Annotated in this window: 47 protein-coding genes and 1 tRNA gene (1 of these 48 running past the window's edge); 17 read left to right on the forward strand and 31 right to left on the reverse strand. The window is 36.4% G+C overall.

Annotated elements, in window-relative coordinates; all coding sequences use genetic code 11:
* Positions 1–223: 223 nt before the first annotated feature.
* Positions 224–301 (reverse strand) — tRNA-Val (locus A3EE_RS0109080).
* A gap of 275 nt (positions 302–576) precedes the next feature.
* On the opposite strand from A3EE_RS0109080, the gene A3EE_RS0109085 reads away from it, so the two are divergent.
* Complete coding sequence (locus A3EE_RS0109085; RefSeq protein WP_245553824.1) at positions 577–2,958, forward strand: AsmA family protein; 2,382 nt, start codon at positions 577–579, stop codon at positions 2,956–2,958.
* A 45-nt stretch (positions 2,959–3,003) separates the two neighbouring features.
* On the opposite strand, the gene ilvA is transcribed toward A3EE_RS0109085, so the two are convergent.
* From ilvA to ribD, 4 genes are all read right to left on the reverse strand, one after another.
* Positions 3,004–4,257: a threonine ammonia-lyase IlvA gene (ilvA, locus tag A3EE_RS0109090; RefSeq protein WP_018343133.1), complete on the reverse strand. Its 1,254-nt coding sequence runs from the start codon at positions 4,255–4,257 to the stop codon at positions 3,004–3,006.
* Positions 4,258–4,566: 309 nt separating this feature from the next.
* Entirely contained in the window at positions 4,567–5,397 is an 831-nt protein-coding gene (locus tag A3EE_RS0109100; protein ID WP_018343135.1) for a Rossmann-fold NAD(P)-binding domain-containing protein, read from the reverse strand.
* A gap of 7 nt (positions 5,398–5,404) precedes the next feature.
* A complete protein-coding gene (locus tag A3EE_RS0109105) occupies positions 5,405–6,064 on the reverse strand; it encodes a DUF2461 domain-containing protein (RefSeq protein ID WP_026209696.1) in 660 nt (219 codons plus the stop codon).
* Positions 6,042–7,100, reverse strand: coding sequence for a bifunctional diaminohydroxyphosphoribosylaminopyrimidine deaminase/5-amino-6-(5-phosphoribosylamino)uracil reductase RibD (ribD, locus tag A3EE_RS0109110; RefSeq protein WP_018343137.1), 1,059 nt, complete (start codon positions 7,098–7,100; stop codon positions 6,042–6,044). The genes A3EE_RS0109105 and ribD overlap by 23 nt, the downstream gene beginning before the upstream one ends.
* Before the next feature lie 68 nt (positions 7,101–7,168).
* Between ribD and prmC the strand changes: the two genes are divergently transcribed.
* Positions 7,169–8,035, forward strand: a complete 867-nt coding sequence (prmC, locus tag A3EE_RS0109115; RefSeq protein ID WP_018343138.1) for a peptide chain release factor N(5)-glutamine methyltransferase — start codon at positions 7,169–7,171, stop codon at positions 8,033–8,035.
* 42 nt (positions 8,036–8,077) lie between these two features.
* Positions 8,078–9,172 (forward strand): glycosyltransferase family 4 protein, encoded by a 1,095-nt coding sequence (locus tag A3EE_RS0109120; protein WP_018343139.1) that lies wholly within the window; start codon positions 8,078–8,080, stop codon positions 9,170–9,172.
* A 25-nt stretch (positions 9,173–9,197) separates the two neighbouring features.
* Here A3EE_RS0109120 and A3EE_RS0109125 read toward each other — a convergent pair whose 3' ends face one another.
* From A3EE_RS0109125 to A3EE_RS0109140, 4 genes are all read right to left on the reverse strand, one after another.
* Positions 9,198–10,250, reverse strand: coding sequence for a sulfite exporter TauE/SafE family protein (locus tag A3EE_RS0109125; RefSeq protein ID WP_018343140.1), 1,053 nt, complete (start codon positions 10,248–10,250; stop codon positions 9,198–9,200).
* A 4-nt stretch (positions 10,251–10,254) separates the two neighbouring features.
* The gene (locus A3EE_RS0109130; protein ID WP_018343141.1) at positions 10,255–11,016 is read right to left on the reverse strand and encodes a DUF2490 domain-containing protein; all 762 of its coding nucleotides are present in this window, start codon (positions 11,014–11,016) and stop codon (positions 10,255–10,257) included.
* A 275-nt stretch (positions 11,017–11,291) separates the two neighbouring features.
* Positions 11,292–13,937 carry a TonB-dependent receptor gene (locus A3EE_RS0109135; RefSeq protein ID WP_018343142.1) on the reverse strand — a complete coding sequence of 882 codons (2,646 nt, stop codon included), beginning with the start codon at positions 13,935–13,937 and terminating at the stop codon, positions 11,292–11,294.
* Positions 13,938–14,092: 155 nt separating this feature from the next.
* Entirely contained in the window at positions 14,093–14,515 is a 423-nt protein-coding gene (locus A3EE_RS0109140) for an RrF2 family transcriptional regulator (RefSeq protein ID WP_018343143.1), read from the reverse strand.
* Positions 14,516–14,672: 157 nt separating this feature from the next.
* Between A3EE_RS0109140 and guaB the strand changes: the two genes are divergently transcribed.
* The 8 genes from guaB to A3EE_RS0109185 all read left to right on the forward strand — a co-directional run bounded on the left by guaB (position 14,673) and on the right by A3EE_RS0109185 (position 24,575).
* Positions 14,673–16,145: an IMP dehydrogenase gene (gene guaB, locus A3EE_RS0109145; protein WP_018343144.1), complete on the forward strand. Its 1,473-nt coding sequence runs from the start codon at positions 14,673–14,675 to the stop codon at positions 16,143–16,145.
* A 57-nt stretch (positions 16,146–16,202) separates the two neighbouring features.
* Entirely contained in the window at positions 16,203–18,221 is a 2,019-nt protein-coding gene (locus tag A3EE_RS0109150) for a GAF domain-containing SpoIIE family protein phosphatase (protein WP_018343145.1), read from the forward strand.
* A 43-nt stretch (positions 18,222–18,264) separates the two neighbouring features.
* Entirely contained in the window at positions 18,265–18,594 is a 330-nt protein-coding gene (locus A3EE_RS0109155; protein WP_018343146.1) for an STAS domain-containing protein, read from the forward strand.
* A complete protein-coding gene (locus A3EE_RS0109160; RefSeq protein ID WP_026209699.1) occupies positions 18,591–19,013 on the forward strand; it encodes an ATP-binding protein in 423 nt (140 codons plus the stop codon). Before A3EE_RS0109155 ends, A3EE_RS0109160 begins: the two co-directional genes overlap by 4 nt.
* Before the next feature lie 112 nt (positions 19,014–19,125).
* Positions 19,126–21,447 carry a peptidylprolyl isomerase gene (locus tag A3EE_RS0109165; protein WP_018343148.1) on the forward strand — a complete coding sequence of 774 codons (2,322 nt, stop codon included), beginning with the start codon at positions 19,126–19,128 and terminating at the stop codon, positions 21,445–21,447.
* A 133-nt stretch (positions 21,448–21,580) separates the two neighbouring features.
* A complete protein-coding gene (locus A3EE_RS0109175) occupies positions 21,581–22,930 on the forward strand; it encodes a peptidylprolyl isomerase (RefSeq protein ID WP_018343150.1) in 1,350 nt (449 codons plus the stop codon).
* Entirely contained in the window at positions 22,930–23,895 is a 966-nt protein-coding gene (locus A3EE_RS0109180; protein WP_018343151.1) for an AAA family ATPase, read from the forward strand. Before A3EE_RS0109175 ends, A3EE_RS0109180 begins: the two co-directional genes overlap by 1 nt.
* Positions 23,896–24,101: 206 nt before the next feature.
* Positions 24,102–24,575, forward strand: a complete 474-nt coding sequence (locus A3EE_RS0109185) for a CYTH domain-containing protein (protein WP_018343152.1) — start codon at positions 24,102–24,104, stop codon at positions 24,573–24,575.
* A 98-nt stretch (positions 24,576–24,673) separates the two neighbouring features.
* Here A3EE_RS0109185 and A3EE_RS0109190 read toward each other — a convergent pair whose 3' ends face one another.
* The 10 genes from A3EE_RS0109190 to A3EE_RS0109240 all read right to left on the reverse strand — a co-directional run bounded on the left by A3EE_RS0109190 (position 24,674) and on the right by A3EE_RS0109240 (position 33,216).
* Positions 24,674–25,390, reverse strand: coding sequence for an OmpA family protein (locus A3EE_RS0109190; protein WP_033417766.1), 717 nt, complete (start codon positions 25,388–25,390; stop codon positions 24,674–24,676).
* 114 nt (positions 25,391–25,504) lie between these two features.
* On the reverse strand, positions 25,505–26,704 hold the full coding sequence (locus A3EE_RS0109195) for an RsmB/NOP family class I SAM-dependent RNA methyltransferase (protein ID WP_018343154.1): 1,200 nt from the start codon (positions 26,702–26,704) through the stop codon (positions 25,505–25,507).
* Positions 26,701–27,543, reverse strand: a complete 843-nt coding sequence (locus tag A3EE_RS0109200; RefSeq protein ID WP_018343155.1) for a hypothetical protein — start codon at positions 27,541–27,543, stop codon at positions 26,701–26,703. The genes A3EE_RS0109195 and A3EE_RS0109200 overlap by 4 nt, the downstream gene beginning before the upstream one ends.
* An 80-nt stretch (positions 27,544–27,623) precedes the next feature.
* Positions 27,624–28,511, reverse strand: coding sequence for an ATP synthase F1 subunit gamma (gene atpG / locus A3EE_RS0109205; protein ID WP_018343156.1), 888 nt, complete (start codon positions 28,509–28,511; stop codon positions 27,624–27,626).
* Positions 28,512–28,514: 3 nt separating this feature from the next.
* On the reverse strand, positions 28,515–30,095 hold the full coding sequence (atpA, locus tag A3EE_RS0109210; protein ID WP_018343157.1) for a F0F1 ATP synthase subunit alpha: 1,581 nt from the start codon (positions 30,093–30,095) through the stop codon (positions 28,515–28,517).
* 12 nt (positions 30,096–30,107) lie between these two features.
* A complete protein-coding gene (atpH, locus tag A3EE_RS0109215; RefSeq protein ID WP_018343158.1) occupies positions 30,108–30,656 on the reverse strand; it encodes an ATP synthase F1 subunit delta in 549 nt (182 codons plus the stop codon).
* A gap of 8 nt (positions 30,657–30,664) precedes the next feature.
* On the reverse strand, positions 30,665–31,168 hold the full coding sequence (locus tag A3EE_RS0109220; RefSeq protein ID WP_018343159.1) for a F0F1 ATP synthase subunit B: 504 nt from the start codon (positions 31,166–31,168) through the stop codon (positions 30,665–30,667).
* A gap of 78 nt (positions 31,169–31,246) precedes the next feature.
* The gene (gene atpE / locus A3EE_RS0109225) at positions 31,247–31,486 is read right to left on the reverse strand and encodes an ATP synthase F0 subunit C (protein WP_011583588.1); all 240 of its coding nucleotides are present in this window, start codon (positions 31,484–31,486) and stop codon (positions 31,247–31,249) included.
* Positions 31,487–31,525: 39 nt separating this feature from the next.
* Positions 31,526–32,596 (reverse strand): F0F1 ATP synthase subunit A, encoded by a 1,071-nt coding sequence (gene atpB, locus A3EE_RS0109230; protein ID WP_018343160.1) that lies wholly within the window; start codon positions 32,594–32,596, stop codon positions 31,526–31,528.
* 380 nt (positions 32,597–32,976) lie between these two features.
* Positions 32,977–33,216, reverse strand: a complete 240-nt coding sequence (locus tag A3EE_RS0109240) for an AtpZ/AtpI family protein (RefSeq protein WP_018343162.1) — start codon at positions 33,214–33,216, stop codon at positions 32,977–32,979.
* Between the two features lie 117 nt (positions 33,217–33,333).
* On the opposite strand from A3EE_RS0109240, the gene porW reads away from it, so the two are divergent.
* Genes porW through uvrC form a run of 3 tightly spaced genes read left to right on the forward strand, consistent with a single transcriptional unit; the run spans position 33,334 to position 39,833 of the window.
* A complete protein-coding gene (porW, locus tag A3EE_RS0109245; RefSeq protein ID WP_018343163.1) occupies positions 33,334–35,700 on the forward strand; it encodes a type IX secretion system periplasmic lipoprotein PorW/SprE in 2,367 nt (788 codons plus the stop codon).
* A 30-nt stretch (positions 35,701–35,730) separates the two neighbouring features.
* Positions 35,731–38,022 (forward strand): penicillin-binding protein 1A, encoded by a 2,292-nt coding sequence (locus A3EE_RS20325; protein ID WP_018343164.1) that lies wholly within the window; start codon positions 35,731–35,733, stop codon positions 38,020–38,022.
* 11 nt (positions 38,023–38,033) lie between these two features.
* Positions 38,034–39,833, forward strand: coding sequence for an excinuclease ABC subunit UvrC (gene uvrC / locus A3EE_RS0109255; RefSeq protein ID WP_018343165.1), 1,800 nt, complete (start codon positions 38,034–38,036; stop codon positions 39,831–39,833).
* A 106-nt stretch (positions 39,834–39,939) separates the two neighbouring features.
* Here the strand turns inward: uvrC and porN are convergent, their stop codons facing one another.
* The 9 genes from porN to A3EE_RS0109300 all read right to left on the reverse strand — a co-directional run bounded on the left by porN (position 39,940) and on the right by A3EE_RS0109300 (position 50,511).
* A complete protein-coding gene (gene porN, locus A3EE_RS0109260) occupies positions 39,940–40,794 on the reverse strand; it encodes a type IX secretion system ring subunit PorN/GldN (RefSeq protein WP_018343166.1) in 855 nt (284 codons plus the stop codon).
* 19 nt (positions 40,795–40,813) lie between these two features.
* Positions 40,814–42,412 carry a type IX secretion system motor protein PorM/GldM gene (gene porM / locus A3EE_RS0109265; RefSeq protein ID WP_018343167.1) on the reverse strand — a complete coding sequence of 533 codons (1,599 nt, stop codon included), beginning with the start codon at positions 42,410–42,412 and terminating at the stop codon, positions 40,814–40,816.
* Positions 42,413–42,469: 57 nt separating this feature from the next.
* Positions 42,470–43,255, reverse strand: a complete 786-nt coding sequence (gene porL, locus A3EE_RS0109270; protein ID WP_018343168.1) for a type IX secretion system motor protein PorL/GldL — start codon at positions 43,253–43,255, stop codon at positions 42,470–42,472.
* A 69-nt stretch (positions 43,256–43,324) separates the two neighbouring features.
* A complete protein-coding gene (gene porK / locus A3EE_RS0109275) occupies positions 43,325–44,359 on the reverse strand; it encodes a T9SS ring complex lipoprotein PorK/GldK (RefSeq protein ID WP_018343169.1) in 1,035 nt (344 codons plus the stop codon).
* 201 nt (positions 44,360–44,560) lie between these two features.
* Entirely contained in the window at positions 44,561–45,613 is a 1,053-nt protein-coding gene (gene sprP / locus A3EE_RS0109280; RefSeq protein ID WP_018343170.1) for a type IX secretion system membrane protein SprP, read from the reverse strand.
* Positions 45,614–45,750: 137 nt separating this feature from the next.
* Entirely contained in the window at positions 45,751–46,548 is a 798-nt protein-coding gene (locus tag A3EE_RS0109285) for a uroporphyrinogen-III synthase (protein ID WP_018343171.1), read from the reverse strand.
* A 34-nt stretch (positions 46,549–46,582) separates the two neighbouring features.
* Positions 46,583–47,668 carry a DUF4271 domain-containing protein gene (locus tag A3EE_RS0109290; RefSeq protein ID WP_018343172.1) on the reverse strand — a complete coding sequence of 362 codons (1,086 nt, stop codon included), beginning with the start codon at positions 47,666–47,668 and terminating at the stop codon, positions 46,583–46,585.
* Between the two features lie 38 nt (positions 47,669–47,706).
* Entirely contained in the window at positions 47,707–48,762 is a 1,056-nt protein-coding gene (locus tag A3EE_RS0109295; protein ID WP_018343173.1) for a glycosyltransferase family 4 protein, read from the reverse strand.
* 30 nt (positions 48,763–48,792) lie between these two features.
* Entirely contained in the window at positions 48,793–50,511 is a 1,719-nt protein-coding gene (locus tag A3EE_RS0109300; protein WP_051081608.1) for a BamA/TamA family outer membrane protein, read from the reverse strand.
* Between the two features lie 50 nt (positions 50,512–50,561).
* On the opposite strand from A3EE_RS0109300, the gene hemW reads away from it, so the two are divergent.
* The 3 genes from hemW to A3EE_RS0109315 are packed head-to-tail and all read left to right on the forward strand — an operon-like array spanning position 50,562 to position 53,774.
* Positions 50,562–51,689 carry a radical SAM family heme chaperone HemW gene (hemW, locus tag A3EE_RS0109305; protein ID WP_026209702.1) on the forward strand — a complete coding sequence of 376 codons (1,128 nt, stop codon included), beginning with the start codon at positions 50,562–50,564 and terminating at the stop codon, positions 51,687–51,689.
* Positions 51,690–51,749: 60 nt separating this feature from the next.
* Positions 51,750–52,118 (forward strand): hypothetical protein, encoded by a 369-nt coding sequence (locus A3EE_RS0109310; protein ID WP_018343176.1) that lies wholly within the window; start codon positions 51,750–51,752, stop codon positions 52,116–52,118.
* Between the two features lie 3 nt (positions 52,119–52,121).
* The gene (locus A3EE_RS0109315) at positions 52,122–53,774 is read left to right on the forward strand and encodes a M1 family metallopeptidase (protein WP_018343177.1); all 1,653 of its coding nucleotides are present in this window, start codon (positions 52,122–52,124) and stop codon (positions 53,772–53,774) included.
* Positions 53,775–53,807: 33 nt separating this feature from the next.
* Here the strand turns inward: A3EE_RS0109315 and A3EE_RS0109320 are convergent, their stop codons facing one another.
* The 3 genes from A3EE_RS0109320 to A3EE_RS0109330 form a co-directional block, all read right to left on the reverse strand.
* Complete coding sequence (locus A3EE_RS0109320) at positions 53,808–54,005, reverse strand: hypothetical protein (RefSeq protein WP_018343178.1); 198 nt, start codon at positions 54,003–54,005, stop codon at positions 53,808–53,810.
* Positions 54,006–54,135: 130 nt separating this feature from the next.
* Positions 54,136–56,973 (reverse strand): excinuclease ABC subunit UvrA, encoded by a 2,838-nt coding sequence (gene uvrA / locus A3EE_RS0109325; RefSeq protein ID WP_018343179.1) that lies wholly within the window; start codon positions 56,971–56,973, stop codon positions 54,136–54,138.
* 82 nt (positions 56,974–57,055) lie between these two features.
* Positions 57,056–57,671, reverse strand: partial view of a lytic transglycosylase domain-containing protein gene (locus A3EE_RS0109330; protein ID WP_018343180.1) — the 3' portion only. The gene runs 323 nt beyond the window's last position; only the last 616 of its 939 coding nucleotides appear in the window; the start codon falls outside the window, past its right edge; the stop codon is at positions 57,056–57,058.

Genomic DNA, 57,671 nt, shown 5'->3' on the forward strand with positions numbered 1-57,671 from the left:
ACGGGATGCTCTGAACCAGTAAGCTACTCTCAATACAATGAAAAACCTTATAATAAAAAAGACCTCACATTTCTGTAAGGCCTTTCGTTGGTGGGAGATACTGGGTTCGAACTATGTGCCCCTCCCGTTTGAAATACGGGATGCTCTGAACCAGCTGAGCTATCTCAATACAATGAAAAACCTTATAATAAAAAAGACCTCACATTTCTGTAAGGCCTTTCGTTGGTGGGAGATACTGGGTTCGAACCAGTGACCCCCTGCTTGTAAGGCAGGTGCTCTGAACCAGCTGAGCTAATCTCCCTTTTTCCTTTCCGACAACTTCTTGCCGTTTGGGAGCACAAACATACGACGTTTTTATTTAATTGCAAAACATTTCCATAAAATATTCGTAGAAATTCTTCGTTGCATATATCAATAGAATTTACGTGCTTCACATACAAATAATTAACCGCAACTACGCTCCTGAAAATCTTCAAAAAAATACTGCTTTATAGTTTTATTACCCTTGCTTCTGTCATCGGACTCGCCTCTGCGTTGCTCTATTTTTACCGCGACGACATTATTTACATGGCTTCCATGCAGATTAATAAGCATTTGAACACCAAAGTAGATATTTCCAAGAAAATCGACATCAGTATCTTTGAAAAATTCCCGGAACTTTCCATCGGTTTTCACGACGTAAAATGTTATGAACCCAACACCGTAAAGCCTACCGTATTTGCCGCTCTTGATGATGTAATTATCACCTTTGATCTGCTTGATATCTGGAACGGAACATACAAAATCGACAAGCTGTTTCTCCAAAAAGGACATATCTATTTACGGACAGACTTCGATGGCAGTCACAACTATATGATCTTCAAAAAAGACACATCTGCCAAACAAAGCAATACAGACTTTTCGATCTCCTATATCCAATTAAAAGAGATCGAATTCATGTATACATACAGGCCAAGCAATCACCTCTATCAGGCCTTCATCAAACAAACGGATGCTTCTCTTGCTGTTGCAAACAATCTTATTTCGATTCGTTTAATGAGCGATTTTCAAACCGACGAAATTCTCATCAATGAAAACTCTTTCATGCAAAATAAAGATGTTAAGCTAACCTCTTCGATCACCTACCATACAGAATCTGAAATATTAACGATCAATCCATCGTCTATAAAAATCAATACGGCAGAGTATTCCATTAAAGGTTTATACAACATTAAAAAATCTTTTATAGACCTTTCATTTAATGCAGAAAAAAACAACATTAGCAGCTTTACATCCATTCTCCCCCGCTCTATGACGCAGAGCATTCAGGAATACCAAAGCATGGGTAATATTCATTTTAATGGCTCTGTGAAAGGCAATACGAATAACGATCAAAGTCCTGCGATACTCGTCAACTTTGGTTTTGACAACGCCTCTTTCTTCCACCCAACTTATAAGCAGCAAATTAAAAATGCATTCTTGAAAGGAACGTATAGCAATGGGGCCGATCACAATCTAGCTACTTCAAGCGTAAAACTTTCAGACGTTAAAATGGAAATTGATGGAAAAAATATTGAAGGGTATTTTCATCTAACCAATTTCGACGATCCGTTTATTGACACACATTTAAAAGGCAGTCTTGTATTGGACCACATTCTGAAAATTATTCCGAATCATATTTTCGAATCAGCATCAGGTGAAATTGATTTTGATGTAGAGTTCAAAGGGAAAACAAATGATCTGAAAAGCAAACAAGGCTACGAACATATTCAAACTGCCGGCGATTTAACATTCCACAGTGTTAAAACAAAGATCACGTCGTATCCGCATGCAATAGAAATCGATGAAGCCAATTGCATCTTCACTAAAAATGACATCTCCATCGACAACATGCATTTGCTTGTCGGGAAAAATCAGGTTGTACTAACAGGTATCTTCCGAAACCTTATCGGCAAACTGCTGTTGCCAAACCAATCTGTATACATTCAGGCTGATCTGGAAATGGGCCATATTTTCCTTGAAGACATTCTACTTTCTGACACACGATCCAACAAATCTTCCAATCAGGATTTTATCATGCCTGCTTTAAAAGATTATAAATTCGATTTGAATCTGAAAGCTGCTTCCATGAATTATCACAAACTACATGCAAACAATATTTCAAGCAAGATCGATTGGAGTTACCCCTATTTAAACTTCACCAATACCAGTCTTGCATTCTGCAACGGCACATGCACAGGTAAAACGTCTCTTAAAGTATTAAGTGAAAAAGCGATCGAGGTCAATACGGATTCCAAGATCAGTTCTATGGATATCGACAGCCTGTTTTATGTATTCGATAATTTCTCGCAGAATTTTATTACGTACAAAAATTTGAAAGGAAAAATTTCTACCGATATCAGTTTGATTTTACAACTGGATAATCACCTGGATATATTACCAAGTTCTGTTATTTGTGATGCAGATGTTTCTATACAGAATGGAGAGTTAAATAATTTTGAAACGATGAAACGCATTGCACGTTTCCTTGAAGCAAATGATTTAAATAACATTAAGTTCTCTGAGATCAAAAATCACTTCCAGATCTACAATCAAACAATCCAGATCCCGGACATGACAATCGCTTCAACGGCAGGTAAGATCAGCTTCTCCGGCACACACAGCTTCGATGGAAAGATCGAGTATCATGTTGCGTATCCAATTGCAAATTTAAAGAAAGATAAAATTGATTCTGATGCCGCATTTGGCGCCTTACGCCAGGACCCGAAAGGTGATATGAAAATCTTCCTGATCGTTCAAGGCACGACAAGTGATTTTAAAATCACATACGATAAAAAGAAAGTCGGAGAGAAAATTAAAGCCGATCTTCAAAAAGAAAAGGCTGAATTGAAAAATCTGTTTAAGAAAAAAGAATCCGATGAGGAACAGATACGAAAAACACAGCAAGCTCAGGAACAGGAATATTTCGATTTTGAATAAATCAGGCTTTGCAAAACATGCATATTACAAAGCCTGATTTATTTTTTACATAATCAAAAAGCTAAATAAATTCGAATCTGAATTCACCAATGTATAATCTACATTTTTAGCATTCATACGATCGATCAATAAATTAAAATCTTCTTTCGTTTTCACTTCAATGCCAACCATCGCCGGGCCATTTTCCCGATTTGTTTTTTTCGTATACTCGAAATAGGTGATATCATCGTTCGGTCCAAGCACTTCATCTAAAAATTCTCGCAATGCGCCGGTACGCTGCTTAAAGCGAATAATGAAATAATGTTTCAAGCCTTCATACAATAAAGAACGCTCCTTTATCTCCTGCATCCGATCAATATCGTTATTGCTACCGCTGACAATACACACAACATTTTTCCCTTTTATTTCATCTTTGAAATAATCCAGTACACTTATGCTCAATGCGCCCGCAGGTTCTGCAACAATCGCTTCTTCATTATATAATTTAATGATCGTGCTGCACGCCTTCCCTTCAGGCACCAGCTGCACATCATCCAGATATTCTGAACAGATATCAAAATTCAACTCTCCTACTTTTTTTACAGCAGCACCATCTACAAACTTATCAATCTCATCCAGCACCACTATTCTGCCTTCCTCTAACGAACGTTTCATCGCAGGTGCGCCCAGTGGCTCTACGCCAATAATCTTTGTATTTGGACTCTTAGCTTTAATATAGGTACACAAGCCTGCAGCCAAACCGCCGCCGCCAATCGGCACAAAGATATAATCGATCGGTACAGTAATATCTTCCAGAATCTCTACGCCAACTGTAGCTTGACCGGCAATTACTTTCGGGTCATCAAACGGGTGTACAAACAATAATTTATTTTCAGTACAATATTTTATTGCTTCGTTATACGAATCATCAAACGTATCACCGATAAGCACCACTTCTACAAACTCTTTACCGAAAAATTTAACCTGAGATACTTTCTGTTTGGGAGTAGTGGCAGGCATAAATATACGACCCTTGATCTTTAACGCTTGACACGAATAGGCCACTCCTTGCGCATGATTACCTGCACTCGCACACACAACACCCTTTTCAATATCTTCACGTTTCTGACTGCTCATGAAATTATAAGCTCCACGTAATTTGTATGAACGTACCAATTGCAAGTCTTCTCTCTTCAGCCATAAATTACAGCCGTATTCCTGAGAAAGATGTTCGTTCTTATTTAATGGAGTGTGCAAAACAATACCGTTTAAGCGTTTTGCTGCTTCATCAATATCGTTAACTTGTACTTTTGGATTCATAATAAATTCGCTCAAAATAGATTATTGTTGTCGTTTCCAATCAATAATCTCTGCAAAAATACATTCTACAGCTCCAACTAGCAAAAAAACCATTTATTATATCTAAATTGGTTTGATGAAAAACATAAACTCTTTTCAAGTAATTGCTATTGTAGGCATAATCCTAAGCCTTGTTGCACATGGGATCCTATGGCTTACAAATAAAAACGTAGAAAACTACATTTATGTCTATCCTACCTGGGTTGGCGTTTTTATATTGGGGATGCTGATAAATCCATATTTGTCAAAGCATGACGATCACCACCATCATCATTGATACGTGTAGGTGTAATCGTAGGGATCAGGAAAAATCCAGGAATAACCAAGCTCACTTAATTTATCCGTAGATATTTTTTTCCAATCTGTATGCTTTTCTTCTGAAAAGTCAGGCTTCTCTAAATTGAACTGTTTGCACAACTGTGTATACAACTCTTTGCGTGTCGGATGCAATGGTGAACATACATTCAACACAACATTTCCAATTTCCTTTTTCAATAAAAATAAGACCACTGAAATAACATCGTCCCGGTGTATTAAATTGACGGGCTCATTGCCTCCTGCAAGTTCAGCCTTGCCTGCAAAAAAACGAGCCAGCATACGCTCATACCCGGTTAGTCCACCCAATCGAAGTATAAGCTTCTCCTTTATTCCACAGGATTGAACATACTTCTCTGCTTTAAATAAAACCTTATTGCCCGCATCTGCCTCTTCTGAAATATCAGACTCCGAAACAATGTGATTAGAATTTTTATAGATAGAAGTTGAACTGATATAAATAATTTTACCGATGGAAATTTTCAGATCAGAAATAATCTGCAGCAATGCCTGTACATCCTCCGCATGTGTCCCATCTGGATTGCGTTTCGTACCAGGCGGAATTGCGATGATCAAAACATTGCATTGCAAAAAATCTGATAAACGATCTCCTTGCCACATGCCGTCCTTTGCTTTCAATTGAAATGCATCTACTCCTGCAGCTAGCAATTCTGCAATGCGCTCAGCACGGGTTGTAGAGCCTTTCACCTCATGCCCCTCTGATATTAATTTTTCTGCTAAGGGTAAACCCAACCATCCGCATCCAACAATTGAAATTCTGCTCATAGTATCCTTAATCTAACGCAGCATTCAGAAATTGATTAAGTGCATTCAACTCCTTGAAAGGAGCGCAGATCTTATCAACTACTTTTTTATCTGAAAGAATAGATTCGTCCAGAGGCATCGTAACTGTAAAACTCTTCAACTTCAACCACTCTGCATAGGGATGTGATTCGTCATAGTCTTTAGGCATGCGCACAAGTTTCAGTTCTTCATCAAATCCTGAAAAATATTTTTTGAAATTTTTACTCTGTAGTATTTTCTTTAATGAATCACCGCTATAATCTATCTCCTGACGGATGCGTTTCAAATTTTCAGGTTCAGGCATCCATATCCCGCCTGCAAGAAAACAATTGCCGGGTTCAATGTGTACATAGTAACACGACTTGATCGATTTTTTTCCTCCGGGCGCAATCATAAAACCCATGTTGGTTTTATAAGGCACTTTATCTTTCGAGAAACGCACATCGCGGTTGATACGGAACATGCAGTCTTTAGGCTCCAGTGATGCAATTGAAGGATCAAATGCTGAGATACCTTTGATCACATCTGCCACCAATAATTTTACTTCGCCTTTGGCTTCTTCATATACCGAACGGTTCTTATCAAACCATTCTTTGTTGTTGTTCTTAGCTAACTTTTTTAAAAAATTAAGCGTCAAGGCTAGTTGCATACTCCTTAAATTTATTTCGATATACGATTAATTCATCGTCTAAAATCATTTCATGACTATCTGCTTTCGCACGGATCAACGGTGATTCTATGCCTGTGCCGAATTCGTTCTGCGAACGGAAGATTCGGATCTCATCCCACAATCCTTTTTTCATAAAGGCATTCAACAATTGCGCTCCGCCTTCTACAAGGATCGATAAATGCTTGCGCACATACATATCGTTTACGATCACATCGATCATATCATCCATTGGATCCACCTTCACATACTCAACCAGATTGCGAACATCCTGTTCAATATAATTATAACAAATGGTTTCCTGTGTACCATCCAGCAAATGCGCACCTTCCGGAACCTGTAGATTTTTATCAATAAACGCACGCACCGGATTACGACCGGTCCAATCACGTACGTTCAATCTTGGATTGTCATACAACGCCGTATTGGTACCGATCAACACAACATCTTCTTCACTGCGCCATTTATGGACCAAACGACGTGATACCTCATTGCTGATCCACTTCGAATCAAAATTTTCTTTCGCTATAAAACCATCTGCCGTTTCAGCCCACTTCAAAATAATATATGGTCGCTTCTTTTCCATAAAGGTTAAAAAACGACAATTCAATTCTCTTCCTTCTTCTTCCAATACACCTTGAATAACTTCTATGCCATTCGACATTAAAAACTCAAAGCCAGCACCCGCTACTAGAGGGTTCGGGTCAATGGTTGCAAAAACAACACGTGCAATTTTATGTTCTACAATTAAATTTGAACAGGGCGGTGTTTTGCCATAATGCGAACAAGGCTCTAAGTTTACATACAAGGTAGAACCTTTCAATTTAGATTTATCCTGAACAGAATGGATTGCGTTCACTTCAGCATGCGGCTGTCCAAAACGTTCGTGATATCCTTCTCCAATAATTTCTCCATCTTTCACAATTACGCACCCAACCATCGGGTTTGAACTTACGTTTCCGGAACCCAGCCTTGCAAGTTCCATCACGCGTCTCATATATCTTTCGTCAGAATCCATAATTAATGTATCTTTGATACTGTTTAAACGATTTACCGCAATTACAGGTTCCTACAACTTATTCACAATTGAATCAATTAAGAAAAATATCTGCTAAATACCTATTTGAAGAGGCTAAAAAAGGGTTTTATCAGTACGAACGTATTGAAAAAGAGAGCATTTTATATGTGCTTTTTGAAGATATGTTCCACATTTCCAAAATTGACTTCCTGGCGGATAAAGAGATCATCTGGAATACTGACAATCAACATATACTGGAAGATGCGTTGCAAAAACTAAACAATCACGTTCCGGTTCAATATGTAATCGGCCGATCTTTTTTTTATAAGTATTATTTCAAATTGAACGCAGACACGCTGATTCCGCGCCCTGAAACAGAAGAACTGGTTCAGCTGATCATTACAGAAAATACGCATCCTTCGCCATCCATAATTGATATAGGAACAGGCAGCGGCTGTATTGCGATATGCCTGGCCGCCAATATGCCGAATGCTCGTACAAGTGCAGTAGATATAAGTGCTTCGGCGCTTGATATTGCACGAACAAATGCGGAGGACAATCAGGCAAAAGTAAATTTTATTGAACTGGATTTTTTATCCAACCAACGAAATGATATACCGGACACATTCGATATCATCGTCAGCAATCCTCCTTATGTACTCGAATCTGAAAAAGAACAGATGCGTGAAAATGTATTGGCGCATGAGCCGCATCTCGCGCTCTTTGTAAACGACCAGAATGCACTTGTATATTACGATGCGTTATTATCCTTTGCTGAAAAAACATTGAACAAAAACGGATATGTATACGCAGAGATCAATGAACAGAAAGGTGCGGAAATGAAATCGCTTGCTTTGCAATATGGCTTTACAAATATTTCTATTATTAAAGATTTATTCAATAAAGACCGTATATTCAAAGCACAAAAAGTATAACTTTAATAGCATTCAAACGTATTTTTAACCAAACGTTGACTTTTGAAACCACGCATTCTACATATAATTGATTCTTTCTCCAAAGGAGGTGCTGAAGTACTATTGTCCGGAGCCATTCCACAATTAACGGAATACGAACACCGAATCATTTATTTATTCCCTACGAAATATCCGATCATGCAGCCAATACCAGGCTTTGTAGATATTGTATGTTTGAATTACAAAGGCATACTAGACAGCAAACGCGCAGTCGTAGAATTAAATAAACACATCAAAGAATTCTCTCCGGATGTCATTCATACGCATCTCTATTTTTCAAGTATGTTAATTCGATTTGCAAAAATCGATGGTTTACATGTAATGCAAACCTATCACAACGAATATTACAGAATCAAATACCCTAAGCGCAGCGCCAGAATTATGAAGCACTGCATGAAGCTGTTTGACAGATACACAATGAATCATACATTTAAAATTTTTCATGTATCAAAAACACAACAACTGGTAAATGATTCCGACATAAAGATCAAATCAAGTGCTGTATTGCATAATTACATTGAAGATATTTTTTATAAAAAAAGAACTCTTCCACCTTCAAACACTCAAAAGAAGTTGAAGATTATTTCGGTTGGAAATTTAAAGACTGAAAAAAATCACATCTTGTTTCTGGAAGCATTACGTTACTTGACACACATACCCCTGCACGCAAATATTTTCGGAGAAGGGATTGATGAACGTATGTTGCAGGAGTATATAAATAAATACAATCTGCCAGTTACAATACATGGCAGCCACAACAATATATCAGACCTGCTGGACCAACACGATCTGTTTATTTCATGTTCGATCATTGAAGGCTTTGGCATTAGTGTAGCAGAGGCTATGGCATCTGAAATACCTATGATCATTTCAGACATTTCAACATTTAAAGAAGTTACTCAAAACAAAGGAATTTTCTTCGAATCAAAAAATGCGAAAGATTTGGCAAACAGGATTCAATCTTTTTATTTAAACCCATCCATTGCGCAACAATCTGTTGCTGCATGCAAGGAAGTGGCTAAAGAGTACAGAAAAAGTATTTATTTAAACAAACTAAATAAATTATATAAAGATATTTTATTGAACCGTACTGTATAGACAACAGCACAGTTCAATATTTTTTTTAAAACAAATTCGTTATAAAACCTGCAAAGTTTTTAAATAGATCAACGTTGAATGCAAGCTTAACCAATGTTGTAAGACTTAAGAAAATAATAAAACATCCTACAAATATCATCAACGGTTTTTTCTTGACTTTATTTACCAATAAGGCTGCAAAAGGAGCAGCGAATACGCCCCCGATAATCAAGCCGATAATTACTTGCCACAAGCCTGGATCAAGGCCCGCAAATACGATAAAGGTTAATGAGCTGGATAGCGCGATAAAAAATTCAGCTAAGTTTACGGAACCGATCGTGTAGTTAATTGCACGTCCGCTACTGATCAATGTAGATGTTACAATTGGGCCCCAGCCTCCGCCTCCAATACTATCCATAAAACCACCGAAGAAAGCCAATGGTGTAACCTTTGTGATTTTATTTTTAGGCTGAACTTTTATCAATGCTTTTCTCAACACAATAATCCCCAAGATCATGGTGTAAACCATTGTAACCGGACGAATGTATTTTTTTACATCATCTTCAGAAAATAGTGTCCCCTTTTCAAGTAACGATAAAATCAATGCACCTAAGACAGCGCCGATAATTCCAGGAATCAATAAGTTTTTAAATAATTTTTTATTTACGTTTCCGAATTTCAAATGAGACAATCCGGAGGCTCCGGTTGTAAATACTTCTGCAATATGGATGCTTGCACTTGCATTTATGGTTGTTACACCAATACTCACTAAAAAAGATGTTGCGGTAGCACCATACGCCATACCTAAAGCACCGTCAACCATTTGAGCCAGTAATCCAACAATCAGATATCCGATCAGATCTTTGTTGAAAATCGTCTCCAGAAAATCTGTCACGCCGGAATATGCTTCTTTAGGAGGATTGTTCAGAAACCACGTAAGGCCAAATGCAATTATCAATAAAACAGCGAAGCCAATAGCCAAACGTTTATAAAGCGGATTGCGTTTATTCTCTTCATTGATTTCCTGAATCAACTCTTCTTGCAAATTTGGTTCTGCAATCGCATCTTCCAGTTTGTCTATTTTATCGTTATGCTCCATATTCTTATTTTGAAGGACTACTTAGTTCTTTTTTTCTGAAATCAATTGTTTGACTCAATGAAATGCAGTACGCATTATAAGCATATAACTGCGTTCCTGTTGCTTGCTGTCCGTATATGTATTGGTAATATAATGTTGCTCCAAATCCTTTTGTAAACTGGTATCCCAATCCTGCAGCAAATCGATTCTGATCAAAATTATTAAAAACCTTTTTACCAAAACTTACAAATAGTTCATCCGATAAAATCGCAAAAAGGGTCCCCTCTTTTATTGTTGTATTATTGATCGGACAGGATATGTAAATCTGATACCCTACACGAAAAGATGGTGTATATCCATCCAGCAAAACACCTTTTGAAATATTTTGATTGAAACGTTCTTCCAATCGGTATCGGTTTCTGATCTCAAATCTTCCGGCCCTTTGTATAACCGTCAATCGTTGATATAACCGATGTTCAGGCCTCATCACATCTTCGTAACCGCTTAGAAACTGATTGGTGTTGAAGTACGCATATCCTGCTTGTATATTAACCTTTGGCGAGATTTGATAAAGCACACCGGGACGAATGAAATACTGGGATTCTTTATTTACATAATCACGTGTACGATAACCCAAATCCAGATGGAGAAACCATCTGGAACTTAATTGCCCTCGAAAAAAATATTGCGTCCAGACCATGTTGTCTGAATAAACATTCTTTGTTTGAGCATGAGAAGCTGCCGCTGCAATAAGTATTAGTAGAATTAAGAAACCTTTTCGAAGCATGTCCAGACCAATATAAAATTGCTCTGCATATAACTTATATACAGAGCAACTCTACCGATTTAATGGACAAATGTATGGCTACTGTTAATTATTTACAAGCGCTTGTTCAAAATATTATTTTCAAATACAACCATTCCTAAATATTAAACAATACTTTATTTCGATTTTTTAAATAAAATGAATCCTTATATGGCTAATTCCCAACAAACTCAACCTTTTTTATAAGGAATTTGGTTTTATTCAATTTTCGATTTTATTCCTACAATCGTTATTTTTTAGAACACATATCTCAATGTTGTACCGTATGTTCTTTGGTCACCCAATACACCTGCATATAAACCTGAGTTACCACTTGCTGGTAATAATTGCTCATAGTAGTTTTTATTGAATGCATTTCTTGTCCAAACAAACACTGTTAATCCTTTTGATGCACGGAAACCAAGACGAGCATTGAACAATGAATAACCACTGATGTTCAAATATTTCGATGGAGACGGGCTTGAAGAGAATCCTGAACGGTTGAAGTTATCTACCGCAAAGAATACTTTACCTTCGTTTGTCAAGAATTTAGCAGGTAAAGCAATTTCAGCACCGATTGAACTAGACCATTTAGAAATACCTGGCAATTTGCTTCCAGAGATATCTTTGAATGCTACTTGTTGATTGGAAGAATTCACCGCTCCAGTTTCTTCTAATGGAAGTGGCGCGTTAGTGAATTTCTCATAAATGCCTTCTGTATAAGAAACTGCAGCATTGATAGAGAAGAATCTACCTAATTTTGTATTACCATCTACTTCAAAACCACGTACACGAACTTTTTCAGCATTAGCTAAATAACCTCTGTTTACACCAAGTTGTGGAGATTGAACGTTTGCCTGATAATCTTTTACATCCGTCTCATAGATAGATAAGTTCAATACAGAGTTTTTCGTTGGAGAAGTCTTTACACCGAATTCATAATTCGTTGTGTATTCAGGCTTCACTGTAGCTAAGCTCAAGTCAGGAGCAGGTGGATTAGAACCTGTAATTGTAGGTAAACCACCAATGTTAATACCTACCGGTTTGTATGCAGTTGCATAAGTAGCATATGCATTGATGTTGTTTCTTACTTTGTATGAAACAGTCAAGTTGCCAGAAAAGTTAGTATTTGTTGCTTTTGTGTGGAACGATTGAGGTGAATAAACTCCTAACTTCAAAGCGTCTTCCGCTGCAGTTGTATTTTGCTTACCGCCACCTACTGTTCTATCGTAATCAGCATCTTTGTAATCGTAGTTGTAACGAAGACCGGGTAATACGTGTAAACGGTTTTTGATTACTGCCCAATCCAATTGACCGAATATAGCACCACTGAATGTATTAAGCGTTGACTTTGTATATTGCGTGTAACCATCGATCAAGTCAGAAGTCATAAGTGTTTGTGCAGCACTTGTTCTTACAAAACGCCATTGATCAGCACCAGCTTGTTCAACACCATTTGTTTTGATTGTTTGTCCAAGAGCAAAAATACCTGCAACACCACTCAAACGATCTGAGAAATTACCAGCATAACGGAACTCCTGAGATAACTGTTGTTGCTTTGACGGGTTTTGAGATAAACGTAACGCATCCAATCCAATGAAATCACGATCTGTTGAAGGATCCCAATTCCAATAACGCCCAGCAGAAATAGAAGTAAATGTACCTTTACCAATTTTACTATCCACGTTTACTGAAACACCACCAATATTATTAAATGATTTTGATGCAGTATTCTGATCAATTTTACGGTCAAATGCATTTGTTGATGGTAATGTATAATTCAAGTCTGCAGTAATTGCACTAAACTGTCTGTATGCACTACGTTGTGTTGTAACAACACCTGCTGCAACCTGTGCATATCCATTTGGATGTTGACGTGTTGCATCACCAATAATTGTGATTTTAGTTTTTGTCGTAACGTTATATAAAATCTGGCCTCTGATACCTAAGTTATTAATATCATTCACTTGTTGGTTTGCTTTTTCATTATAAATCAAACCATCACGTTGTGTACCTGAAAAAGAAAGACGTGCAGCAATTTTTGGGCTGATCGGACCAGTAACAGACAATTTCGCCTGGATATATCCGAAGTTACCAAAGCTTGATTCGAAAACCCCACCTGGCTTAAAGCTCGGAGCTTTAGTAACAATGTTGAATGCACCATTTGATGTATTCTTACCGAACAAAGTTCCTTGGGGACCGCGTAAGATTTCTATACGATCAATGTCAATGAAATCTAATGTTGTAGCAGCCGGACGTGCATAATACACACCATCTACATAGTAACCAACACCCGCATCAAGACCATCATTTGTCAAACCAAATGGAGACCCTAAACCACGGATATTTAGACCTGTGTTACGTGGGTTAGAAGAATAAAGCTGTACTGATGGAACAAGTTCTTTTACTCTGTTCACGTTAAATGCACCTGCTTCATCAACTTTAGCACCGCCTACAATTGAAATAGGAATAGGTACATCCTGCGCGGATTCATCTCTACGACGGGATGATATAACAACTTCCGGCTCAGATTCAATATCCGGACGAAGTGTTACTGAAAAACGTTGTCCCACATTTTCTTCGGTAACAACAAATGATTGTGTCGCATAACCTACAGAACTTACAACAAGAGTAACCGGTAATGTTCCGGAATACTCAATAAGGAAAAAACCATCCTGATTTGTTTGAGTACCAACAAGACCATCTGCTCTTTTTACAATTGCACCGATTACGGGTTCATTAGTTGTACTATCAATGATACTCCCTTGAATTGTATAAGGAGTTTGTCCGAAAGTAAGCGTCTGGATCTGTAAGAACAAGATCACCCCTACAAGCTTACTTAACGCTGATGCATTTCCAATCTTATTGGCAATGCGCAGTAAATACGTGTTTTCTTTAAACATTTGTACTAGGTTAATTTAATACTATCTCTATATATTTAGTAGATTATTAGAGATAATGATTAGGGTTTTAATTTAGAAAAGAGAAAATATAAATACTATCTCTACCGATTTGATAGACAAATTAAAACAGAATTAAAACAAAATCAAAGGAGTTATTACAAAATATTTTTCTGTTCCAGTTGTTCGAGTGTTGTATTATCCAATATTTCTATGGTTGCATCCCGAACTTGCATAAATAAATTCCGTATTTCACAAGTTTTCTCGTCAATACATTCGTCGCAACGGCGATATGCCATTTTGCTCACACAAGGAATTGGAGCCAAAGGACCGTCAATAATTCTGACTACGTTACCTATAATAATTTCAGAAGGTTTTTTCCCAAGAAGATAACCACCTTCTTTCCCTCTTTTACTTTGTAAAATACCTTGTTTTTTAAGTTCCAGAAGAATCTGTTCTAAAAATTTCTTCGGAATACCTTCTTTTTCAGATATTTCAGCTATTAGTATGGTGCCGGTATCTGAGTTTTTTGACAGAAAAAGTAATGCCTTAAGTGCGTATTTAGCTTTTTTGGAGAGCATGTGATATTAAACTATGTGCCTATAATTATATTCAAGTATAGCCATTTATAAAGATTCAAGCAAAAAGATTCAAATAATACAATACAATACTTTCTAAATAGAGGTAAATTTCGTAATTTTAACCTGCAAATAAGTAACCGAATATAAATTATTTGCGATGCTATCTGACTCATCAAAATTTGCAGGCGAAGCGTTAACCTACGACGACGTCCTTTTAATCCCAGCGTATTCTGAGGTTCTTCCTCGTGATACCAACACTTCTACCTATCTTACCAAAACCATTAAATTAAACATTCCTTTAGTTTCGGCCGCAATGGATACCGTAACTGAATATGAAATGGCTATTGCTATGGCTCATGAAGGAGGTTTAGGGTTTATTCATAAAAATATGTCCATCGAAAAACAGGCCGAACAGGTAAGACGTGTGAAACGTTCTGAAAGCGGTATGATCATGGACCCTATTGTACTTCAGGACGACGCATTGCTAAAAGATGCGCTTAAGATCATGAAAGATTTTAAGATCGGAGGTATTCCGGTTTTAGATAAAAACAAAAAACTGGTTGGTATTTTAACAAATCGCGATTTGCGTTTTCAGAAAAACGTAAACAAACCGATTTCCAAAATCATGACAGCGGCCAACCTGATTACCGCTCCTGAAGGCATTGATCTACTTAAAGCGGAAGAAATCCTTCAGAAATATAAAATTGAAAAGCTTCCGATCGTAGACAAACAAGGCAAATTAAAAGGTCTTATCACCTACCGTGATATTCTTAAAAAGAAAGATAGACCTATGGCTTGCAAAGACGAGTTCGGCCGTTTACGTGTTGGTGCTGCTGTTGGTGCAACAGCGGATGTAATGGACCGAATCGAAGCACTTGTTAAAGCTGGTGTAGATGTAGTAAGTATCGATACAGCTCACGGGCATTCTAAAAATGTTATTCAAGCTGTTCGTGATATCAAAAAGAAATTCAAAACATTACAGCTTATTGCAGGTAACGTAGCAACAGCTGATGCTGCAAAGGCATTGGCCGAAGCCGGTGCCGATGCTGTTAAAGTTGGTATTGGACCGGGTTCTATCTGCACAACACGTATTATTGCCGGTGTTGGTGTCCCACAACTATACGCTGTATACGAATGTGCTAAAGCATTGCAAAAATATAAAGTGCCGGTTATCGCAGATGGTGGGATCCGTTTCTCAGGTGATGTTTGTAAAGCAATCGCTGCAGGTGCAAGCACCATTATGATTGGCTCACTGGTTGCAGGTACAGAAGAAGCTCCAGGCGAAGTAATTATTTACGAAGGAAGAAAATTTAAAACATATCGCGGCATGGGTTCTTTAGAAGCAATGGAAGATGGATCTAAAGACCGTTATTTCCAGGATGCAGAAGAAGATAGCAAAAAACTTGTGCCGGAAGGTATTGTTGGTAGAATTGCATACAAAGGCAAGGCATATGAAGTTGTATATCAATTAATCGGCGGACTTAAAGCTGGCATGGGCTATTGCGGTGCCAAAGATATTGAAGCAATGAAAAAAGCAAAGTTTTTGAAAATTACCGCTGCAGGTGTGAAAGAAAGCCACCCGCACGATGTACAGATCACACGCGAAGCTCCAAATTACAGCAGTAGATAATCTCATCTGTCTTAACACTACATTGTGAATCTAAAAAATCTAAGAAATCTATATTTTATGTTGGCTATCGTCAGCTGGTTATTAATACTGGCTGACGATATTACCGTTATAAAATATACACAATCCTTTATCCCTTTATACTTCTCAGATATTATTGTTAACATACTATTAAGTACTTTTTTTCTTTTTACATTTTTAGGATTTAAAGTTGAAATAGGCTCTAAACGTACAGGGCATTTTAACGACTTGCTATGGCAAGTATTCATCACAGGGGCAATCACGGTGTTGATCTCATTAATCATTAAATCCGTTGGTCTGTTCAGTCAGAACGATATCTTTTTTAATGATCCGCTCATATCCAACGTACTTTATCACATCAATATAGGTATCATAACTATTTTCCTTGCCAATGGATTTTATGTATGGAAAAAAATGATCCTCTACCAAAAAACAAAACGAACAGATGTTGTTTGGCATATCTTTGAATACCTGACCTTGCTGAGTGTTGTCAGTAATTTCTTTTCATTCGACATTACAGACCCTTTGTTTCTGGCCTTCTCATCCCCTCTTACCATTCTGGGGTTAGTGTCTGCATTCAATTTGAAATGGGTTGCCTTTTTAAGTTATAAGCAAAAATGGCGCAGCATATTATTGCTAAGTCTAATCATCATTATTAGTTTATCCTTCCTTGAACGGATTTACGAACACCACATTACAAGCAGCTTACTGATTGACCTTGCTGAAAATGTTTTCATTCAGGCAATCTTCGGATTTATGTTACTGAATTCAATTGTTTCGCTTTTAGTATTGCTTTTCAATTTACCAACGTCTTCCGTGTTCGAACAAAAATTTGGAGAAGTAATGCTTTTCCAAAAATTACACCAATCCCTGCAGGTTGGTGAAAAGGAAGAGGATATGTACGACATGCTCGTGAGCAGCAGTATGACAACCGTTATGGCAGATGCTGCCTGGCTAGAGATCAGAGATAACAACGGCGGACTGAAAGCTTTTAAAAATAGCGCAATTGATGAATACGATGTTTTTGAAATTAAAAAAGCACTTCGTAAAAATCAAATAAACATTACATCCGAACCTCAATACATAAAAGACATTTTATCGTATCAGCATACAGATAAAATAAAACATTTAGGGTTTAAATCCTTTCTTCTTATTCCATTAACTTCAAATAACCAATTGATCGGCACGTTGGTATTATTGAAGAATCTGCACGATGGCTTTGACAAGGAAATGGTTGATATCATTTTTACGTTTGTAAGTCAGGCATCGATTTCAATCAAAAACTTCAGGCTTATGTCTGACGCCATTCAGACAGAGCGTTATCAGGAAGAATTAAAAATTGCGAAAGATGTACAAAGAAGTTTGTTGCCTACTTCTATGTATCTAAATAATTCAATTGAATTAAGTGTGTACTCAAAAGGTGCGAAAGAAGTTGGAGGTGATTATTACGATTCTTTTGAATTATCTCCAACACGTTTTGCAATAACAATTGGTGACGTTTCCGGTCATGGTACAAGTGCAGCATTTCATATGGCACAAATGAAAGGTGTTTTTCAAAGCCTTATCACACTTGACTTACCTGTAGATGAATTTATGACACATGCCAACAACGCAATTGGTCGTTGTCTGGAAAAAAAGAACTTCATTACGCTAAGTTTATTCATCATTAATACAGAAACACAAACCATTGAATACGCTCGCGCAGGACACTGCCCAGCAATTTTAATCGATGGACAAAATCATACAGCTTCGTTTTTAGATGGCAAAGGCTTAGGTTTAGGTTTAAGCAGAAATGGCACCTACAAAAAACACATTAATAAGTATGAATTGTCATATAAAACCGGTGACGTATTAATACTTTATACAGATGGTTTAGTGGAGGCTCATAATAGCTCAAGAGACGAGTATGGCTACGATCGCTTAAAACAATTAGGTATAGAAAATGCTCAAAACAGCCCGAAACAACTTATTGATACAATCATCGAAAATGTTCAGCACTTTAGCGGAAGCACCCAGTTTGAAGATGATTGTACCTTGCTGATTTTAAAATTTAGTTAATTATAAATATTTTTAATACATTATACCTACCTAATTCAAATTTATGCGTATAACAACTGTCAAGGAAAATGAATTTTATATAATTGGAATAGAAGGCGACTTGGACGCAAGCTCAAGTATACAACTAGACCAAGCCATTGAAGAAGCTGTTGCTAATAAGGAATCAAAAATAATTGTTGATTGTTCTCAGTTAGAATATATCTCTTCAGCAGGTTTAGGCGTTTTTATGTCATACATTCATGATTTTCAAGAAAATAACATTTCACTTGTATTATGTCAATTAAGCGAAAAGGTTCGGAATGTTTTTCAGATCTTAGGCTTAGATGAACTCATAAAAATTGTTGGGACAAAAGAAGAAGCAAAAACAAATTGAATAATAAAATTAAAATAGTTCGTAAACCGGAAAACCTGAAGACTGTGCGAGATTTTGTAAGCACAACCCTTCAGAGTATGTCTGTGCCAGACCCTGAAATTAATATGATGGTTTTGGCAGTGGATGAGGTATGCGCAAACAGAATTCTCCATACTCCTAGCAACCCATCTGAAGCGTATAATAATATTGAACTTGAAATTCAAAACGACAATAACAATTTCACTTTTTTAATTCGTGATACAGGAGATCCGTATGATATAAATACGCATGAATCACCTGATATTCGGAAATTAATTGCAGAAAAACGTAAAGGAGGAATTGGTCTTCTTTTAGTTAAAAAAATCATGGATTCGATTGAAATATCAAGATCTGAACCCTATACCGTATTATTGCTCCGCAAATCACTTAAGTTTGTCTAAGCGCTTTTTTCCTTAGCAAAAAACACCTAATTTGTATTGAAATTCGAACTGCAAATACCATAACAGGGATTCGAACGTTCAACTTTTATCTAAAATTTATTTAATCCGATTTATGAGATTACCCTTATGGATTACGGCAGCTTCATTGTCGAGCTTGCTGATCTACAGTTGCGTAACAGGAAAAACTGCTACATCCTCTTCTAAAAAATCTACACAGGCCGCTCCAGAGCCTACTATTCTAACAATAGGCAAAGAAAATATTCCTACGAAAGATTTTGCTTATGTCTATGACAAAAATAACGGCAAAAGCGCTGATGCCTATACAAAAGCAAGTCTTGAAGAATACCTTCAATTGTATACAAAATTTAAATTGCGTGTCATTGAAGCTGAATCTCTTGGTTTAGATACTACTCAGGCATTCAAATTAGAATTAGCCGGTTATGAAAAACAGTTGGCTCAACCCTACTTAACAGAAAAAGGCGTTACAGATATGCTTGTTGAGCAGGCCTACCAACGCATGAAAGAAGAAATCAGAGCGAGTCACATTCTTATTCTTTGCTCTCTTGAAGCTGATCCCAAAGACACGCTTATTGCTTACAATAAGTTGATCGTCCTTAGAGATCGTGCAAACAAAGGAGAAGATTTCGGTCAATTGGCTGCGCAGTACTCAGAAGATCCTTCTGCCAAAACGAACAAAGGCGACTTAGGCTATTTTACAGCATTAGCAATGGTATACGAGTTTGAAGACGCTGCCTATACAACTAAGGTGGGAAGCATTTCAAAGCCTGTCAGAACGAAATTTGGATACCATCTGGTGAAAGTTGTAGACCGCAGACCTTCTCAAGGACAAATTCATGTGGCTCACATCATGGCCAGATACAGTGCAGGGATGAGCAAAGAAGATTCTGTTGCTGCAAAAAATAAAATCGACGAGATTTATAAAGAACTACAAGCTGGCAAGGACTGGAATATGCTTTGCAATGAATTTTCGGACGATGCAAATTCTAAACCAAAAGGCGGAGACCTACAGTGGTTTTCAACCGGAAAAATGATTCCTTCTTTTGAAAATGCAGCCTTCACGCTAACTACTCCGGGGCAATATACCACTCCGGTTCAAACTCCCTATGGATGGCACATCATTAAGCTTATTGAGCGTAAACCTCTGGGTACATTTACAGAACTTGAGCCAAGTATCCGTGCGCGCGTTACAAAAGACTCGCGTTCAGATTTAAATAAAAAAATGCTTATTGCCCGCCTGAAGAAAGACAATAATTTTATCGAAAATCCGAAAGGGATAGAGTACGCAATCAGTAAAGCTGACAGCAGCTTGCTAATAGGCAACTGGTCATTTCAGCAAAACGAAAAAAACAAAGCAACCTTGTTTACAATTAACAAAGAGAAATATTCTGTAGAAAATTTCTTTGCCTATGTTTTCGAAAATCAAACGGCTGTTAAAAACAGTTCTCCTCAGGTGTACATGAGAAATATCCTGTATACTAACTTTGTAAATTCTTCTTTGATTGCTTATGAAGAAGCGCATTTATCTGAAAAATATCTGGATTACAAAATGCTTTCAAAAGAATACCACGACGGCATTCTTTTGTTTCAAATGATGGAAGAAAAAGTATGGAACAAAGCTTCAACAGACACCGTTGGATTAAGAAATTTCTATACTCAAAATGCTTCTAAGTATACATGGGGAGATAGAGCGCATGCATACATTTTAAGTGCATCAGATCAGGCGACGCTTGATAAAGTAGCAGTAGACTTTAAATCTGCTTCTTATTTGGTTAAAGAACAATCATTCGAAAATATTGGCTTTGATAAAAATAATGCTGCGATAAACAAAGCAGGCAAACTTCAACTGGACAAGGCGATTCAATTGCTTCGCAAAGATGTTCATTACTCATTATCTGTTCAACTTAGCAGAGACCACAGCGAACAAAGTACAATATCTGCACACCGCAAAGATTCAATTCTTACATACATTACAAAAGCAGGAATTAAAGCTGATCGGATCACCGTTACATTTGCTGCCATTCCTCCTGCCCGCAAGACAGAAGCGCAGCGTCAGGCAGACCGTTTTGCAAATATTCAACTCTTCACTTCTTCTAAAAAATATTTAGAAAACATTTACAATACAAAAACGGCATTAACCCTTCAGGAGTCGGAAGGTATGTATACAAAAAACGATAATGAATTGATTAATAAATGTAATTGGGCGGTTGGAAGCTATACCTTTATTCATAATAATAGATATTACCTGGTTGTTATTGACCGGGTTGACGAACCTAGGAATAAGACCTTCGAAGAATCCAGAGGTTTGGTAATTTCTGATTATCAAGGTTATTTGGAAAGTCAATGGATCGACGAACTAAAGAAAAAGTATCCTGTTGTAGTTAATGAAGCCGAACTTCAGACACTGATAAAGTAATTAAAAAAAGGGCTTAAGCCCTTTTTTTAATTTAGTTGTACTATTCAAGGCAATATCCCCCTGTTTCATATACAGTATTAGGACAAGCCAGCGTTTATAAATATATTTACAGATAGATATAGCACCATTATTCATGCTTTTAAGAATTATTTTCGTTTTTGCAGTATTTATTACTCAATTCCATATTGCATCTGCGCAGCAACAAGTAATCGACAAAATTGTTGCTAAGGTTGATAATCAGATTGTGTTAAAATCTGAAGTAGAGATTTCCTATTTACAATTCATGCGCAGCCCTGAAGCCCAGATGATGCAAACAACAGACGATGTTAAATGCAGAGTATTGGAGTCGCTTATTATTAATAAAATGATGCTCGCAAGAGCTGTTATGGATTCTGTAACAGTTGAAAAAGATATGATCTACGATCAGATCGATCGCAGAATGGATTACTTTATTCAGCAATTTGGTACCGTAGCAAAATTAGAAAGCTATTACAATAAGACAATTGATCAGCTGAAAGAAGATCTATACCCGCAGATCCGCGATCAAATGGTTACTCAAAAAATGCAGAACAACATTACTTCCGGCGTAACAATTACGCCAAACGATGTAAAGAAGTTTTTCAATAATCTACCTGCAGATTCCCTTCCTTATTTTTCTTCAGAAGTTGAGATCGGACAGATCGTACGTTTGCCTGAGGTGAATAGAAAAGATCAGTTGGCTTTCAAACAAAAACTGGAAGAAATCCGTGCCAGAATCATGAATGGTGAAGACTTTTGCAGATTGGCAAAACAGTTTTCTCAAGATCCGGTTTCAGCAAAAAACTGTGGCGAGATCGGCTTCTTTAAAAAAGGTGAACTTGTTCCGGAATACGAAGCGGCAGCGGCCAAACTACAGCCTGGACAAACATCTCAGGTAATTGAGTCGCAATATGGCTTTCACATCATTCAGCTTATTGAACGCAGAGGCGTTGAATACAACACAAGACACATATTAATTAAGCCTGCCAGTTCAACGAAAGATTTAGTTGCAGCTACCGCATTTTTAGATTCTATCCGTAATCAAATATTGATCGATAGCATCTCTTTTGCAAAAGCAGCAAAACTTTATTCGGCTGACAAACAAACTGCATATAACGGCGGTATGTTTACAGATGAGGAAACAGGTGGTACCCGTATTGCACAGGAAGATTTGCAGCCTGCTGTTTTCTTCGTTATTGATACAATGACCGTTGGTGATGTTTCTATGCCAACGAAATTCACTATGGAAGATGGCACCGAAGCTATACGGATTATTTTCTATCAAAAGAAAATACCTGCACACCAGGCAAACCTCATAGACGATTATCAAAAAATTTATGCTGCTGCCCTTGAAGAAAAAAGAAACAACGCTGTGAACGAATGGTTCGATAAAACAAAGTCAAAAGTGTTTATTGATATCAACGATGAATATAAGCAATGTGAAATAATGATTACTCAACAATAATGGCAACAAACCGAAACGACGTTGATTTAGCCAACGAAATGAATGCGGCTTATCAACAACTTTTTTCTGAAATTAAAAAAGTAATTATTGGACAGGATGAAACAGTCCGTCAGGCTTTAACCGCAGTTTTTTGTCAAGGTCACTGTTTATTAGTAGGTGTACCAGGTTTAGCAAAAACCCTTTTGATCAATACCATTGCTACAACATTACAGCTGAGCTTCAAACGCATTCAATTCACACCGGATCTTATGCCCAGCGACATTCTGGGATCTGAAACATTAGATGCAAACAGAAATTTTGTTTTCAATAAAGGAGCAATCTTTGCCAATATCGTATTGGCAGATGAGATCAACCGTACGCCTCCAAAAACTCAGGCAGCTTTATTAGAAGCCATGCAGGAGTACTCTGTTACGGTTGCCGGACATACATACCCGTTAGAGAAACCATTCTTTGTATTGGCAACTCAAAACCCGATCGAACAGGAAGGTACTTATCCATTGCCCGAAGCGCAATTGGACCGCTTCATGTTCAATCTTATTTTAGATTATCCGGATTATGCATCTGAAGTTGAAATTGTAAAAAATACAACGTCAGGTATTACAACAAAATTGAATTCGATTTTGAATGCAGAAAAAATTATGGAATACCAGCAACTGGTTCGCAGAGTACCTGTTCCGGATAATGTAATTGAATACGCTGTCAAACTGGTTCATAAAACACGTAAGGATGGCACTGGCGCGCACGAATGGGCTAAGAAGTATCTTGACTGGGGATCTGGACCAAGAGCCTCTCAGAACCTTATTATTGCCGCTAAATGTGCCGCTATTCTGAACGGAAAATATTCGCCGGATATTGAAGACGTACAAGCTGTAGCTTTACCTGTACTTCGCCATAGAATTGTACGCAATTTTAAAGCAGAAGCCGAAGGCATCACTACAGATGATATTATTAAGAAATTGTTGTAAGCTTCATGCAGAAAGCCTAACGCTAAAAGCTTAAGGCGCTCAATTGCTGACATACGATATAACCATTCAAAGAGGTGTAATTATGAAAGTGATTATACCTCTTTCTATTTTCAATTCTTAGTACCAAATACTCTGTGCTTTTTTCTTGTCTAGAAACTAGTACCTAGCAACTGGAAACCTTTAGACCACTGTTTACTGACCACTATATGGCCCTTGAAATTGAACGTAAATTTTTAGTTGATCATACACAATGGAATGCGCTGACAAAGCCTGTTCCCAATTACCTCATCCAAGGCTATCTGCACAGCGAACCCGGCAAGACCATACGTGTGCGTGCAACGAACGACAAAGGTTTTATAACCATTAAAGGAAAAAGTAGTTCCGATGGATTGTCGCGCAGCGAATTCGAATATGAGATTCCTAAAAAAGATGCGGTCGATCTTCTTGAAAAATTCACAACAAAAACAATTGAAAAGAATCGTTATGAAATAACGATTGACGGTAATGTTTGGGAAGTAGATGTGTTTGAAGGCGCGAATGCAGGCTTGATCGTAGCAGAGATCGAATTAGAAAGTACGGAGCAATCCTTTACGAAACCGGATTGGGTGCGAGAGGAAGTAACCTCTGATTTCAGATATTTTAATTCTGCGTTGATTGAAAATCCGTTTATGAACTGGTAATATTTACAAGGCTTCTGAAAAAATATTCGATCTTATAATAATAAAAATGCCTGAAAGAAATTCCTTTCAGGCATTTTTATTATGTAGTTAGGTGTGTGTTACTCATCCAATACTCTTACTTCTGTTCTTCTATTCTTAGCCTTATTAGGAGCGCTATCATTTGGTACAAGAGGTTTAAATTCCCCATATCCTTTTGCTTGAATACGCTCAGGATTCAGCCCCATTTTTATCAGATAGTTCATTACAGATTCAGCTCTGTTCTGCGACAAAATTAAATTAGCCTGCGAATCTCCATCACTATCTGTATGGCCTGCAATCTCTATTTTCATATTGGGGTTCAACTTCAGCGTATTGTATAAATTGTCAAGTGCATATGTACACTCGGGCTTAATGTCCCACTTGTTTACATCAAAATATACATTGTCCAATGTGAAGATTCGGGCAAAATCACGTATCAGTTTTATTCGTATTTCCTGATCAAATGAATAGCGCCCTTTCTCAACTGGCAGATGTAAATGTTCATGAAAAGGAAAGTCTGTTCTGAACTTATATACAACCATTGAATAGGTTTTTCCTTCAGTTAAAAGCATGTAACACTTTCCTAAAATATCACTTACCCCTTCTTTCGTTATCGACTTGTCGTGTGTTGTTACAACCAACTTCGCATTTTCAATTGGCACACTATCCAGATCTGTAATAATGAATGTTACCAATACCGAATCTTCGGTAGACCTCAGTGTATTTATAGTTTGTGCATTACTTGAAATAGCTGCATAAAGCATTGTAAAAAAGACCAGATAAAAGTATCTCTTCATAATATATAACAGTTAAAAACAGGTAGTTGGTTTATTCAATATACAAATAAAAAATAAACAAACAGCCCATTTAATAAATAAGACGAATATCAAAAAGAATAGTAATCGTTTAGATTAAGTCTTTTTAATCAATCGGGCCATGAAATAGCCATCTCCACCTTGTGATGGATAAACGGTCTGCTTCTTTTCCAATTCAAATTGCTTATTTACTGCTAAAAACTTTTCTATTTGCGTATCATTTTCCGATGGCAAAATGCTGCAGGTTGCATACACAAGTACGCCACCCGACTTAACCATCATAGAATATTCCTGAATAATATCTTGCTGTAGTTGAACAAGTGTGTCAACGCGTTCTTTTGATAATTTCCACTTATCATCCGGGTTGCGACGCAGCACGCCAATACCGCTACAAGGCACGTCCAACAATAAGAAGTCCGCACTGTTTTTTAACGAAGCAATTGTACCCGTTGTAATTGCTTTTGTTTTAACAATATCTACTCCTGCACGTATTGATCTACGCTCCAACTCTTTTAACTTTGGTGCCTCAATATCCATAGATACGATCTGCCCTTTGTTTTTCATCAATGCGGCAATATGCAGCGACTTCCCTCCTGCTCCTGCACAGGCATCAATCACTTTCGCACCAGGTATTGGATTCAGATAATGCGCGATTGCCTGAGAACCGGCATCCTGCACTTCATACATACCGTTTAAGAAGGACGCTAACCGCTGCATCGGTTTACGCTCTGTAAGTTTTAACGTTTCAGGATATACACCAAAAGTCTTGGCTTCGACACCTTCTTTTTGCAGAGTATCAATAATTTGTTTAACATTTCCTTTTAATGTATTGGCACGAATAAAAACATCTGCTTCTTTATTTAAAACAGTAAGCTCTTTCTCCCAGGTTCCTTTTCCCAATTCATTTACACAAAGTTCATCCATCCATTCAGGGATTGAGCCTTCTACAGCCCGAATAAGGGCTGCCTGGGCAACTCTTTCTTTATAAGCTGAACCTTTTATAGCAACAGGCAAAGGTGTTTCTAAATCGCTCCCATAGGCTTCGAATAAATAAACAGACAACACTTTTTCAAAACACACTTCATCCTGCTCAGTTGTTTCAGCAATGTACAAGTAGCGTTTCCACCAACGCACAATCGTATAGATTGAGCCTGCAATAAATCGTCTGTCACGTGATCCCCACTTCGGATTGCTTTGTAGAAGATTCCGTACAATATCATCCGCATATGCTCCATCTGAAAAAATCTTCTTTAAAGATCCGGTAACGGCCGAAAGAATGTTTGAGTGAAGTTTCATATGTGTTGAGAAATACTGATTAATGGAGAAAGAATTAAAATGCCATCCCACAGCAGCATACTTTCGGTTATCGTTATTATATTCTTTATTCGAATAAAAAATACAAGAATTGTCAATTGTAGAATTGTTGCAACTTTAAATGAGGTATGCAAATCCAGAAATAATAACTGAATGCAAATTGCAACCGCAAACAAATTACACAGAAGTGTAAGATTTGTATAACCTCCTGTTTTGTCTGCAAGATTGCTTATTTTAAAATTTATTTTTCCTGAATAGAGATCTCTGTATTCAAACAATTGAGTAATAAAAGCAAATAAGCAAAACCTTACCACTGTAAATAGAATAGCGTCTGGCTCAAGTAATAAGTTAAACTTTGCTGTTGTTAATGGCAGCACTACCGTTACAACAGTCCATACTAAAGCCAATACAATGCTTTTAAGTAAGGAGTAATTTTGAATAAAGTTGATGCCTTTTTTATTTACACGCATAATGATGCGTTCATAAAAAAGCCAGATGCAACCTGCTAAAACAAGTACGCTCCATTGTGAGATAGAGAAATATCGAATGCAGATATAAATACTTCCGAAAAAGCCTATCAACGCTGTGGTTGCTACAATACCATAATGCTTGCTGGCCCAACTCGTCAATTCGGTTGTTTGTTTTTTAGAATGTAATGCAAGCAGTGTGTGTGTATTATATGTAAACAAGGTTGCTGCAGCGGAAAAACAAGCGAAAGGATAATATTCTAATGGTATTGAAAAAAAGAGCACACACTCCATCGTTAGCAATAATGAAATTACTGCCAACCATAAATGCAGATATAAAATGTATTTCACCATATGCGCATAAACAAACAATGGTCCCGATCCCGATAGCTATCGGGATCGGGACCATTCTGTATGAATTATAATTTCAGGAATTAGTTGCTTAATGCTTCTGCACCACCAACAATTTCCAGAATTTCTTTTGTAATAGCAGCCTGACGGGAACGATTGTACGTTAACTTCAATGCTTTCAACATTTCCTTCGCATTCTCAGTTGCTTTGTCCATCGCAGTCATACGAGCACCATGTTCAGAAGCATTTGATTCAAGCAGGTATTTGTAGAATTGTACCTTTAATGATTTCGGTATTAATTCTTTTACAATCTCAACTTTTGAAGGCTCAAATATGAAATCAATTTCAGCGTCTGCATTCTTCACAGCTGACAACTCCTGACTTTTAATTGGCAAGAATTGTTCTGTACGAATAACCTGTGTTGCTACATTTTTGAATTCATTATAAATAACTTCTACACGATCGTACTGACCATTTAAGAACGCTTTCATAACATATTCAGATGCCGCTCTTGCTGTATCAAAACTTAAGTTCAGGAATAGCCCCTGATAATCCAAGTTTGTATTTTCACCACGTTTTGTAAATGCTTCAGCACCTTTTTTCCCGATGCATAAAAAGTCTACCTTTTTATCCGCCGCAAGTACAGGATACTTTTCTTCTACAAATGCAATCGCTGTCTTTACGATGTTTGAGTTGAATGCGCCAGCCAAGCCTCTATCAGATGTTATAATAACAACCAGAGCCTTTTTGATTTCTCTTTCTTCAGCATATACATTGTCTGCGCCATCTTCAAGCGATGCAGAAATGTTATGAAGAATACCGTTCAACTTTTCAGCATACGGACGAATCTTCATTGCTCTATCCTGAGCTCTTCTCAACTTCGCTGCAGATACCATTTTCATGGCCTTTGTGATCTGCTGCGTAGAATTTACAGAAGCTATTCGATTACGTACCTCTTTTAAGCTAGGCATAAATTATTTAGAATATTTTACAGCAACTTCTTTTGCTACTTTTTTCAATACTTCTGTGATCGCGTCGTCTATTTTACCAGACTTGATTTCTTTCAACGTGTCTTTGTGAGATGTTCTCAATGTCGTTAAGAAATCTTTTTCGAAATCACGAACTTTATTAACCAATACACTATCCATGAAACCGTTTGTAGAAACATAAATTGTTGCTACTTGCTCTTCAACAGATACCGGAGAAAAGGCTGCTTGTTTTAAGATTTCAAGGTTTCTTCTACCACGTTCGATTGTTAATTTAGTAGATGCATCCAGGTCAGAACCAAACTTAGCAAATGCTTCCAATTCTCTGAATTGTGCTTGATCTAACTTTAATGTACCTGCTACCTTTTTCATTGATTTGATCTGAGCATTACCACCTACACGAGATACAGAAATACCTACGTTGATAGCCGGACGAACACCAGAGTTGAATAAGTTGATCTCTAAGAATATCTGACCATCCGTAATAGAAATTACGTTTGTAGGGATATAAGCAGAAACGTCACCAGCTTGTGTTTCAATGATTGGCAATGCAGTTAATGAACCGCCACCTTTAACAACGCCTTTTAAAGATTCTGGTAAATCATTCATAGCTGCTGCAATTGCATCAGATTTGTTGATTTTAGCAGCTCTTTCTAACAAACGGCTGTGTAGGTAGAATACATCACCTGGGTATGCTTCACGTCCCGGTGGTCTTCTTAATAAAAGAGAAACCTCACGGTAAGCAACTGCTTGTTTAGATAAATCATCATAAACAACTAAAGCCGGACGGCCAGTATCACGGAAATACTCACCAACTGCAGCGCCTGTGAATGGAGCGAAATATTGCATCGGAGCAGGATCAGAAGCAGTAGCAGCAACTACCACTGTATAAGCCATTGCGCCATATTTTTCAAGAGTGCCAACAATACCTGCAATCGTAGATGCCTTTTGACCACATGCTACATAAATACAGAATACAGGTTCGCCTCTATCGTAGAATTCTTTTTGATTAATGATTGCATCCAATGCAACTGTTGTTTTACCAGTCTGACGGTCACCGATGATCAACTCACGTTGGCCACGACCGATTGGAATCATTGCATCGATTGCTTTGATACCAGTTTGCAATGGTTCTGTTACCGGCTGACGATAAATAACACCCGGAGCTTTACGTTCCATCGGCATTTTATATAATTCGCCAGTGATCGGGCCTTTACCATCAATTGGATTACCAAGTGTATCTACTACACGTCCCAACATTCCTTCGCCTACATTTACGAATGCAATTTGTTTCTTCCTTTTAACTGTAGAACCTTCTTTGATAGCACTGTATTCACCTAATAAAACGGCACCAACATTGTCTTCTTCAAGGTTCAATACCATTCCTTTTAAGCCACCTTCAAATTCTAATAATTCTCCGGCTTGAGCCTTTGTAAGGCCGTAAATACGAGCAACACCATCACCCACTTGAAGAACTGTACCTACTTCTTCCAATTGAGCTTCGGTTAAGGAATTGGATAACTGCTGTCTTAATACTGCAGATACCTCATCTGGTCTAACGTCTAGCATATATGATAATACTTAGTAATTTATAACTTGTTGTGTAAATTTATTCTTAATCGAGTGCAGCTTTGTGCGAACAGTTTCATCAACTTGTAAATCATCCATTCTTAAAACAAAACCTCCCAATATGGATTCGTCTAATTTTTCGATCAATTCAACTTTGCTTGCTTTAGAAGCCATGATTGATTTGAAATTAGCACGTTGTTCATCATTTATTGGATGTGTAGTTGTTACCTCCACAATTTTAATTCCCAACTTCTCTCTGTATTGTTTTTGAAACTCTGAAGAAATTTCAAACACAACATTCTCTCTATATTTTTTAGTAAGCAATGCCAATAAAGACATTGTAAACGGACTTACTTTGCTTTCAAATAATGCACGTAAAATTGCAGCTTTCTTCTCACCCTGAATAATTGGATTTTTCATAACAGCAACTAATTCATGATTCTGTTTGAAAACAGATTCAATGCCTTTCATGTCGCTATTCGCCTGATCCAATACTCCTTTTTCCGCTGCAAGATCTACCAGCGATTTTGCATATCGATATGCTACTCTCGTTTCTTTCATGATGCGTATTAGTTCAGATTAACTTCTTTGATGTATTCGTTAACCAAATTTCTTTGCTCGTCTGAATTGCTCAATTCTTTACGAAGAATTTTTTCAGCAATATCAAGTGCTAATGTTGCTGTGTAATTTTTCACTTCATTCAATGCAGCATTCTTTTCTGTTTGAATAGAAATACGGGCAGCTTCAATTAAACGATTGCCTTCAGTTGTTGCTTTAGCACGGGCATCTTCCAGCATCGTTGTTGCAGCCTTTTGTGCTTCAGCAAGAATACGATCACGCTCAGCTCTAGCTTCTACTAATAATGCTTCATTTGTAGCCTGTAATTTTTCAATATCCGCACGCGCTTTATCAGCAGCAGACAATGCATCTGTGATCGAATCTTCACGCTCTCTTAAAGCGCTCATGATAGGTCCCCATGCAAATTTTGACAATAAGAACAATGTAACCAGGAAGATTACTGTTTGCCAAAAGAATAGACCTAACTCTGGTGTGATGATACTTAATAAAGCCATATATATTGTAAATAATGATGTTTCAATAAAGAAAGTATATTCCGAGACCTAATGTCAACGGAATATACTTCTAAGCAATTACGCTAGAGCGATCAATAGACAAACTACTACACCGAAAAGAGCAACACCTTCAATAAGTGCCGCTGCAATCAACATTGCAGTTTGAATTTTTCCACTCTCAGATGGTTGACGTGCAATAGATTCTACTGCGCTGCTACCGATACGACCGATACCTAAACCTGCCGCTAATGCTGCAACACCTGCGCCGATACCAGCACCTGCTAATGCAAGACCATCTAATAAAATTGAATTTAACATAGTTGTATTTATTTATTATTGAATGAAAACAAGTGGATATTAATGTCCGTGATCATGATCGTCATGCGCATGTTCTTCAACTGCAGAGCCGAAGTACATTGCTGCCAATAACGTAAACACGAATGCTTGAATAAGTGCAACAAACAATTCAAGGAATGTCATGAACAAACCGAATCCTACACTTAAAGGAGCGATATAAATATTCTTAAACAAGAAAATTAAACCAATGAAACTTAATATAATGATGTGCCCTGCTGTAATGTTTGCAAACAAACGTATCATTAATGAGAATGGCTTTGTAATCATACCGATCACTTCAATTGGCATAATTATAATTCTCAATGGTAGCGGAACACCTGGAGTCCATAATATGTGTTTCCAGTAATATCCGTTACTGTTAATTAGTGTCATGATGAATACAATGATTGCAAGCATTAATGTTACTGCAATATTTCCTGTTAAGTTAGCTCCTCCAGGTAATAAACCTAAAAGGTTGTTAAACCATATAAAAAAGAATACTGTTAATAAGAAAGGCATGAAACGTTCGTATTTGGGACCAATCATCTTAATTGCTATTTCATCACGTACATATGAAACAATTGGCTCAAAGAATGACTGAACTCCAGTTGGTGCTTTCCCTTTATTTTTAACATATCCTTTGGCAACTGACGTGAAAACGAAAATCAATAACGCAGCGCTGAATATAAGTGAAGTAACGTTTTTAGTGATTGAAAAATCGTATACGGCAATTGTTTTATCTTCTACACCTTCCGCATTAACTGCAAATATATGTTCGTGTAAAATTCCATAGCCTTTGTATGTGTCGCCATGGTCAAATTTAGATGATAAGAAAACTGACAAACCACCTCGCTCTGCAGAATAAACAATTATTGGTAATGGAATTGTTGCATGGAATGTTTCTGTATTGAAGAAATGCCATTCATGAGAATCCGAAATATGGTGCATGATCATTTCTCCTGGATTGAATAGAGTCTGTGCCTGACCCGTTTCTTCCTCAATAATTTGATCGTTTGGGTTTATCGCGAAACACACTATTGACGCCATTGACATCAATAAAATAAGTAGTAATTTGTTAATTTTCGTAGCCATTTCTCTTTGAATCGGCGCGCAAGTTACGCAATAAGTGATAAATTTCAAATGAAGCATATAGAATGTAGAGAATAAAAAAATTCGCTACGTAAGTTATCTTATTACCTGATAGATATACCATGCTAAATAGAATGAAAAACAAGGAGCAAATGAACCTTACAGCCATGGATCCTAAGTAAAATGTATGAAATTCTTCTCTGCTTTTTAAGCCCAAATTCGCAATAACATGTGATAAGATTGAAATAACACCAAAAAAGCCTTGGATCGTCCAAAAATGATTACTTATAAATGCTGGCTTTACGTACGTAAGGGTAATTGCAATACCGGATGTTAGAATTAGCAAGATTGTATAGCCAAACCAGAAGTTTGACAAAATTGAGCTATTCTCCTCTTTTTTGATCATTAATGACATCTATTATAAACTTTGTAATACTTCCAATTACACCGAAAAGCATAAAAAAAACAGTGTTCCACTTTCCTTTTACTTCAAAATGCTTGTCCAGCCACCATCCAATGGCGCCAAAAACACAGATTGTTGCAATCATTTGGAATCCGATAGCAGAATATTTGGAGAATCCTGTTAATGAGGATTTTTTCGGAATATCCTGTTCGCTTTTCATAACACAAAGGTAATACTTTATTTAACCGCATCGAAAGGTTTTTTTACACAATCTATTTTTATCAAAATCGTTCTAATGTATCTGTTAAAACTTATACGTTTTACTATCTTTGACTAAATGAATACAAATAAGCACCTCGTTTCAATACCATTTACTTTTTTTTTACTCTTATTAGCTGTTGGAGTAACATCGGTTTCATGTAGTCAGGAAAGCAACTCATTTGTAGCACGAACATATCACAATTTACTAGCACGAGACAATGCTTTTTTTTTGGCGAGAGAACGCATGAAGCTTGTTGAAGTAAAAGTTTATGATTTAAAAGAAGATAATTACAACGTCATTCTGCACCCGATTCCACCTCTGGATACGAATAAAACAAAGGGACTTAGTGCACAATTGGATGATATTATAAAAAAAGCCTCTATACCTATCAGAAGACATAAAAATAGCGACTATGTTGATGATAGCTATATTTTAGTAGGACGTTGCCGTATGTACAAAGGCCAATTCAAGATGGGTATGGATACATACAAATACATGAATGCGAATGGCAAAGACGACGATGATAAAACTGAAGGCTTGATCTATTTAATGCGGGCATATATAGCGGCTGGCCAATACGACAATGCAAAGACGGTATGTGACCACATCGAAAAACAAAAAGAACTGTCTGTTAAAAATAAAGCCTTATTCAATGTTACAAAAGCAGAGTATTTAAGGATCTACGAACGATATGATGAAATGATCCCTTTGCTTGAAGAAGCTGCGCCACTTCAAAAAAAGAGAGATATTCGCTCTCGAATGTATTTCATTCTTGGTCAAACCTACCAATTGAATGGCAATGATACTTCTGCATACAAAAATTATCATAAAGTTGTTAAATCAAATCCTCCGTATGAAATGCTGTTCATGGCACGGCTGAATTTGTATCAAGTGTCAAATGTTAATGATGAATCTTCTAAAGCTAAATTAAATAAGTACTACACAAAGCTTTTAAAGGACCCGAAAAACGAGGAGTATAAAGATAAAATATACTATGAAATGGCCGTGTTTGAATACAAGCAGCAAAATAAAAGTAAGGCTATTGAATATTTAAAAAAATCATCTCAAGCAAGTAAATCCGGAGGAGTTCAAAAAGGCTTTACGTATTTAAAACTTGCAGAAATTTACTACGATGATTTAGAAGATTACGAAAATGCTGCTGCTTATTATGACAGCACCGCAGCAACATTTAATAAAAAAGATAAACGTTATCCGCTTATATCCAAACGTGAAAAAATTCTGGATGAATTTGTTAAACACATAAATACTATTAAACGACAAGATAGTTTATTAGCCGTTGCAAAATTAGACACTCTCTCATTAAACAAGTTAATTGATACAATTATTGCTCGAGAGCAAGCTGCTTATCAAGCAAAACAATTGGCTCTGAAAAAACAAAAGGAGAATGCTGCCAATGCAGCAGCCAATGCGGCCAATACACCTGTCGGCGCAATAGCTAATGGAGACCCAAGTGCTGTCAGTTGGTATTTTTCAAATGCAACAGCAGTAAAAGATGGTCAAATAGAATTTACACGGAAGTGGGGAGATAGAAAACTGCAAGATCATTGGCGCCGATCCAAGAAGGAAGCTGTAATAGATTTTGATGCAGATGCGCCGAAAGATACTACTAAATCAAAAGGCAATCCTGATAAAATTGCTGAGCGGGAAAAAAGTGACATTACTACATTAAAAATAGATCGAAAAAAATATTTAACAGATATTCCATACACCGACAAACAAAAAGCTGAAGCGAATAAAAAAATCGAAGATGCACTTTTTCAAGTGGCGAATATTTATAACCATAAATTAGATGAGACTGATCGTGCCATACGTACATACAACAAACTATTGGAACGTTATCCTAAAACCGAATATGAGCCTGAAGTGTTATACAATTTATATTTGATATATAAAGAAAAGAAAGACACAAAGAAAGTTGAATACTATAAAGACTTATTATTCACTAAACATCCGAACTCTATTTATTCTAAATTAATTCGCAATCCGAATTATTATAGAGATACAAAAATTGCTAATAAAAATGCAGAAGCGGACTACAGAAATGTATACGACTTGTATAAAAGCAATAAGTTCTTTACTGCTGATTCTGTAGCCTCCAGCATTATGGCTAAGTATCCGGATAGTGATATATTGGATAAGCTGGCGTATATTAAAATTCTTTGCACAGTTAAGACAGGAAAACCGGCTGAGCAGACTCAAGAAGAAATAAAAATATTTACAGAACAATTTCCTGAAAGTAAATTATTGCCTTTAGTAGAAGATTTATCGAAAGCGATTGGCCAAAAAGGGGTAATACCCGTTAAAGATCCTGAGGCTAGTGAAGCACAACAGGATAAAGCTTCACCTCTACCTGCTGATGCAACCGAAATAACTCCGCCTGACTCGAATCAAGCTGAGCCTCCATCATTGGAACAAAAGTAAGTACGATCAACTTATTGAAATTTTAACCGAATGAAAAATAAAATTATCCGTTTAACAATTGCTCTCTTTTGGATTGGATCTATTACAGGCCTTGCCTTTATGTGGCTATGGTTTTATATGGTCTCCTCCAATACAGGGGATTGGTTCGGCCCAATGCCAAATCTGGAAACGCTTGAAAACCCTAAAACAAATTTATCGTCTGAACTCTATACAGCAGACGGCGTAATTATTGGTAAATACTACAGGGAGAACAGGACAAATATTTCTTACGAAAAAATATCTCCAAATTTAATCAATGCACTTATTGCAACAGAAGATATTCGATTTGAAAAACATTCTGGTATCGATTTACAGGGAAGCTTTGCTATTTTATGGTATTTGTTCAAAGGTGACAAACGTGGTTCTAGTACTATATCACAGCAACTTTCCAAAAATTTATTTAAAACTAGAGGCGAAAAATATGAAGGAGGTTTGTCAAAATCAAATAACAAACTAAAACTTGTAATCAATAAAACAAAAGAATGGATTACGGCTGTTCAGATCGAACGTTCTTATACAAAGAAAGAAATTATTACCATGTATTTAAACACGGTAGATTTTGGAAGTAATGCATTTGGTATTGCAACGGCGGCTCAAACATTTTATAGTATTCCTCAGGATAGTCTTTCTATAAATCAAGCAGCTGTGCTTGTTGGGCTCTTAAAGGCTCCGACATATTACAGTCCTATTTACAATCCGGACAATGCACTCGCAAGAAGAAATACCGTGTTGGAACAGTTGGAAAAATATTCATTTATAAGTGCGGCTCAACAGTCTTCCTTATCAAGCCAACCTCTTAATTTAAAGTATGAAGTTGAGAATCACAACAAAGGCTCTGCTACTTATTTCAGAAGTTATATAACAAGATATTTGTTGCGCTGGTGCGCCGATCGCAATATTGATTTGTATGAAGATGGAATAAAAATTTATACCACGATCGATTCCAAAATCCAAACTCACGCCGAATCTGCTGTGGCAGAACATATGGCTTACCTTCAAAGCAAATTTTTTACTTACTGGAAAAACAAAACACCATGGCGAGATGAAGAGATGAAAGAAATACCCAATTTCATTGAGCGTGTAGCAAAAACAACAGAACGTTGGAAAATGTATAAAGACATTTACGATGGAGATACTGTCAAAGTCTGGGCAGCGATGAACCGAAAATTGCCGATGCGTATTTTTAGCTGGAAAGGTGAGATTGACACCATGCTAAGTCCAATGGATTCCATTCGTTACTACAAGCATTTTTTGCATGCAGGCATGCTCTCAATGGATCCGCATTCGGGCTATATCAAGGCTTGGGTTGGAGGTATTGATCATAAGCATTTCAAATACGACCATGTAAAACAAGGGACACGTCAGCCAGGATCGACCTTTAAACCTTTTGTATATACTGCCGCTCTTGACCTAGGCTATAGTCCTTGTTACGAACTACCTGATCTGCCTGTAACATTTGAAACAGGGGTTGATAATGAAACATGGACACCGCAAAACAGTGACGGGGTATATAGCGGAGAAATGTTTACAATTCGAAAAGCAATGGCAAACTCCATCAACAGTATTACAGCGAACCTTGTTAAAAAAGTGGGGCCTCAGGCAGTTGTAAGTTATGCGCAGCGCATGGGTATAACAACACCTCTTGAACCAGTACCTGCATTATGCCTTGGCGTATTCGACGTTTCGTTATACGACATGGTAGGCGCATACAGTACATTCGTAAATCAAGGTGTTTGGACCGAACCACTATTCATTACCCGGATTGAAGACAAAAACGGCAACGTATTGCAGGAGTTTGTTCCCAAAAGAAGAGAGGCGCTAAGCGAAGAGACTGCATATTTAATGGTTCACATGTTGAAAGGGGCTACAGAGGAAAAAGGTGGTACTGCTTTAGGATTAAATAAATATGGACTCTTATGGAATGGAGCAGAAATTGGTGGCAAAACCGGCACTACTCAAAACTATTCTGATGGATGGTTTGTTGGGATTACAACACAGCTTGCAACGGGTGTCTGGGTTGGTGGAGATGATAGAAGTATTCACTTCAGAAGTATGAACGATGGTCAAGGAGCCAGAATGGCAATGCCTATCTGGGCTATCTTCATGAATAGTGTTTATAATGATCCGAAAACCGGTATTGTTAAAGAACGTTTTCCAATGCCTGCAAATCCGCTGAGTGTAGAAATAAACTGCAAGAAAGTTAAGAGTGATTCTATCATGCAGCGTTCAAATACGGGCAACGCAAATCCAACAAATAAAAAACAAGTAATACAAGATTTTTGATTGCGTAATGTATGCTTGACAAAGAATCTATACGTGCATTATTAAGAGAACTTCCTTTATCACCTGGTGTATATAGGTTTTATTCCCAGGAACAAGAATTGATTTATGTTGGTAAAGCCAAAAGCCTTCGTAAAAGAGTTTCGAATTACTTTACGAATAAAAAAAATCTAGATCAAAAAACGCGCAGCATGGTTCGTAAGATCCATCATGCAGAATATACTTTAGTAAATTCAGAATACGAAGCGCTTTTGTTAGAGAACAATCTAATTAAAGAGAACAAACCTAAATACAATGTTCTGCTTCGTGATGATAAGACCTATCCCTTTATTTGTCTAACCTCTACAGATTTTCCTACTCTAATAACAACTCGAAAAATCGAAAAAAAGAATGGTGAATTTTTCGGTCCTTACACGAGTGGGCGTGCTATGGTTGCGCTAGTTGAGTCATTACGAAAAACTTTTTTTATTCGCACATGCGACCTTAATTTATCCCCTAAAAATGTCTCTTCAGGAAAATTTAAAGTTTGCCTAGAGTATCACATAGGGAATTGTAAAGGTCCTTGTGAAGGAAAACAAAGTGCAGAAGAATATGAGATAGCGATTTCGCAAGTACGAAATATTCTAAAAGGTAATTTTTCTTCTGTTAAAAAGTATTACCATGAAAAAATGCATCAGGCAGCTTCAGAGATGCAATTTGAAAAAGCTCAATTCTTAAAAGAGCGCTTTGATTCTGTTGCAGGCTTAGAAAAAAGTAGCTTGATTGTAAATCCGGATATAAACGATTTAGAAGTCTACACCTTCGTCAAAAGAGAGCACAGGGCTGCAGTGAATTTTATGAGCATCTTTCATGGATCTATTGTTCGAACAAGAACCATAGAGTTGAAAGCTGTGCTTGAAGAAACGGATGAAGAATTATTAATGCATGCTTTGTTTATGATTCATGAACAAGGCTGGGATTCGAGCAAAGAAATAATCTGCAATATTGAATTACCCATCCTATCCAACTATTGTAAAGTAAGCGTTCCGCAAAGGGGGGATAAAAAAAAACTGATCGACCTGTCCTTGAAAAATGCCTGGCATACACTTACCCGATACGATGAGAATAAGAAAGAGAAACCCGAATTGCGCATATTAAAAACAATGCAAGCGGACCTATCATTGAAAGATCTGCCTCTCCATATTGAGTGTTTTGACAACTCAAATATTCAAGGAACAAATCCGGTTGCGGCTATGGTTTGTTATAAAAATGGCAAACCATCTAAGAAAGATTACAGGCATTTTAATATAAAAACAGTTGTGGGGCCGAATGATTTTGCATCCATGTATGAGATCGTTCACAGACGCTATAAGCGCATGCAGGAAGAGGCTATACCTTTTCCCAACTTGATTGTCATAGATGGAGGTAAAGGTCAACTATCGTTCGCTTGTCAGGCTTTAAAAGACCTGGGGATTTACGGACAGATACCCATTGTAAGCATTGCAAAAAACCTGGAAGAGCTTTTCTTTCCGGGTGATAATGATCCTCTGTATTTAGATAAAAAATCCGAATCATTAAAATTAATCCAACAGATCAGGGATGAAACCCATCGATTTGCTATTACATTTCACCGCCAGAAAAGAAGTGCGGACACAATGATTAAATCTCAATTTGCTTCACTAGAAGGCATTGGGCCGGCAACACAAAAGAAGATTTTACTGCATTTTAAATCTTTTAAGAGAATGAAAGAGGCCTCTTTCTCAGAACTCGTACAAATTGTAGGCGCCACAAAAGCAAAACAAGTATTTGATCAATTAGGCCTTAAAACAGATTGAAAATAACTCTTATTTGTCAAGTTTTATAAAACAAAAAGAGGTGCTAAATTATTAGCACCTCTTTTTGTTTTATATGAATAACAGGGTTATCGTATCTGTTATAGAATTAAAATTCCCAAAGATTGTGTTCGTACTCTAAAAGTTCAAATGCTGCCCACTGAGAAGCCATGATACCTTTTTGTTGATCACCACCATAAATATCAGTTAAATAACTGTCTTTAGGGTTTGAAACCTTAATGATGTAAGAGCTGAATAATCTTAGATCAAATGCATCAGCAAGATTTTTATGCTCTCTTTCATTTTCTGGATTGAACCAGATAGCTTTAGGGTTATCCTTAAACAACTTTTCACAAAGTTCTTTATAAGAATACGATGCTAAAACATACTGAATACCTTTGATGTTTTTATCAGCAGGGATGTAAAGAGTGATGGCATCAATATCGAAATATTGTCTTGAACGTTGTTTGTCAAATAACCATTCTTCTTTAATCTCCAATTGATAAATATCCGTAGGGAAGAATTTGTCTCCACCAACAGAAGTTGCTCTATAAGAGTAATCTTCGTTTTGGAACATCATCAATGTGTCTTCAGGTGTATATGCTGGAGCATCACTTGGCATAACTAATGCCGCATTGAAATCATCCATAGACAACTGTTGACCATTTCCTAATGAATCATTAGCATAAGGAGTAATAAGTCCTGCTAATGTAGCATCGATTATTAATCTTGAGAATTCTCTGTTTCTAGAGAACAAAGGTAAATTTTGTTTCTCTCTCAAGTCTAATGCTCTGATAACGGTCTTCTTATACATGATATCTGATGTATGAATTGGACGCACAGAGTATTTATTGAATCCTGTAGCATATGGGTCTTCCCATTGTTTAGCAGGTGTCTCTTGTGCATTAGCTATAGAAGCCAATGCACAGAAGATAACGGATACGATAACACTTAATTTATTCATAAGTATAATATTTTAAATATTACTGAATTGGAACAGTAAAGATTGGAGTACCAATGTTTACTTTTTCTTTTTCACCTAAGAAGTTCGTACGATATACATCCTGAACTTCAATGATCAAACGGTCACCAGCTTGAGCTTGCGATGCAATACTGCTTAACGTAGCCATTTCAGTTGTGAAAGATTGTTGAGTTACAGGTCTTTTACCTCTAGCCAACATTACATTCCATTTTGTAACTGTATAACGAGAATCTTTAGGTAAGAATGCAGAGAAAGATTCATCAGCTTTCGCTTTGATCTGAATAGATCTTGGACCTGGTGCAGCAACACCATTCTTCTGATCAAGTTCTTTACCACCACTCAAAACCTGTATTGTAGGCTTAGGGATACCTCTAACTTTAAAGTCAACAGATCCAATAGGACTTCCGCCACTAGCAACGTTCAATTTAACACCTGTTGGGTTGTTAGGAATAACAACTACAGAACCTTTACCCATTGGTTTTAAAGTAGCACCAGATGCTGAAAATGAAGGATTGTATGTAGCACCCAATGCAGGAACTTGTACACTTAATTCATTTCCGCAACGTAAATAAAGTGCGTTAACTGATGCAGATTGGATTTGAATAACCGGTTTAGCAACTACATAATCAAATGCTTGAGTGAAAGTAGTATCTTTCCCTTTTGTATTGATTGTAATAGCACCAGTCCATTTTTGTTTTGAATTACCTTCAGCATCGTAGCTAGAAGCTGCTGCTCTGAATTTAATTTTACCTCTGCCTTTTTCTACTGGTACCGAAGCACCATTTCTTTTCATTGTAGGATTTACAGCAGAAGAAGATGCAGCTAAGAATAAATCAGCTTCGTAATCAGTACCAGCAGCAACTGTGCTTGATTTAGCAACAGCTACAGGGAACACGTTATCGAATTTCAAATCCGCAGCACCAACTTGCGCAGCTAATAAATCTAACGCTTGAGTTTCGATTTTCTTAACTTCAGATTCAAACGTTGCCATTACAGCAAGAGCAGCAACTAAAGGAGTTTCAGCAAAGTTTAATTTACCGAAATCTTTAGATTTCTGATCTGGCTTTTTAGCATATTTTGGATCTTCTTTGCCATCCATTGCTATTTTAACTTTTGGCATGTCTTTACCTACAATTCCAGGTAAAATTTCTTGGCCGAATTTGTTCAAGCTAGTTTGTAGAGCATATGCTTTACCACCTTTTGAACCTTCAGTACCTACCATTAAACGAGCAATAGCTTCTTCTTCTTTACCGCCTTTGTAAGTTACACCGTCATCTTCGTAACCACCAGATGCAATGATCATTTCTTTACGAAGACCATTCATCTCGTCGATCATTTTAGCTGTAGCTGTTCTAACTTGAACGGCTTTATCTGAAACGGCTTTATCCTTACCACCACCATCAGCAACCGCTTTGTCGATTTTCTGAACTGTAGTAGCGTTATTTTTATCTGCTGCACCAACAGCGTACATTAAGCTTTCATCTAAGAAGATGAATTTTTCCATGATCGCAGAACTTACTTGTAGAGCCAACAAAGCTGTCAATACAAGGTACATCATACCGATCATCTTCTGTCTTGGTGTTTCTTTACCTCCCGACATATAGTTATATTTTTATAAGATGATTTTTAATAATTAAAACTAATTACCAGGTATGAATTAACCTCTCATTGCAGTTAACATGTTGCCATATACACCGTTCAATGAAGTCAAGTTTTTAGACAATTTACCTAATTCTTCTTTGAAAGCTTGAGTATCACGAGATGCATCAGCCATATTTTCCATTGCAGAAGACAAGTTAGCGTAGAACTTGTTCATTGCACGTAAGTGATTGTTTGCATCAGATAATTCCATTTCATAAACAGCGTTCAATGCACCTAAGTTTTTAGTGATTTTTTGAACTTGTTCGTGGTAACCTTGAGCATCTACAGATGCACTAGCCATACCTGACATAGCTTCTGCAGTTTTAGAATATGCATCGTTCATTTTGTTTAATGAACCAGTAGCACCTCTAACAGCTGAAGTATATTCACTTGAAGCAACAGTAGCGTCAGATAAATCAGCCATTTTAGATACGTTTGTGCTTAAGCTATTCAAGCCTTCACCTAAACGACCGATTACTGATTGGTTGATATTAGCAGAAGCCAACATATCATCTAATTTAGCAACAGTACCAGTAGCAGTAGCAGGCTCATCGTCATCGCCATCAAAATCTTCTGCTAATTGAGGATATACTCTAGACCATTCTGGATCTTTGTGAGGCTTTTGGAATGCAGAGATAGCAAAGATAGCTGCTTCAGTTCCCAAACCAACAACCAACATCGGACCAGCAAATGGCCAGTGCATGATTTTGAATAATGCACCAATAATAACAACCGCAGCACCTAGACCATATACCTTAGGCATGATCACGTCTTCTAATAAATTTTCGCCTTTCTTGCTCATTTTAGTAACAAAAGTTTAAAGTTTAACAATTTGTAGTTTATGTTCAGTTTAATTAATTACTCGGATAAATTAGAATTCGTAACCAGAAGAACGACCTAGGTATGTCATTACTGTACGGAAACCAATATAAGATTTAGCTGTATCTTGGTATTCAAATGTTCTTGTACCTGTTTCAAGATAGTATGCAATATCTTTCCATGAACCGCCACGGATTATTTTTCTAGCTTCATCGTCATTGTAATAAGTTGGATTCAAATCCCAAACGATAGGTACTGCTGCATCATAATATGCATCTTCACACCATTCAGAAATATTACCTGCCATATCATACAAACCGAAATCATTAGAGAAATATGATGCAACCGGAGATGAATACATAAATCCATCATCATAATAGTTACCTCTACCTGGTTTAAAGTTTGCTAGCATACATCCTTTTGAGTTACGAATGTACGGGTTACCCCATGGATATTTAGCCATATCACGACCACCACGAGCAGCATATTCCCATTCAGCTTCAGATGGTAATCTGAAACGTGGCATTTGCCATAAACCGTTTTCAGCTCTCCAGTTATTCATGTGCTGAGTTCTCCATTCACAGAAGTATTTCGCAGCCCACCAGTCAACACCAACAACTGGATACTCATCAAATGCAGGGTGTGCATAGTAGTATTCCATCATTGGGTCACCCATATGGTGAGAGAAATCTCTAACCCATACTGTTGTATCAGGATATAGTTCAGCCATGATATAGTCTTCTCCTAATGTAGCTACAGAATCTTCTAGCATAACATTCATGAATTGACGATACTCATTGTTAGTAATTTCAGTTTCATCCATGTAGAATCCACCAATTGTTACTTGCTTGTTTAAGTTTATTTGAGTTGCAGGAACATCTTGATCCGCTTGACCCATGTGAAAAGTACCTGAAGGGCATACAACCATACCATAAGGCACTGTTTGTACCCAAGACTCTCTACCTTCTACACCGATAAGATCTCCTCCTCCATCTGTAGGACCTTTGCTACAGCTTTGAGTCATAAAAAGACCTGCTAAAGATGCTAAGATCGCAAAGCGCTTTCCGATAACACTGACTTTATTCATAATCCCAATTTTAATTTATTGTTTCCCGTTAAAGTATTTTCCTGAAGTCCATTTCTTCCGAAACAGAATCTCTAAACTAGTATTTTTGTTGAACTAACGCAAATATTAATCAATTATTATTTTTATGCAATTAATAATAAGTTTACTACAATTTTTATTTAATTGCATAACTAACTCAGATAGTATGAGTTAGCAAATAAATTAATATTCTTCTTGTCTGTATCTAGGTGTACGAACAATAGGCTTAGCAGCCAACCATGGTGAAGGAATTACATAAGATAGCATGATCTCATGTGAAGTTTTTGTTTTAGCCTGTGTACCACTCGTTACATAATCAAATGCATAACCGATTCTCAAAGCATTCGTCCCCTCCTTATTTTTCATTAAATTCATACCAATAAGGAAAATAATATCATCGTTTGCTATTGTACTTCCACCTTGAGTAACTTCTTTGTTTGCAACAGACTCTCTAGCACTGATTCCACCATAAAATTTGTCATTATAGGTAACCATAGCACCGAACAAATATGTGTAGTTTTTTGTATCTGTTTGAAAAAATGCATTTGGAGTCAATTTAATCATGCCCCCACTCAGATTAAATGTATATCCGGCAGTTGCATACATATGGCTGCTTAATTTGGAAGCTATTGAGGTATCAATTCCGTATGTATATTTTGTTCCGGTAAAGTGAGAAGCACTAACGCCAATATAATATTTAGGTGTTTGCCAATATAAACCAGCAGCTACATCCGCTTTCATTTGACTTGAAGGGCTTGATATCAATGATTTATATATTGGATCATCTTTGTCAATTACATTATACCAGTTACTGTTTAAATTTTCATATCTAAATCCAGATCTTAAACCAACGCCTAATTTGCCTGTTTTAATCTTAAAATGATATGCTAATGAAAGTTGTAATTCAGTCGTATTGATAGGTCCTTTTGAATCATATAAGAAATTTAAACCTGCCCCTGTGCTTTTTTTAAAGAATGGAAGCAACGTTGATGCCGTCATTACTGCACTTGTTGGAGAAGTCCCACCGGGTGCATCAGAACTGGATGAATAACCTAACCACTGTTTTCTAAAAATTCCAGTGAAACGAGTATTTCCTTCTAAACCTGCATAACCAGGGTTATAATACATAGAATTAAACATATAATGGCTAAACTGGGCATCTTGCTGCGAAAATGCAGGAAGTTCTAAGCAAAGAGTTGCTAAAAAAATGAAAAGAAGACGACTGATTTTTCTCATATATAGTTATATGTATTGATATTGACTGAAATTAATAGCAGTAAGTTTATCTAAATCTAAACAAATCTACAGAATTCATACATGATTCAAAGGAATAAGGTTACAATTTTTTTCCTTTTTTTGTAAAACAATTGTATTTATTTAATATTATTAGCCTTTTTAATATACAATTCTATTGCTCCCGTCATTGAAGGCGCATTTGGCAAAGGTGCCTCAACATCCAAAATTAAGCCTGCGTCAAGCACTGCTTTTGCAGTAGTTGGCCCAAATGCTGCAATTCTAGTCCCCTTCTGTTCAAAATCAGGAAAATTTACATACAATGAACTGATACCTGAAGGACTAAAGAACGTGATCATGTCGTAATTAACATTTGCCAAATGCGATAAATCACTGGCCACTGTTTTATAAAAAACCGCTTCAGAAAATGAAAATCCGTTTTGTGATAAAAACATTGGCATGTCATCTTTTCTTATGTCCGAACATGGATAAAGAAATTTTTCTGCTTTGTGTTTCTTGATTACTTCTTCTAAATCCTTTGCTGTCTTTTTGCCAACAAAGATCTTACGTTTCCTGATTACGATATATTTCTGTAAATAGTTTGCTGTTTGCTCTGTAATACAAAAATACTTCATTTCAGCTGGCACTTCAATTTTTGCTTCAGCGCATATTCTAAAAAAATTATCTATCGCATTGCGGCTTGTAAATATTACCGCTGTATGAGATAGTATGTCTATTTTTTGCTTTTTAAATTCTTTTAACTCAACCTGTTCAATTTGAATAAAAGGGATAAAATCAATTTTTAGATTATATTTTTCAGCCAACACATAATAAGGCGATTTATCGTCTGTTGGTTTTGGTTGAGAAACCAGAATGGTACTAACCTTCTTAAATCTACTGTCTTTTACCTGTTTGTCTTTTGCCTTAATTTCACTCATGGTATTCTTAATGGAATTTACCTTTCTGATTTTGCTAACCTAATAAAAATCTATACGCAATTATTAGGGGTACTATTTCAGCGGTGCAAATGTACGAAAATAAATAAATATTTCTAAGTTCAGACCTAGAGTAAATCATATAACTTGTTAATAATGAAATTATAACAAGTATTATAAAAAAGAATAATGTTGCATAGCTTGCCATATGATGAACATAAGATATTGGTAATAAGGCAATTGAAAAAAGTAGTACGGGAAGAATAAATAAACCTGCCTGGAATAAATAATTCAATAGTAAGTAATTTTGTAACGGCGAAACACCTGAAGGGAATGTCAATTCATTAATTACTTTTATATAAATAATTTTCAAAACCTGCATTAATGCGAATGTGGAAAACAGATAATAAATGTATGAGCCAATACTGGAACTGAACGGGAATTTGAATGGGAAATTAAAATATACTGCATCATCTCTAAGTAATATATAATAGATAATCATATATAAGAGTGAATTGATAACAATCAATGTTATCGACATCATTCCACTTCTATCCAGCAATAATAATTCAGTATTTCTGTCAAGCCCAATATTAATAAGCGTTCGGCCTTTCATGAAAATAAATTTATACAATACAAGAATCACACAAAACAATAAAATTGAAAAGATAAAAACATTTCTATAATAAATATTAGATCGCAGTAAAGAAACTTGTGCCCAGCTATCTTTCGTTTCTTGGTAGGTACTCGGAAGCAGCATCTGTAAGCTCAAAGAATCAGTGTATAAGCGCGATGTCGCATTATAAAACAATAATAAATATTGATCCTGAGATTGAAATTTGCTTATGCTTTGGACAGCTATGCGAGCCCTGAATGGATCTTTATTTGTAGCATGCTTATAAATAAGCTTATTCTCAACAAACAAGGTTAATCCTCGTGTCGAATAAAACGAGACATAATATTCTGAACCAATATTATTGTGTAAAAAAACACCTCCGTTTTGAATTGAAGTTTTCTTATCTAATAATGGAATGTAGGATTGGTAATATTTATCATATACCTGCCAATCGTTACTTAAATCTTTAACGACAATATATTTACCTGTTTCCGCATTACTTTTCATGCAGAAAATTAGCAGAATCGTTATGAAAATAAATCTCATTAGCAGTTGTTCAATTTAATTTTTCTGTTGTACAGAAACTCAACCACAAACATAATTAAAAAGATTATTGTATACATTGCAAACACCAATATTGTAGAATTAACATTCTTCAAATTAATAAAAACAAGCACATTCAAGATTGTATAGGCGCAATACAAAAACACAATGCCTAATGATTTTATACCTAATCTACTTAATCGATGGTGCAAATGATTATTGTCAGGTGAAAAAGGACTATTGCCACTAAATAATCTTATTGCAAAAACTCTTAAGGTATCAGCAACAGGTAAAACTATAGGTGCCATAGCAAAAATAGGCATCGATGCGTGATCTCCTCCTGTTACTTGATTTATAGAAATTATCTTAATTGCAAAAAAGGCTATAATAAACCCACATATTAGCGAACCTGTATCTCCCATAAATATTTCTGCTTTATAAATATTGTACTTTAAAAATGCGAGTACTGATCCCGCCAAACAAAAACACATTAATAATTCGGGGTTATATTCTGCTCCTCCTAAAAACAAAAACATTCCTCCATATATCACGCAAGCCAATAGCGCCAAGGTTCCTGCTAATCCATCCAATCCATCTATTAAATTAAAAGCATTTGTTATACCAAGTACTACAACTAACGTAAACAAATAACTAATACCTTCTGGTAATTCTGTTATGCCTAATAAACCATAAAAATCTCCAATTCGAATATCTCCCAGAAACACAATAATACTGGCTGCCAATATTTGAACAAAAAATTTTTTAAAAGCTGACACTGATACCATATCATCTTTTAGTCCAATAAAAAAAATAATGATTGTGGATGCGATAAGTTTTTGAATACTGTGATTAATCTCTCCAAAAAGCATTAATGATGATATGAAGCCCGCAAATATTGCTAAGCCCCCAAGTCTCGGTGTGTCCGTAATATGTAATCTTCTGTTGCTCGGAATGTCTAATAGTTGCTTTTTATGGGCAACCTGAATAATTGAAGGGATTGCAAAGAGTGCGACAAAAAATGCCCAGAAAAACGTTAATATGGAATAAAATAAAATCATTTTGAAACTTTTTGCAAGATATACGAAAAACTAGAACCTTGAGACTAAACCAAAGTGAATTTTTGAAAGATTTAAACTTAGAGGTTGATCTTTTGCATATCCAAGCGCATAAATGAACTGGAAAATCCCGGCCTTTGTACTGAAGCTGATACCTGTTCCAAATCCGATTGGCCAATCGGTATAATCACCATTAAGCTTATTGTGGACATAAGCTTGATTCGCAAAAAGCATTACATACGAAGATTCATCTGTAAAATATCTGTATTCCAGAGTATAGATAGCATAGTCTGATACATAATAATTATTCTCATTAAACCCTCTTAACGTTTTCAAACCACCCACTCTATACAAGTCGCTCAATACTAAATTTTGACTTTGTACAGTACCTCCTTGAAATTGATTTAACAAGGTCGCTTTTTTACCTACTCGGATAAATGCCTGCACACTTGTTTCTCCAGTCCATTGCATAGCACTTGTTGGAATAGCAATGTCAGTACTCAATGATTCGTAATTGAGTATCTTTTTATTCCCGGTTGAAACATCAATTGTAACGTTCCATCCTTTCATTGGATAAAATATATCATCGAGCGTCATTAAAGTATATCCTACTCCGTAATTGAAAAATTTAAAATCATAATTATTTCCTTCGTTGCTATTTGTTTGAGTGCTACCTAAGGCTGTATTAGATTTAAGACCTGCAAAAAATTTTATTTTGGACGTTGCATTTAATCCCATGTAAATAGCTGCATTCCTGTCAAGTGTTAAAAATGAAGTATCTTGTTTCAATAAGTTAAAATTTAATTTAATATCTATATTAGAATGAAAAAGCCGAGGATGTAGATAGGACGTTTTCAATAATTGCGACTGTACATCAAACCGTTTCCACTGTACAGACAACTCTTTGCCTGATTGCAATAAATTTTTCAAATTCATATTAAACTCTCCTGTCAAAAGCATTTTTTTTGAAGAGCTTGAATTGGGTTGAAACCCTATATAACCATCTAACTGATTACACTTTCTAACATTCACAAATAAGACAGGCTGGGCCTTGCCGGCTGAGAAAAAAATTTCCGGCGCCTTTACTACCTTTAAGTATTGTAATTGTTTTAGTTGACGTTCCAGATTTTGAGCCTTTTGCTGATTATACAGCGCACCTGGTGTAATGCCCAAATAACTTTCTATATATTTTCTTTTAACCCTTGCTGATCCGACAAGTGCTACGGTATCAAAGCGTATGAGCGGGCCGGATTGATAATCCAATGTTGCACTAAAATATGATTCTGTCAGTTGTATAGAATCTAATTCAATGCGTGCAAATGGGAAGCCACTATTTTCAGAATATTTAATAATTCTATTTTCCAGTGATGCCAGCTCTTTATAACTAAATCGTGTTTTAGAATAAAACTTTTGCTTGTACCCGGATTTGTAAAGATATTCATCAGGTACATTGCCGCTATGCAGAATACTCCAGTTATGTTTGGATCCAACATGCACAAAAGCTTCCACTTGTTTATTCTTGTATACGACCGAATCCATCGCCGCTTCTAAAAATGACAGTTCATGTAATTTTAGAATGTATACATGTATTTCTCTCAATACCCCCAATGAATCTCTTAATACATGCTCGTATTTAACCGGCTTGAAATTTTCAGATGCATCATCATTATAAATATTTAATGACCAATCTTGTCCCAATGCGTTTGTTGCCGTACAAAGAAGTATTCCTAATATGGTAAATAGTTTGTGCAAATGACTTATTTTTACGAAAGATAGTAACAAACCCATTATTTATACTAACGATGTCGGGCATATATATACATATACCATATTGCCATAAAGCTTGTAATTATTGCAACTTCCATTTTTCGACATCTATGAAAGACATAAATAAAATGATCGATTCTATTTGTTTAGAATTGGAGAAAAAAAAACATTATCTGAATAACCCCATTGTCGAAACTGTTTATTTTGGAGGAGGAACACCGTCGCTACTGAACACTGATCAATTGTCCAGTATATTCCAATCTATCCAAGCTCACTACACCCTATCAAAAACAGCAGAAATTACTTTAGAGGCAAACCCCGAAGATATTAGCTCTAACTCGTTAGCCTCATGGAAAGCATTTGGCATTAACCGGCTTAGTATAGGAGTTCAAAGCTTTCAAGATCACTATTTAAAATGGATGAATAGAAATCATACCAGTGCGGAATCTTTGAATAGCATTGTACTCGCCAAGGAATATGGATTCGACAATATTTCAATAGACTTAATCTATGGCCTGCCAAATCTGGATGCAACAGCATGGCGAAAGGAGATCAATACAGCCATTGGCTTAAATATTACTCATGTTTCGACCTATTGTTTAACGATTGAAGAGAAGACTGCCTTAGGAAACCTGGTTGAAAAGGGACTTATTGATTTAAATAACGAAGAAACAATTGAACAACACATGCTGATTTTGATGGAGGCCATGAAAGATGCAGGGTATGAGCAGTACGAGATTTCGAATTTCTGCAAGCCGACTTTTGAATCCAAACATAATAGTAGCTACTGGAAACGAACGCCCTATATTGGAATTGGCCCGGGAGCACATTCTTATAATGGAGAAACCCGACAATATAATATCAGCAGTAACCCATTATATATTAAATATCTTAACACCCCCTCCTTTGGAAGTGTTTATACTGTAGAATCGTTAAGTGAAGACGATCAATATAATGAGTATATTTTAACGCGATTGCGAACAAAATGGGGAATCAAGCAAGAAGAAATTGCCCTATTCAAATCTGTAAATTTGTTAAAAATCAACCAATTATTAGATTCGTTCTGTCAAAATGGTTTTATTGTCAAAGAAAATGATATTTACAAATTAACAACAAAAGGCAAACTCCTTGCAGATGAGATAACTCTGAGATTGATGGTTTAAATAAAATCCTTTGAAAACTAATACGTTTTTTTAACTTTGTAGTAGAGCGTTCGTACTTTTATGTTATCCGAAGAAAAGAAAATATTACTCTTGCTGCATTTAATTATTTTCAACTATCATGGACTTGATGAAGGTGAAAAAGAATTATTGGCAGATTTAGCAAATCAATATGGGGCTGAAGAAGAACTAAACTGGGCTTATACAATGCTTGATAATGATTATTATAGCGCCCATGAAAAAATTCAAACTTGGTTTAAAGATGCAATAGATAGCATAACACCAGAGAAAAAACTTTGGTATTTAAGCACTGTTTGGCAAGCTTCGGTAAAAAAGGGGTTTATCAGTGAAATGGAGGCTACAGCCATGCTAAAAATTGCGCATGACTGGGGCATTCAAAAAGATTTATTGAATCTTATTCGTAAAAAATAAGTCATGCATCGGTTCATTGTTTTTTTATTTATTGGTTTTTTCTGTACCATACATTCTTCCTATTCACAAAAAATATATACACATCAAGACTCGTTAAGAGGCGGCTTATCTATTAATCGCACGTGTTTTGATGTTACCTATTATAACTTATCGTTGAAGGTTGATATTACTAATAAATTTATTCAGGGTTCAAATGATATTTTTTTCAATGTAGTGTCTAATACTTCTCAAATTCAATTAGATCTTTTTAGCAACTTAATTATTGATTCTGTTTTTTCAGGCAAGACAAAGCTTGCGTATAAAAGAGAAGGTAATGCTTTTTTTGTTTTCTTTCCAACTGAATTAATTAAAAATGAATCTCACGTTGTTACAGTTTTCTACGAAGGCAATCCAATCATTGCAAAAAAAGCTCCTTGGGATGGTGGCTGGGTATTTACACAAGACAGTTTAAAACGTCCGTGGGTGGGCGTCGCATGCGAGGGTATTGGCGCAAGTTTATGGTGGCCAATGAAAGATCATTTGAGTGATGAGCCCGACAGTATGCGTATACATTATACAGTGCCTTCTACGTTAACAGCAGTGGGCAATGGTACACTTGAATCAACAATATCGAACACGCCCAATAAAGGTCCACAGACTATAACCTATAACTGGAAAGTTAATTACCCGATAAATAGTTACAATGTTACGTGTAACATTGCGCATTACGCACATATACATGATACGCATATACAAATTAATAAAGATTCATTAGCGATTGATTATTACATTTTAGATTATAATAAACAAAAAGCAATCAATCATTTTAAGCAAGTGCACCCAATGTTAACCTGCTACGAGAAGTATTTTGGCCCTTATCCATTTTTTAAAGATGGCTATGCAATGGTTGAGACACCTTACTGGGGTATGGAGCATCAAGGAGCTGTAGCATATGGCAATGATTACTCTAATAAAATAATTGATTTTGATTATATCATTATCCATGAAAGTGCACACGAATGGTGGGGGAATAACGTAAGTGTGAAAGATCATGCTGAAATGTGGATCCATGAATCCTTCACAACTTATGCAGAAAATTTATTAGTGGAATATATATATGGATATGATATGTCTATTCGCTACTTGAATCTGAATAAACCTTTAATCAAAAATGAATCTCCGATTGTTGGTCCGCTAAATGTTAACTATGAAGGCTGGGAAGACTCTGATATGTACTATAAAGGAGCGTGGATACTTCACACATTTAGAAGTGTTTTAAAAAATGATTCTCTTTGGTTTTCGATTCTGAAGGGAATGCAAAAAGATTTAGCATTGAAAACTGTACAAACGTCAGATGTTATTGCTTATATTAATAACGCTACCCATAGCGATTACACATGGTTCTTTAATCAATATTTATATAATGCAAAGCCTCCGATTCTTGAATATTATACCGAAAAACACAAAAAAAATATTCGAGTGTATTATAAATGGAATAATACTCAGGTTGATTTTCGTATGATGATCCCTTTGAATTTAACCTCTAAAGAAGTTCGGTATATAACTCCTTCGCTTGGAATACAGTATATAGATATAAAAAATAAAGAATACTCTAAAGATTTTTTTAACCTGAACTACAATTATTATTTATTAACGAATAGCAAAAACAATAAATGATTGATGTAAATTTTTAGAATAGAGTTGCTGATTTTACTTTTTATTTTTTCTCTGTTTGGCATTCACTACATGTAAACCTATTTTATGGAATCGAGCAGTAACGCGCTTAAGCCTGCTATTGCCTGAGTTTGTAAGAGGATTCAATGCTTCTTCCTTAACCATAGTATTTGTAGCCATTAAAAAACGGTATTCTATATCAGCCTCTGAAAAAAGCATAAAGTGTGCTAGCATAGTTTTACGGTTGTGTTATATAGACAATATACATACAAAATTATGTATTATGCAAAATAAGTAAGTTAAGCCGCCCTTTTCACTCAAAATATTTGTTTGCTCAATAAGCTATTTTGTTTTTATCTCTTTTTTAAAGCTCCAATGCCAAAAATTTAGCTGTATGGCTAATTTTGTTATGTATGATTTCTTCTGGTGTTCCAGTACATAAGATCATACCACCCTTTTCTCCACCTTCCGGACCTAGATCAATTACATGGTCTGATACTTTTATGACATCCAAATTGTGTTCGATTACTAATACTGTATTTCCTTTATCTACTAATTTATTCAACACATACAATAAATGCTGAATATCCTGAAAATGAAGGCCGGTAGTTGGTTCATCTAAAATATACAAGGTATTACCTGTATCTCTTTTAGATAATTCAGTAGCTAGCTTTACACGCTGTGCCTCACCACCACTTAATGTTGGTGCGTGCTGCCCAAGTGTTATGTATCCTAAACCTACTTCTTGTAACGTTTCAATTTTGCGTAAAATACGAGGTTGATTGTCGAAAAACTCTACAGCTTGATCTACCGTCATGTTTAACACATCCGATATAGACTTACCTTTAAATCTCACTTCCAGTGTTTCTCTATTATAACGATTGCCTTTACATGTCTCACAAGGTACATATACATCTGGCAGGAAATCCATTTCGATCAATTTCATCCCCCCACCCTCACAGGCTTCGCAGCGTCCACCTTTGACATTAAATGAAAAACGCCCCGCTTTATATCCGCGAATCTTCGCTTCCGGCAATAATGCATATAGATTTCGAATCTCACCAAACACTTCTGTATACGTTGCCGGGTTTGAACGAGGTGTTCGACCGATAGGTGATTGATCAACTTCTATAACCTTATCAATGTGTTCTAAGCCTTCAACAGATTTATATGGCAATGCGTCTCTTCTTGAATTGAAAAAGTGTTTGTTTAATATAGGGAATAATGTATCATGCACCAATGTTGACTTACCACTGCCTGATACTCCGGTAATAGAAATCATTTTGCCCAATGGCAAAGTAAGTGTTACGTTTTTAAGATTGTTTCCTGACGCATTTTTCAACGTAAGCATTTTGCCATTACCTTCTCTTCTTTTTTCAGGAATTGCGATTGAGGTTTTCCCGGATAGATAATTTGAAGTAATGCCCGGCAATTTTAAAAACTCTTCCGGCGTACCTTGAGCTACCACATTGCCTCCATGCCTGCCTGCACCTGGCCCAATGTCGACGATGTAGTCAGAGTGAAGCATCATATCTTTGTCATGCTCAACAACCAACACCGTATTGCCTATATCTCTAAGATTTTTCAGTGCGTCAATTAATTTAACATTGTCACGCTGATGCAGTCCAATACTTGGTTCATCAAGTATGTATAAAACTCCTACAAGTTGAGTTCCAATCTGCGTTGCAAGCCTGATACGCTGTGCTTCTCCGCCTGAAAGTGTTCTAAGCGTTCTGTCTAACGTCAGATAATCCAACCCTACATCCAACAGGAAGCCCAATCTTTTTCTGATTTCTTTTAAAATTTCACTCGCAATCTGTAATTGCCGTTTATCTAATCTACTTTCTAAATCTTTCATCCAATTGGATAAACCGACGATGTTCATAGATGCTAATTCGAAAATGTTTTTATTGTCGATTTTAAAATGCAAGGATTCTTTTTTTAATCGAGCCCCATTACATTCCGGACATTTCGTGATAGTCACGTAGTCATTTAGCCACTTTTGCGTTTTTTCTGAACCTTCTTCTTGTTGGGATTTTAAAAAATTCAACACCCCATCAAATTTAAAATCTGATTCAGTCGTATTTTCATCTGTTTCTGTTCCGTACAATAGCACTTTCAAGGCATCTGCAGGTATGGACTTTACAGGAGTAGTTAAACTTGCTTTATTCTTTTTTAGAATAACCTCCAATTGTCTGAATATCCATATATCTCTATACTCCCCTAATGGTAATATTGCTCCACGGCTTACACTTAAAGATTTATCCGGAATTATGGTATCTTCTGTAATCTCCTCAATTACGCCAAGACCTTTACAGCAAGGGCATGAGCCGTAGGGTGAGTTAAATGAAAAAATATTGGGTGCAGGTTCATCATACGCAATACCTGACTCAGGATCCATCAAGAATTTTGAGAAGAATTGAGCCGGACCGTCTTTGCCTTTCAAGTGTGGCACTAGCATCATAATTCCTTTTCCTTGATCCAGTGCTGCCTTAACGGATTGCGCTACACGATACCTATCTGCGGGATCGACTTCAATTCTATCTATAACAATTTCAATGTCATGAATCTTATATCTATCGACTTGAAGCTTTGCGGTTATTTCTACTATCTCTCCATCAATACGCACTTTGGTATAACCCATTTTGCGTATCTGCTGAAACAATTCTCGATAGTGTCCTTTACGTCCTTTTATAACCGGAGCAAGAAGAGTGATCTTCTTTGATGCATAGTTTTCAAAAATAAAATCAATGATCTGATCCTCTGATTGACGAATCATTCTCTTTCCTGTTACATACGAATATGCTTCTCCAGCCCTCGCATATAACAAACGTAAAAAATCATATATCTCTGTAACGGTACCTACTGTAGAGCGAGGATTTTTAGATGTTGTTTTTTGCTCGATAGAAATAACCGGGCTCAATCCATTTATTTTATCTACATCAGGACGTTCCATATTTCCTATAAACGAACGTGCATAAGCAGAGAAGCTTTCCATATATCTGCGCTGCCCTTCTGCATATATCGTATCGAAAGCCAACGATGATTTTCCACTTCCACTTATACCTGTAATTACTACAAGTTTATTTCTGGGAATAACTAGATCAACGTTTTTTAGATTATGTTCTCGGGCGCCAAAAACCTCAATTGTTTCGTGCCCTGTGGTATCAATTATAGAAGATGTATTTGTATTGTTTTTCAATGGAGTCAGGCAGGTCTATATACAACATCTAATTTGCACAGACGTTTCCTTAAAAGCAAAAACTTTGCTGGTTGAATGCCATTTATTTAGAAGATATGGTTGTGAGGGAGTCTTTTTTTATACTCTTAGGTAAAGGAAGCTCTATAGTGTAAGAAGCTCCGGGAGTTTTAATCGTTAGCGTTTTCTTTAAAAGCCAGGGATTATAAAGATTTAAAACGAATAAATTTGTTCCATTAGATCTGGCAAATGCTTCTAGATCATTAATTGTATTAGTAACCTTAATGATGCGTACAGGTTCCCGTTTCCAGTTATAAAGCTTCACACCATACTTCGAGGGATGTTCAACCAAATCTTTTACTGCTAGCAATTTATATAAATACCTTGCAGTCTCACTATTTAATTCTAAATCATAATACTCCTCTTTGCCTTGTTTTTGCAATGCCCGCTGAATACCTCCCATTCCTCTATTGTATGCAGCAGCTGTCATTGTCCAGCTGCCAAATTGTTTGTGTGCTTGTTTGAAAAATTTACACGCTGCATGTGTTGATTTTATTGGATCTGATCGTTGATCAACTTCTTCATTAACCTCCAAACCCAATTCTCTTGCTGTTGCTTCTTTCAATTGCCAATAGCCTACTGCATCTTTAGAAGAAACAACATTTTTAAAATTGCTTTCAACCATCGCCACGTATTTGAAA

The organism is Cytophaga aurantiaca DSM 3654, from assembly GCF_000379725.1.
In the GTDB taxonomy this organism is placed as follows: domain Bacteria; phylum Bacteroidota; class Bacteroidia; order Cytophagales; family Cytophagaceae; genus Cytophaga; species Cytophaga aurantiaca.

What these genes read in the sequence shown, in the direction of transcription:
- A3EE_RS0109315 (WP_018343177.1), top strand. Translation starts at nt 52,122, where the DNA reads ATGCATCGGTTCATTGTTTTTTTATTTATTGGTTTTTTCTGTACCATA.
- A3EE_RS0109125 (WP_018343140.1), bottom strand. Translation starts at nt 10,250, where the DNA reads ATGGAGCATAACGATAAAATAGACAAACTGGAAGATGCGATTGCAGAA.
- A3EE_RS0109320 (WP_018343178.1), bottom strand. Translation starts at nt 54,005, where the DNA reads ATGCTAGCACACTTTATGCTTTTTTCAGAGGCTGATATAGAATACCGT.
- A3EE_RS0109290 (WP_018343172.1), bottom strand. Translation starts at nt 47,668, where the DNA reads ATGAAAAGTAATGCGGAAACAGGTAAATATATTGTCGTTAAAGATTTA.
- porM (WP_018343167.1), bottom strand. Translation starts at nt 42,412, where the DNA reads ATGTCGGGAGGTAAAGAAACACCAAGACAGAAGATGATCGGTATGATG.
- atpB (WP_018343160.1), bottom strand. Translation starts at nt 32,596, where the DNA reads ATGGCTACGAAAATTAACAAATTACTACTTATTTTATTGATGTCAATG.
- atpH (WP_018343158.1), bottom strand. Translation starts at nt 30,656, where the DNA reads ATGAAAGAAACGAGAGTAGCATATCGATATGCAAAATCGCTGGTAGAT.
- A3EE_RS0109195 (WP_018343154.1), bottom strand. Translation starts at nt 26,704, where the DNA reads ATGAAACTTCACTCAAACATTCTTTCGGCCGTTACCGGATCTTTAAAG.
- ilvA (WP_018343133.1), bottom strand. Translation starts at nt 4,257, where the DNA reads ATGAATCCAAAAGTACAAGTTAACGATATTGATGAAGCAGCAAAACGC.
- A3EE_RS0109220 (WP_018343159.1), bottom strand. Translation starts at nt 31,168, where the DNA reads ATGGCTTTATTAAGTATCATCACACCAGAGTTAGGTCTATTCTTTTGG.
- guaB (WP_018343144.1), top strand. Translation starts at nt 14,673, where the DNA reads ATGCTATCTGACTCATCAAAATTTGCAGGCGAAGCGTTAACCTACGAC.
- hemW (WP_026209702.1), top strand. Translation starts at nt 50,562, where the DNA reads ATGTCGGGCATATATATACATATACCATATTGCCATAAAGCTTGTAAT.
- uvrC (WP_018343165.1), top strand. Translation starts at nt 38,034, where the DNA reads ATGCTTGACAAAGAATCTATACGTGCATTATTAAGAGAACTTCCTTTA.
- A3EE_RS0109085 (WP_245553824.1), top strand. Translation starts at nt 577, where the DNA reads ATGCAGATTAATAAGCATTTGAACACCAAAGTAGATATTTCCAAGAAA.
- porW (WP_018343163.1), top strand. Translation starts at nt 33,334, where the DNA reads ATGAATACAAATAAGCACCTCGTTTCAATACCATTTACTTTTTTTTTA.
- A3EE_RS0109130 (WP_018343141.1), bottom strand. Translation starts at nt 11,016, where the DNA reads ATGCTTCGAAAAGGTTTCTTAATTCTACTAATACTTATTGCAGCGGCA.
- A3EE_RS0109155 (WP_018343146.1), top strand. Translation starts at nt 18,265, where the DNA reads ATGCGTATAACAACTGTCAAGGAAAATGAATTTTATATAATTGGAATA.
- A3EE_RS0109100 (WP_018343135.1), bottom strand. Translation starts at nt 5,397, where the DNA reads ATGAGCAGAATTTCAATTGTTGGATGCGGATGGTTGGGTTTACCCTTA.
- A3EE_RS0109180 (WP_018343151.1), top strand. Translation starts at nt 22,930, where the DNA reads ATGGCAACAAACCGAAACGACGTTGATTTAGCCAACGAAATGAATGCG.
- A3EE_RS0109150 (WP_018343145.1), top strand. Translation starts at nt 16,203, where the DNA reads ATGTTGGCTATCGTCAGCTGGTTATTAATACTGGCTGACGATATTACC.
- ribD (WP_018343137.1), bottom strand. Translation starts at nt 7,100, where the DNA reads ATGGATTCTGACGAAAGATATATGAGACGCGTGATGGAACTTGCAAGG.
- A3EE_RS20325 (WP_018343164.1), top strand. Translation starts at nt 35,731, where the DNA reads ATGAAAAATAAAATTATCCGTTTAACAATTGCTCTCTTTTGGATTGGA.
- atpG (WP_018343156.1), bottom strand. Translation starts at nt 28,511, where the DNA reads ATGCCTAGCTTAAAAGAGGTACGTAATCGAATAGCTTCTGTAAATTCT.
- porL (WP_018343168.1), bottom strand. Translation starts at nt 43,255, where the DNA reads ATGAGCAAGAAAGGCGAAAATTTATTAGAAGACGTGATCATGCCTAAG.
- A3EE_RS0109165 (WP_018343148.1), top strand. Translation starts at nt 19,126, where the DNA reads ATGAGATTACCCTTATGGATTACGGCAGCTTCATTGTCGAGCTTGCTG.
- A3EE_RS0109310 (WP_018343176.1), top strand. Translation starts at nt 51,750, where the DNA reads ATGTTATCCGAAGAAAAGAAAATATTACTCTTGCTGCATTTAATTATT.
- A3EE_RS0109185 (WP_018343152.1), top strand. Translation starts at nt 24,102, where the DNA reads ATGGCCCTTGAAATTGAACGTAAATTTTTAGTTGATCATACACAATGG.
- porK (WP_018343169.1), bottom strand. Translation starts at nt 44,359, where the DNA reads ATGAATAAAGTCAGTGTTATCGGAAAGCGCTTTGCGATCTTAGCATCT.
- A3EE_RS0109285 (WP_018343171.1), bottom strand. Translation starts at nt 46,548, where the DNA reads ATGAGTGAAATTAAGGCAAAAGACAAACAGGTAAAAGACAGTAGATTT.
- A3EE_RS0109140 (WP_018343143.1), bottom strand. Translation starts at nt 14,515, where the DNA reads ATGCTCTCCAAAAAAGCTAAATACGCACTTAAGGCATTACTTTTTCTG.
- A3EE_RS0109175 (WP_018343150.1), top strand. Translation starts at nt 21,581, where the DNA reads ATGCTTTTAAGAATTATTTTCGTTTTTGCAGTATTTATTACTCAATTC.
- A3EE_RS0109295 (WP_018343173.1), bottom strand. Translation starts at nt 48,762, where the DNA reads ATGATTTTATTTTATTCCATATTAACGTTTTTCTGGGCATTTTTTGTC.
- sprP (WP_018343170.1), bottom strand. Translation starts at nt 45,613, where the DNA reads ATGAGAAAAATCAGTCGTCTTCTTTTCATTTTTTTAGCAACTCTTTGC.
- porN (WP_018343166.1), bottom strand. Translation starts at nt 40,794, where the DNA reads ATGAATAAATTAAGTGTTATCGTATCCGTTATCTTCTGTGCATTGGCT.
- A3EE_RS0109240 (WP_018343162.1), bottom strand. Translation starts at nt 33,216, where the DNA reads ATGAAAAGCGAACAGGATATTCCGAAAAAATCCTCATTAACAGGATTC.
- A3EE_RS0109190 (WP_033417766.1), bottom strand. Translation starts at nt 25,390, where the DNA reads ATGAAGAGATACTTTTATCTGGTCTTTTTTACAATGCTTTATGCAGCT.
- A3EE_RS0109200 (WP_018343155.1), bottom strand. Translation starts at nt 27,543, where the DNA reads ATGGTGAAATACATTTTATATCTGCATTTATGGTTGGCAGTAATTTCA.
- A3EE_RS0109105 (WP_026209696.1), bottom strand. Translation starts at nt 6,064, where the DNA reads ATGCAACTAGCCTTGACGCTTAATTTTTTAAAAAAGTTAGCTAAGAAC.
- A3EE_RS0109135 (WP_018343142.1), bottom strand. Translation starts at nt 13,937, where the DNA reads ATGTTTAAAGAAAACACGTATTTACTGCGCATTGCCAATAAGATTGGA.
- atpA (WP_018343157.1), bottom strand. Translation starts at nt 30,095, where the DNA reads ATGCTAGACGTTAGACCAGATGAGGTATCTGCAGTATTAAGACAGCAG.
- atpE (WP_011583588.1), bottom strand. Translation starts at nt 31,486, where the DNA reads ATGTTAAATTCAATTTTATTAGATGGTCTTGCATTAGCAGGTGCTGGT.